Genomic DNA, 57,487 nt, shown 5'->3' on the forward strand with positions numbered 1-57,487 from the left:
TCCTCTAATAACTACTCCTTCCCACTTCCCCCAGAATACAAATTTAATCGAGAAGAAATTTATGATAGATAAAATTTTTCTCGATAGTAATCAGGGTAGAAATATTAAAATTTGACAACGGGAGTAATTTTGAATAAAGAGGATATCATCTATCAACAAATTATAGCAATTGCCAGTAGTTACGGAATATTTGATTGTATACCCTGTGCTAGAGCAATCAAAGAATTTTTAATCAGACAAAGTATTCATGGTAAGCATATTAAAATAAATACAAATTATCAAGATCCAATTTATGGCAGAATTTATGATGATAGTATTGGAGAATTGATTGCTACCACAGGTCATCATGAAGGTGTTATAATAGAGATAAATGACGGAGAACTTGTTTTTGACAATATTCACCATCAAGGCATTGCCCGATTAAACTGGATACAGAATCTCTATTCACCTATATTAGATGCAGGATTAGAGTTTCAAATCACAGAAACTTACTTTTAACCTAGAAATTTAGTGAGTTAAACATGGATAATCTCTACAACTTACTGCAGAATATCAAAAAAAGACCTGCAATGTATATAGGTAAAAATTCTATTTTTAGCCTTCAAGCATTTTTAGATGGATACTATTTTGCCCGTCGAGAAATTGGTATTCCCTTAACAGCAGAAGAAACAGAATTTCAAACTTTTTTACAATGGATAAGACACAAATTCAATGTAGAAACAGGTCAATTATGGTCAAGTATTCTTCTGTTCCATTCAGCCGATGAAAAAAGCGCAGTAGATAGATTTTTTACCTTATTTGAAGAATTTTATCAAAATCAAAAAAATCAAGAAACAGCAAAAATTGATGAATTAGTTTCATGAAAATAAAAGTTAGTAAGTTGGGTTGACAAAACCAAACAATACCTATAATTAATAATGCTAAATTTCAACCCAAAAACCCTGTATCTGTTCACATTATCTCACTTAACCACTACTAGGAATTACTAGAGCGATAGCGAAGCGCTGCTGCAAGCAGTTCGCTGCTATCATGTGAATAAGAGAAGACAATAGAACCATCACAGATACACCATCGAAAGATTCACCTCACTAGAGAACTATAGGTATATTTAGCTACTAAAATTAATTATCATAAATACTTATTTTCATGGCGATCGCAGAAAATGACAAAATCTGCCATGATATAAAAAAGTAGATTTAGGAAGTCAGATTATGAAAAGTATGAATATTTCCTTACCTGACACCATGCGCGATTATATAGAAGAACAGGTAGCGCAAGGTGGTTACAGCAGCGTCAGTGAATATTTTCGGGAATTAGTGCGACAAGACCAAAAACAGAGAGCAAATGAACGACTACAAACAATGCTCTTAGAAGGATTAAACTCAGGAAATGCAACAGAAATGACTGCACAAGATTGGGAAGATATTCGTCAAGCAGTTCGTGAAAAAACTAACAAACGTCAAAGTGCAAATTAGCCATGATGTTTGCAATTAAAAAAAGACCTCAAGTTATCCGTGACTTGATAGATTTAGCTACCTACATAGCAGAAGATAGTTTAGACGTTTCCGACCGCTTTTTAATAGCAGCAGAAACAACATTTAAACAATTAGCAAAAACTCCAGCTATAGGGAAATTGACAGATTTTCCCCATCCCAATTTAGCAGATATTCGACAACAATCAATTAAAGGATTTAGAAAATATCTGATTTTTTATCGTATCACTGAATCAGAAATTGATATTTTGCGAGTTATTCATAGTGCAAGAGACATTGAAACAATATTAGATGAGGACTTAGAAATATGAGTAATTAGGTTGGAGGGATTTCTGGGGCGATTGTGTAAATATTCACCTCATCGGAGAATTATCACCCGAACTAAATCAAATCCTATATTTACAAACTACTAGACTAAAAATATCAAAATCAGCTATACTACTTATAGTATGACTGTGGGTAAGATATGGCTAAAATCTCAATTTCATTGCCAGATGAACTACTAAATTACATTGATCAAAAAGTTGAAAACCGTAGTGCGTTGATTGAAAATCTCTTGAAACAATGGCAAGAAAAACAACAAGATGAAGCACTAGCCGCAGCTTGCACTTTGGTTGATGAATTAGAATTAGGTTGGGAAAGTGAATGGCAAAACATAGCGATTACCGAATGGGAAGCATCTGGATAGTAACATTTGATCCATCTGTAGGTACAGAAATTCAAAAAACTCGTCCAGCACTGATAATTTCTGGGACTTTGTTTAATAACCAACGCAGCAAAGTCACAGTTTTACCTTTTACTTCCGCAAAACCTAATAATCCTCGTATTTCACCTGCGGTAGTTGAAGTACCTACATCAGCGCAAAATGGACTTTCTGTGGATAGTCTTTTAATCTGCGTTGAACCCATGACTTTTGACAAAATTCGTTTAACTCAACAATTAGGAGAATTAGAAGCAGAATTATTAGAACAAGGTCAAAATATTTTGCGGAGATATCTTAGTTTAAACAGCAATTAATCATTAATTAATCATTTTTGATTGATTCAGTTCATATTATCTCACTTAACCATTACTAGGGATTACTGGGGCGATAGCGAAGCGCTGCTGCAAGCAGTTCGCACCTGAAAACCTTACTCTGCATCTGTTTACATTATCTCACTCAACCATTACAAGGGATTAATAGAGCGATCATGTGAATAAGAGAAAACAATAAAACCATGACAGATACACCTGGAAATATTCACCTCACTTGAGAACCATCACCCAGGGCGTAGCTTATAATAGAATCATACCGAAAAAATTTACTCAATTGAGGAGTTAATCATGGTAATAAAAATTGCAGAAATATCTAAAGATATTGATACCTTACCAGAAGAAGCGCAAATCTTACTACTTGATTTTATTCAATTACTCAAAAAACGTTATCCAAAACCAGAAAATCAACACATAGAAAATGAGATAACTTTCTCATCTACCCAAAAATCACATCCACTAGACACATTTATAGAAAAATATGGTGCTTGGGAAGATGAACGCACAGCAGCAGAAATAGTCAAAGAGATTTATGATAGCCGTACTATTTCTAACTACGATATTAGCTTATGACTTATTTATTAGATACTGACACCTGCATTTACTGGATTAAAAACATTAATTCCGTCAGAGATAAAATTCAACAAATAGGATGGGAGCAAATTTCTATTTGCAACATCACCGTTGCTGAATTGTATTTTGGTGCTTACAATTCTCAAAAAGTAACGGAAAATTTAACTCGTGCAGAAAAATTCATTCAAGATATTGAAGTTATACATTTAGATAATAATGCTGTCAAAAAATTTGGAGAATTAAAAGCAGAACTTAGAAAAATAGGACAACCAGTAGCAGATTTTGATTTATTAATTGCTAGTGTTGCACTCACTAGAAACTATATTTTAGTAACTAACAACACTCGTCATTATAGCCGAATTTCCGAGCTAAAATTAGAAAACTGGATTTCATCTTAAAAAAGTTCTTGAAGGTGGGTGAACAACAACATAACCCACCATTAATAATGCACTTATTAAAACTCAAAAACCCTGTATCTGTTCACATCATCTCACCCAACCATCACCAAATATCATGTAAATAAGAGAAGACAATAGAACCATGACAATGTTAAAAATTTCAGTATTAATTATGTCATAAGACAGATGCGTTAAAGATGAGTATATAACTTAGAGTTACGGAAATTTGAAATGTTTATTTTAGAGACTTGACAAAGCTGTAAATCTTAGATACTATGAATGTGTGAGCCTTGGGTACTCCTTGGAGCAAAAATTTGGATACGGCCTTCAAAACGTGAATGAGCGATAATTAGGCTTGATCACAATTTAGAGTTCCCGACCCCAGGGTAAGAATTTTTAAAACTGAATAACCGCTTTTGAAGTCATAGGTTAATTGGTTGGTGGCGCTGCGGCGATGTTAGAACCAATCATGTTACTCAGTAATTCTAAGCGTGATTCTTTCGCCTGGAAGCGTGGGGAAACTACCGCTAGTGCCGGTGAGTTGATGGCGTTTAATGGGTTGACTGCGGAGGCGTTGACTAAGCGGGCTATTGAGTTGGTGCATTAATTAGAACGCCTGCAAACATTCACCTCACCTGATTTAGATCCCCGACTTCTAAGATTGATTATGGATATGATAGAAAAATCTTGAAAAGAAGTCGGGGATCTTTGAGCATGAGTTATAATTAAAGTTAAAGTCATAACCATAAAATTACTATGACTCTCAAAATCCTAGACAAAACTACCGCAATTTCCGAACAGCGATTTCTTCTACCTGGTTATTACACCTGGAAAGAATTTGAAATAATAGAAACCTTAACCGCAGACGCAGGAAATTTGCGGATAACTTATCTTGATGGGTGCATCGAATTTATGACACTTGGTGAACAACACGAAAATATCAAAAAAATTATCGCTATTTTGATAGAAGCATATCTTTTTGAAAAAGGGATAAACTTTATTCCAGTAGGTAGTGCTACTCGTCGCGCAAAAGAAAAAAGTGCTTCCTTTGAACCTGATGAATCTTATTACATCGGAGAGAAAAAAGCAAATCCAGATTTAGCAATTGAAATTAATATTACCAGTGGCAGTATTGATAAACTAGAAAAATACAAAAGATTTAATATTACCGAAGTTTGGTTTTGGGAAAATAATCAATTGTCTCTATATCATCTCAGAAATGATAATTATGAGCAAATTAATCAAAGTGAATTATTGCCAGATGTCGATATAGATTTGTTGGCGATTTGTGTTTTAATGCCTTACATTATTGATGCAAGAACAGCATTTATTAAAGGTATTAAAAAGTAGTAGTTTGTAGGTTGGGTTGACGCAAGAAAGCCCAACAATACCCACCATTAATAACGGACTTATTACAACCCAAAAACCCTATATCTGTTCACATTATCTCACCCAACCATCACCAACTATCATGTAAATAAGAGAAGACAATAGAACCATCACAGATACACCTGAAAACATTCACCTCACCTGATTTAGATCCCCGACTTCTAAGATTAATTATGGATATGATATAAAAATCTTGAAAAGAAATCAGGGATCTTTAGTGCGTAGCTTATAATAGAATCATACCGAAAAATTTTATATAGGATTTAAGAGGGTGTTTGAAAAATTTTGAGGGGTCAAAATTTATGCCAGTCGCCGCACCATGATCCGGATCATGGCAAGGTAAATAAACGTCTCTGATGTTTCCGGCAGAAGTTCATAGTCTCTGACCAATCGGCGACACCCCATGACCCAACCAAAAGTGCGCTCCACCACCCAACGTTTTTTGAGCAAGAGGAAACCCTTGGTTTGTTCTGGTCGTAGCACTACCTGCACAATCCAACGGCAAAAGTCCATAACCCACATCATGAAGGCTGGACCCTCAAAGCCGCCATCAGTCCAAATGGTCGTCAAGCGAGAAACCTTGTTACCCATTTTTTTGACACGCTTGAGTACTTGTTTGCAGCCTGAACGCTCTGGCACACTGGCGGCAGTTACTAACACGCGCAGCACTAACCCCAACGTATCAACAGTCATAAACCGCTTGCGCCCCTTGATTTTTTTACCTGCATCAAATCCTACTTCCCGGCTTACCATCGCCGCACTTTTTACACTTTGACTATCGATTATGGCTTCTGATGGACTCGGATGGCGTTCCGCTTCAATTCTCGTATATTCTCGGAGACTATCATGAATTTTCGCCCAAGTTCCGTCCCTGCGCCAGTTGCGAAAATAAGTGTACACAGTTTGCCAAGCTGGAAAGTCCCCTGGCACCGCTCGCCATCTCACTCCTTCTAGCAGAACATAGAAGAAAGATCGCGTTCAAAACAGACCACATATCGACTTCACGCTTGCGACCACCTGGTTTAGGTTCTGGAATCATGTCACTCAGAAATTCATATTGTGCAAGGGTCAGATTGCTGGGGTATGCTTTACTCATGTTGCTCTCTCGGTGCTGTCTATTATCTATTCACAGCGTATACCGAGAGGGCTTTTTTACCAACTTACCGACTTTTCAAACACCCTCTAAGGGTTAAAAAATAATTTTCTTGACCGTAGATATAATAAGGTATATTTTTCAATGAAATTTGACCTTATTCTATTTGCGATTTTTATGTTATGGTAGGATGAACACGTTTTATAATTTTAGAACTGTGAAAGAAGATTGATAACAGATGTATCTACCAGTTTATGAGATACCTGCTTGTTAACATATTTCATAATAGAATCAATAATTTCTTGTTGTAGAATTTCACATAATACTTGTTTATTACCTTGTCTGAGTTCTACTAGTAATTCTTGAGTTTTCAAAGAGATATATTTTAGAGTATCCTCATCTGGTAAAATCACAGGAGTTTTTAAAATATACCTAGCAGAATTATTTGCAGATGGATTAATATCTTTTAAGCAAACCCAAAATACTGGCGAGTTACAATAAGCTAATAGAAAATATAAATCAACTGAAGATTTAGGAAAAATTCCTACTATAGATTGATCAAAAAGACTTTCCTCAATTAATGCAGTTGTAGGACGTTTAGATGTCACCATAGGAAAGCCAATTCCTGTTTTAAAATAGTAGGATGAGTTTTGAAATCTTGATTTTTTATTTGTTTTATAATGTGCAACTGCATCCTGACTCCAATCTACATACCATTGAGTTGGTTTCATAAAATTATAACCACCGCCTTTTAGAATAGGAATAAAATGTTTTGATCCTTCTATTCCATTTAAAGGATTTTTTAATGTGGAAGGTTTAGTTTCAATAGAAGTAGAATTAACGACTAAATAATCAGCAGAACCTTTGACTAAAGCAGATGCTTTCCGCAGAAAAACTCTATCATTTCCTGAGTAGAAACCTGTCACACAGTCAGCAATATCAGCCATTTTAATTATATTATTTGACAATTTATTAAAAACTGATTCATTAGCCGATATAGGAATAGATAGAGATTCTCTATCAAAAATATCTTTCTGAATGATATTATTACCATTAGATTTCATATTTGGAGATTCTGTAAAATCTCCTAAAGAGTCAACAAATTTTACAGAAAAAGAATGGTTGTATTTCGGTTTTTCAGCACGTATAGAAATAATACAAAGACCAGCATAACCAAATGAAATACCAGGAAATAGAGATGAACGAAAGACATCTATACTTTCAATTGTAAATTCTTCGAGAATATAACGTCTAATAGTAATATAACTGTGAAGATACAAAAAAGTGTCAGGAATAATAAATACAAGTCTTCCTTTTTGTGCAAGTAATTTGAGACAACGTAGCAAAAAAACAGTATATGTCTCTTTAATATAAAATCCCGGATATTTTCTTTTTAATTCTGTACGACGCTCATATTCTTGCCAACCTCCATAGGGAGGATTGCCCAAAATCTTTGTAAATTTGTGATCAAAAGACTCACAAAGGTCTAAATCTGGGCAAAATATAGTATCCCTTTCTCTTATTTCTACATTTTTTAAGTTACTAAACTTTAATTTGAGATTTTTTGCGTGTTCAGGATGTAATTCATAAGCGACAGATGATATATCTTTATTAATATCAAGTGCTGCTGCTAAAAGATGTCCTTCTCCTGCACAGGGTTCAAGTAGTTTATCATTCACTTCTAGTCTCAATAGTGAAACCATATATGAAGATAAAGCTTGATCTGATGTAAAATAAGTTTGGTATTTATCTCTATATCTTGTTTTTATTACCATTGTAGATATCCCATTAAATTAAATTTCTCAAAATATCATATAAATAAGAGAAGACAATAGAACCATCACAGATACACCTCACCTGATTTAAATCCCCGACTTCTAAGATTGATTATTTGTTAAATAGAAAAATCTTGGAAAGAAGTTGGGGATATTTTGTGCGTAGTTTATAATAAGATCATACTACCTGAAAAACCTAAAAATCGGGTATCTTATTTTTAGATTCAAACAAAATTACAAATTAACTATTATGTCCTTAACTGAAGAAATTCTTTCCCAACTTCCCGGAAATGTTTTAGGTGGTTTACGTCGCACAGACCAAATTTTAACATCTCTGCGAAACGAGAAGCAAACGATAGCAGATGTAGTCAAGGAAAACCCCGAACCTTTAAATTCTGTAGACTGGGATGTAATAATCTGCGGTGGAACATTAGGAATTTTGATTGGTTGTGCTTTAGCTGTGCGTGGTGTGCGGGTAGCATTATTAGAAAGAGGAATTTTGCAAGGGAGAGAACAGGAATGGAATATTTCTCGCAAAGAGTTGTCAGTGTTTTTAGAATTAGACTTATTAACAGAAACAGAATTACAAACAACCATAGTCACCGAATATAACCCTGCACGAGTCAGCTTTTCAGGTGGTAAAGAAGTTTGGGTAGAAGATGTCCTCAATATTGGTGTTGACCCTGTTTATCTATTAGAAACTTTAAAAACTCGCTTTCTCGCTGCTGGAGGAAAGTTGTTTGAAAATACACCCTTTAGCGAAGCAGTGGTTCACCCCGATGGGGTAATGGTAAATAATGAGTTTAAAGCCAGATTATTACTTGATGCAATGGGACATCTTTCACCTATTAGTAAACAAGCGCGTCAAGGAAAAAAACCAGATGCACTTTGTTTAGTTGTCGGAAGTTGTGCTTCAGGTTTTCCGAAAAATGACTCAGGGGATTTGTTGTTATCTTTTACCCCTTTACAAAATCAATGTCAATACTTTTGGGAAGCTTTTCCAGCTAAGGACGGAAGAACAACTTATTTATTTACCTATATGGATGCAGAACCCCAACGGTTGAGTCTAGAAAATTTATTTGAGGAATATCTTAGCCTTTTACCAGAATATCAAGGTGTAGAACTTAGTCAGTTAAATTTTAAACGGGCGTTGTTTGGTTTCTTTCCCAGTTACTGCGAAAGTCCTCTACAAACTCCTTGGAATCGTATTTTACCAGTGGGAGATAGTAGCGGAAATCAATCACCTTTGAGTTTTGGTGGTTTTGGTGCAATGGTGCGTCATTTAGAAAGGTTGACCTTGGGAATTGAGGAAGCATTACAAACAAATCAATTATCAATTTCTGCTTTAACTATACTTCAGCCATATCAACCTAGTTTAAGTGTAACTTGGTTATTTCAAAAGGCTATGAGTGTGGGAGTAAATCAACAAATTTCACCTAATCAAATTAACCAACTTCTCTCAGTTGTGTTTGCGGAAATGCAAAAATTAGGAACACCTGTTTTAAAACCTTTTTTACAAGATATCGTGCAGTTTAAAGCCTTAACGCAAACTTTGTTAAAAACAGGGTTTTCTCATCCTGTGCTAGTTGTTAAAATCATTCCCCAAGTAGGTTTAGTTAGTTTAATAGATTGGCTGGTACATTATGTAAATTTATGTATTTTTAGTCTTCTGTTTTTTGCCAGTTCCATGTTAAAATCTTTAGTTAAAAATTTCCCTATAGAACAACAATATTATTGGCATCGTTTAGTAGATAGCTGGAAGTTTGGTTCTGGTGGTGATTATTCTGAATAAAATTTAAGGATAAAATGATGGAACAAAAATCAGTCACGGGAAAATACTTTGATGTTCTAATTAGTTTACTGCAAGAACGTCAAGCATTTTTAGAAGAAATTCGCCAAGGTGTGAGATTAACTTATAAAATTATTTCCCTTTTGGTTTGTAGTTCGTTATTTCTTGCCATTTACGGCGGAATTATTGGTGCATATCATAGCTGGATGCAAGCTTTGTCTTCAGCAGTGAAACTACCTGCACTCTATTTAATTACTTTGTTAATATGTCTACCAACATTGTATTTTTCTAATATCATATTTGGTTCAAAACGCACATTTGGACAACATTTTGCTTTAGTGCTAACAGCAGTTTCAGTAACTAGCGTTCTGTTATTTAGCTTTGCACCTATTACATTGTTTTTCTTGATTACAACTAATAATTATCAATTTGTAATTTTGTTAAATGTGATTATTTTTGCTTTAACAGGGTTGATTGGTATTTATTCTTTGTATAATGCCAGTAGCATAATTTTAGAACAAGATAATCAAGGCAGTCAAACTCGCAAGAAAGTTATCCAAGGTTGGTTATTTCTTTATGCTTTTGTTGGTAGTCAGTTGGGATGGACTCTGAGACCTTTTTTTGGCGCACCAGATTCGGTTTTTCAACTGTTTAGGGAAAGAGAAGGAAACTTTTATTTAAGTGTCTTGCAATCTCTTGGTTATATTTTGGGAATTCGTTAATTATTCAGGGTAAATGACAATGATAGAACAACAAGCTTATGTTAAAAAAAACTTTGGTGTATTACTCAGTTTACTACGCGATCGCCAAAGTTTTTTAGAAGAAATTCGCCAAGAGGTGAGATTACAAAATAAAATCAGTTCTCTGTTCGTTACCAGCTCAATATTTTTCGCCATCTATGGGGTAATTATCGGTGCTTCTCATAGTTTTGGACAAGCATTATCAAGTGCAATTAAATTACCAGCTTTTTATCTATTAACGTTGGTGATCTGCTTTCCTACCTTGTTCTTTTTTAATGTTTTATTTGGTTCTCGTAGCACCGTTAAACAGCATTTTGTTGTTTTACTTACGGCAGTTTCAGTAATTAGTGTTTTGTTATTTAGTTTAGCACCTGTAACGCTATTTTTTATGATTACAGCACCCGATTCTTATCAGTTTTTTAAATTATTGAATGTGTTAATATTTGGCATTACAGGTGTTTTTGGTGTCAAGTTTCTCTATGAAGGAATGCAGTTACTTTCACAAGATGATGAAGTTGGTAAAAAAACCAGGACAACAATTTTAAGATCCTGGTTATTTTTGTATGGTTTTGTCGGTGTACAGTTAGGATGGTTTCTGCGTCCCTTTTTTGGCGCACCTGGTTCTAAATTTGAGTTATTTCGTGCAGTCCAAGGTAATTTTTATTTAGATATTATTCACGCCATATCACAAATATTAGGTTTAGTGCCATAAAATCCCCCTATTAGACATCTCCGGTAAAGATTGTAGAGACGTTCCATGGAACGTCTCTACAGGGGTTTCAGGTCACGCATATTTAATTTTCGGAGATGTCTATTGCACCTGTGCCTAGAATTGCATAACAGAGATTGTCCATTTCAACTATCAAAGAATCTTAGGAAAATCATAAGTTGTTATTTTAGCAGAATTTCAAATTAATAAAACTTAAACATGATTTACTATTCTTTAGAACTTTCGGTAGATATGAGGTGATATTAATGGCTGATATTGTTGATATTGCAGTTAGTAATGATTCGTTTAAAACTTTAGTGGCAGCTGTGCAAGCTGCTGGGTTAGTAGAAACCTTAAAAAGCCCCGGTCCTTTCACTGTCTTTGCACCTAATGATGATGCTTTTGCTAAGTTACCACCTGGCACAATTACAACTCTGTTGCAAAATATTCCTCAGCTAAGTAGAATTTTAACCTATCATGTCGTTCCCGGAAAGCTGAATCAGGCTGATTTAGCTAAACTGGGTATAGTGACTTCTGTAGAAGGTTCACCAATTAAAATTAATTGTGATCATGGTTTTGAAGTGAAAAATGCCACGGTTTTAGCAGCAGATATTGATGCTGATAATGGTGTTATTCACGTTATTGATACTGTGATTTTGATGGGTTAAGTTAGTAATGGTGGGCATTGTCCACCATCTTTGATTATCTATTTTTAGATGTTAGTTTGGTGAATTCTTTAAAATATGTAAAATAATCAGTGTGATTACTCACTTTTACGGTAAGGTTAATTGAGGTAAATAAATGTTAAACTTACCATCATCTAGCTAATCTTATTACCATAAATTAATGCTCGATTTCCAAACTTTATCTGAATTTTCTCGCGCCAACTGTGCAGGTATTTGTGCTTTTCTCGTACCCGCAAACATCCTGTCTACGTTGTTGACCATCATTTTCACAGTCATAAACCGTCCCACAGTTCAAATATCTCAGGCGGCTGGATTTGCTAGTATCTTCGCTTTTGTAATGATGCTGCACGTGTATACTTGGTTTAGTATTGGTGTGGTGATGCTACCGACTTTTATTTTGCTGGGTTTAGCTATTACTTGTTTGTTGACTAATTTAGCTGCTATTATCTGGCGGATCAATTCTCTACAATTGGTTTATCCCTGGAAGTATAATAGATAATCTAAATTATTGCCAATATTGGGCAACCTAGCGCAATTTTCCCAATTAAATCTATATAAACAAGGGGCTATATAAACAAGGGGAGAGTAATTAGCATTATTCTCCCCTATAATATTAGCTATTAACTAACAGCTAATATTTTAAATTAGGACTAAAGCTGCGTGTCACACCAAAAATCTGTTGTAGGGTGCGTCAGATATCAAGAATCTGTTTATTTGCAGTATTTATGCAGTCTGACGCACCCTACCAATGTGCCAGTTGCGTAAGTCCTGTAAATTTACGAGAATGTATCAACCCTCTTCTCTTAAAGTGGAGTTAAACCTTAATGTTGCTTAGTCTGTAATCTTGAGAATTCGTTGATTTATCTGATAGTTCTCAAAGAGGGGTTATGGAATAGTTTTACCACCAATTATTGGAATATTCTCTGCGGGAGTAACCTTGGTGAGAATGATGGTTATGATGAGAATGATGGTTATGACGAGAATGGCAAGAATGACCACCACCTATAACAGTTTCTATTTGTTGAGTAGCTAGTTCATTCAGAAAACTAGCAGCATCATTAAATAGTTCATAACCAACAGGAAGTAGTTCAGAAACTTGGATATTAGCCATGAGAATTCCTTTGTTGTTTCTATGTAAGTTGTTTATCGCTGATAAGTGAGATTAGATTTAATTTAATTTCAACTCATCTTGTTTTTGATTTTTGCAAATAAAATCTAGTAATTCAAGACTTGTTTGTCACTTGTTTGGACATAATTAACCGAGTTTTGTCTGGCTAGTAGTTGCATTTAATAGTTATTGTGGTCAACGATAAGAATAAAAGTGAAAATTTGCAGACTTAATGACTATAATTATGTCTCATAATAATACTCAGATACCCAACTTCTTTGAAAAATTGGGCATCTATATTTTGAGCATTTTATGTTTAATTATCTTGATTTAGCAGTTATCCATTAAATGGATATTTCTTGCTTTTGCTGAGTTAATAGTGCAGGTCATGAAAACAGAATTAAATCTACAGCAGATCCCAAATCCTGAAGAATTAAGTCAGGTTGATATAGCTCTAATTGTATGCGATCGCGGATACCACTTTCTACAGCTATCATCTTAATACCATGTTTTTTTGCAGCAGTGATATCGGCTTCTGTATCTCCCACCATCCAGGTTTCAGCCGCAGGTGGAAGTTCTGCTAAAGCCCTGGCCATTAATAGCGGTTTATCTTCAACATCACGGGTTTTCACATAGTCATTACTCAAGCAATAACGGCGATTTTCTGGGAAAAAGCCACCTAAATCATATTTATCAACAGCATAGTCTAATTCTCGCACTCGGCGCATGGTCATGACAGCTAAATCAATTCCAGCTTGTTGCACTTTGGACAAGGCATCTAACGCATCGGGAACGAGGCTATCATACTGAAAATATGGTTGTGTATGTACCGTTTGTTTACGAATTTTGGTAAATTCCTGTGCTTGTTCTGCATCTAACCCAGATTTGAAAGCAATTTCTTTTTCGGGAGTTTGCGATCGCTTGAGTTGCCAAAATTCCGCTTTAGAAAGTTCCGTTACCGCTTGATCTGGATATCTGGTTTTCTGCAAACACAATTGATAAACACGATAGTAGCGTTCGGAAACATCCATAATCGGTCCATCAAAATCTGTAATTAATCTCAGCATTATTCCACAATGTTAATTTTTTTTACATTATCGCAGGGAATGGGATTAGAGATTGGGAAAAATTCATCACCTTTTACCTGACAAAACCGCGTTTAATTTGTTCGCTTTCAATAGCTGCAAATAAAGCGCGAAAGTTACCTTCACCAAAACCAGCAGCTTGAGAACGACGTTCAATAAATTCAAAGAAAAAGGTCGGTTCATTAAAAATTGGCTGGGTGAAAATCTGCAATAGTAAAGCCTCTAGAGGTGCATCTTTTTGACAATCAACCAAAATTTCTTGTTGAGCGATCGCTTGTAATTCTAGAGGTGATAAAGGTAATTCTAAACGCTGTTCTAACTGTGTATAGTAGCTGTTAGGAACAGAAAGAAAAGATAAACCAGCAGCACGAAAACGAGCGATCGCACTAATTAAATTTGCAGTCCGCAAAGCGATATGTTGCACACCAGGTCCCCGATTCACCTCTAAAAACTCCTGAATTTGAGAATTAGGTGAAGCCGGCTCATTAATCGGCAATTGTACCCTACCATTAGATGAAATCATCACCTGACTATGTAAACCAGAGCGATCAGTTTGAATTTTAAAACTTTGTTGGGGTTGAAAATCGAGAATGCGTTGATACCAACTAACAGCAGTCTTTAAATCACCAACAGCTACATTTAAAACAACATGATCTATAGCTGTAAAACTATCATCAATTACCGATTCTAACTGACTACTAATAATATTGCGTTCAATCAATGTATGGCTTAATCTACCCCAAGCCGCAATTTTCGAGTATTTGCAAGCTATACCATCTTGAACAGGTTGAAGAATTTTTGCACCATTGGCAACAGTTTGTGCTGTCACTGCTTCCACGTCTGCTACAGCAAAAGCAACATCCGCTACACCAGGAGGATGATGACGCAAAAACTCGGCTACCGGGCTGATGGGTGATAATGGTGAAGATAGTAAAAAAATAACATTACCACTTTTCACAACTTCAGTGTCAGTGTGAAACGATTTTCCCTGATGCAAAGGGGTGGGGAAAATCTGATTAACTACCGCTTGAAACCCCAGATATTTGACAAACCAATTGCGCCAAGCTTGGGCATCTTCCACATAGAAGTGAACGTGATCAATTTGGAACATAATTTCTGAAAATCCAGAGCAACAGCTTAATTATCAGTAAATTTTCCCTTTCCTGCTAAATTTACGTGTATTTCCTTAGCAAGAATTTTGAATTTAAAAAAACAGATGACTATCTGGTTGAATGTTAATTTCCATCGGTACAGCTTCAGGTTCAGCCGATAAAGCATAGAAAATAGCATTAGCCGCAGTTTCACAACTGAGCATTTTTTTGCGGTCTACCTTCAAACTTACATTGTCCCAAAAAGGAGAATCTACACCACCAAAATAAAACAGCGTAAACTTCACACCAAAACGTTTAAGTTCTTCCGCCATACATTTGCTAAAACCCACCACCCCAAATTTAGAAGCGGAATAAGCCGCAGCCATAGCCATTGAATGTTTACCTAAAATCCCGACTATGTTACAAATATGACCAGATTTGCGTTTTTGCATTTCTTGGGCTGCTGCTTGAGAGGTGTAGAAGCTACCTTTTAAATTTAGATCCAAAATTTTATCTAATTCTGCCGGTTCTATGTTGTTGTAGGGTTTGAGGATGCCTAAACCAGCCGCATTTACCAAAACATCTATTTGACCGAAGTGCGCTAAAGTTGCTTGCATTAATGCTTCTACCTGTTCTGGTTGTGTAATATCCGTGGGAACTGTCAATACTTTCCCTGGTAACTCATTTGCTAGTGTTGTTAAATTTACCGCATCTCTAGCTGCTAGTACCAACTTAGCCCCTGTGGGTGCAAGTTTCCGAGCTATGGCTGAACCAATACCACCAGTAGCACCAACGACGACAATAACTTTATCCTGCATCACAGTTTTTATAATTTAGTTTACATTTCTTTACAGAGTATAGCAGGTGTCAGGAGTCGGTAAAGGTTCTATATAGCAATTCCCATTCAAATGAGGTACAAGCTGTAATAATTAAACGCAGATGGACGCAGATGAACGCAGATAATTTTGAGACTAGGAAATGCTATATTAGATTCTAGGATGAGAGGTGAAACTATGACCTTTGAACAAGCTGTTTTAGAAAATTTGCGAGAATTACCAGCAGATAAACAACAGGAAGTTTTAGATTTTATTCAATTTCTCAAACATAAATTATCAGCAGAGAAATCACATATTAAACCTGATGGAGAAACTTTCTGGGAAATGACTTTGCGATTTAGGGAAAGGATGGAATGGGAGGGTATAGAATTTACAGATGAAGATTTTGCTAATCTTAGAGATCGCAGTCCAGGAAGAGAGGTAGAAATCTTCTATGCGAACTTCCCATTCCATGTTTTGATGTTCTAAGCGTATTTCACACCCAGGCGGACTCTTAACAATAGGTGGATGTTCAATGTACTCTGGATAACAAATGGAAAAACCTATGCTTCTATACTCAAAATCAGTATTATTTTGTATTACTATAGTGTGTTCGATCCGATTTGCTATGATATCTTTGGTGATCGTAGTAGCAATTCTTTCTGATACTATTCCATTTTCTTGTATAAATCTCCCATACAATATCCTCAAATTCATCCCAAGATTTAGGTTTAGGTAAATCACTTGTTGAAGGTGTCGGCATATTTAATTTGCAGTGCTTTTTATCAAGATACTATTTTTTAATTATAAACTTCGCCAATTATTTTTTAGATTTAATATATATATTGAAGTAATATAACCTAAATTTAATTTTTTCAGTTATTTAATTGTTCAAATTTCTATTTGTCGAGTCAAAAAATAACAATTCTTGAAATTTTACATGAATAATTTATAAACACAAATGTAAATTAAAAATTTTAATTTCAAAAACAAAAGAATTTATATTATGAATCCTGACTCCTAATTAGGGTTTGCTGAGAAAGTCTTTCCGTGAGGGCAGGGAACAGGGAACAGGGAACAGGGAACAGTTTCAAGAGTTGGATGGGAGCGATTTTTCCTTTGAGTAGCAATTAAATGCAAGGTTTTTAAGTTTCCACCTCGTAAAAGCTTGCACTTTTTTTTACTTGAAAACGGCTTAAACCCTTTACCCGTAATCTTTTCATGTTTATTCAGCAAGCCCTAATTAAAACAAAAATATTAGCAATTGATGATTGGCCATAGTTAATGTCACAACTACCCCAATCACCAATTACCAAATTAAGTAAGAGCTTCCGCACCACCCACAACTTCCAGGAGTTCCTGGGTAATTGCGGCTTGACGGGCTTTGTTGTAAGACAATGACAAGGTTTTAATGAGTTCACCTGCATTTTCGCTGGCGTTACTCATTGCTGTCATCCGTGCTGCTAATTCACTAGCTGCTGATTCTTGTAATGCTCTTAATAACTGGTTACTCAAATACAAAGGCAACAAAGAATCTAGAATTTGTACAGGGTCTTGTTCAAAAATCATGTCGCGGGGTAAAGGACGAACTGTGCTAGTTACCTTTTCCCGTTCGACTTGGAACTGACCACCACGAGTTGTTAAGCGGAAGATTTCATCATCTGCGGCTTCTAAACCTTGGGTATCCAAAGGAAGCAAGGTTTGGACAACTGGACGAGAGCTAACCAAAGACACAAATTTGGTATAAACTAACTCGATGCGGTCTACTTTTTCTGAAAGGAACAAAGAAAGTAGTTCATCAGCGATATTAGTAGCTTCTGCTGCGGTGGGGATTTGTTCTAACCCAGTGTAACTCGCATCAATTTTATAGTTGCGACGTTGAAAGTATTGAGTAGCTTTGCGGCCGACAACTACCAAGGTAGTTTCTAAACCTTCGGTCTGGAGTTCCTTCGCACGGGTTTCTGCCCGACGGATCACGTTACCGTTGTAACCACCACACAGACCTCTATCACCGGAAATAACCAGCAAGCCGACTGATTTAACTTCGCGTTTTTTCAGTAGTGGTAGGTCTACGTCTTCAAAACGGAGACGAGTTTGCAAACCAAATAATACTTGTGCCAAGCGGTCAGCAAAGGGACGGGTAGCAATTACTTGTTCTTGAGCGCGACGGACTCTGGCCGCAGCGACCAGTCGCATAGCTTCGGTAATTTTTTTGGTGTTTTTGACCGACTGAATGCGATCGCGTATTGATTTGAGATTAGCCATAATATTTAGGTCATTGGTAATTGGTAATTGGTCATTGGTAATTGGTAATTGGGTAAGAGTTCTTGCTATTACCTATTACCCATTACCCATTACCTGTTACCTGTTACGCTGTAGCTAGAAAGGTCTTCTTGTAGTCAGCTAAAGCTTCTTTGAGGGCTGCTTCTTCAGCATCTCCCAAGACTTTGCTGCCTTGTACTGCTTGGTAGTAGGAATTTTTGCCGGTCTTCAAGTAATCACGGAAGCCTTTAACAAAGCTGGTGACTTGGGTGGTAGCAATGTCATCGAAATAACCGTTAATACCCGCGTACAAAATTGCTACTTGTTCAGCTACGGAAAGAGGATCGTTTTGGGGCTGTTTTAACAGTTCCCGTAAGCGTACACCCCTTGCTAACTGGTCTTGGGTGGCTTTATCTAAGTCAGAAGCAAATTGGGCGAAAGCTTGTAGGTCGTCAAACTGTGCTAATTCCAGTTTAATCTTACCGGCAACTTTTTTCATGGCCTTGGTTTGTGCCGCAGAACCTACACGGGATACAGAGATACCGGGGTTTACAGCGGGACGGATACCAGAGTTAAACAAGTCAGAAGACAAGAAAATCTGACCGTCGGTAATAGAAATTACGTTGGTAGGAATGTATGCCGATACGTCACCAGCTTGGGTTTCAATGATAGGTAGGGCAGTCATACTACCTTTACCTAGTTCATCGCTGAGTTTAGCAGCACGTTCCAACAAGCGAGAGTGAATGTAGAATACATCACCAGGGTAAGCTTCCCGTCCGGGTGGACGACGTAGCAGCAAGGACATTTGGCGATAAGCCTGAGCTTGCTTAGAAAGGTCATCGTAAATGATTAAGGTCGCTTTGCCTTTGTACATGAAATACTCAGCAATACTAGCGCCTGTGTAGGGAGCGAGGAATTGTAAGGTAGCTGGGTCACTGGCGTTAGCGGCTACAACTACGGTGTAGTCCATTGCGCCTTTTTCTTGTAAGGTTTGGACTACGTTAGCAACGGTGGAAGCTTTTTGACCGATCGCAACGTAAACGCAAACGACATCTTCACCTTTTTGGTTGATGATGGTGTCAATAGCGATCGCAGTTTTACCAGTTTGGCGATCGCCAATAATCAACTCACGTTGACCCCGACCAACGGGAATCATGGAGTCAATAGCGGTGATACCGGTTTGCATTGGTTCGTGTACGGAACGACGCGCAATAATACCGGGGGCTGGGGATTCAATCAAACGGCTTTCTGTGGTTTTTGGTTCACCTTTACCATCAATGGGGCGACCCAAAGCATCCACAACCCGACCAATTAAGGCTTCACCCACAGCTACTTGGGCAATTCTCCCAGTAGCGGTAACGGTACTACCTTCTTGGATGTTGCGGCCTTCACCCATCAGTACCGCACCAACGTTATCTTCTTCTAAGTTTTGGGCGATACCAATAGTACCATCTTCAAATTCTAGAAGTTCCCCAGCCATAGCTTTTTCCAAGCCATAAATCCGGGCAATACCGTCACCAACTTGTAATACAGTACCAACGTTAGCAACTTTGACATCTTGGTCATATTGCTCGATTTGTTGTTGGATAATGCTGCTGATTTCGTCTGGTCTAATTGAAATGCTCATTATGCCTATGTTCAGTTTGCTTTTAAGACGGAAGAAGTGATTGGGGATTCGATTTTGGATTTTGGATTTTGGATTTAATTTTTGGTTTGAATAACTAGACAAAACTTCATTGTTCTAATTACCTTCACCTCAATCTAAAATCTAAAATCTAAAATCTAAAAATACCCATTACCCAACTTTTAGTTACTGTTTAAACTTAAAGAAAGGCGACGTAGTTGACCTCTTAAACTTGCGTCAATTACTTGAGAACCGACTTTGATGATTACACCACCAATCAAATCGGTATCTATCTTAGTTTCTATTTCTACTTCTCTCGCTTTGGTGATAGCCAGTGCCTTTTCTTTTACTGCTTGCAATTGAGCTTCTGTCAAAGGAACCGCAGAAGTAATTTCCGCTAATACAGTTTGATTCAGTTCCCGTAACAAAGCTACATACTGCTGTAAAATTGCTTGCAAGAAGGCAATCCGTCTTCTATCAACCAAAAACAGTAAGAAGTTGCGTAGGTAGGGACTAACACCTTCCCCTAATAATTGTTTGAGGAGATTCTTCTTGTTGTCAGCCTGAATAAAGGGATTGTCCAAAAAGTTTTGGAGTTCCCCAGAGCCTGAAAGCAAGTTAATCAAAGTCCGTGCATCAGTCCCAATCTCTTCTGTTAAGTTGTGTGATTGAGCGATAGATAATAAAGCCTGTGCATAAGGCTGGGCTACTTCAGCTGTTGCTGCATTACTTTTCATGCTTAACCTCCCAATTGAGCGATGCTGCGGTCAATAATAGTTGTTTGAGCATCCTCGGAAATGCCAGCTTGCAGTTGCGCCTCGGCTTTTTGTAATGCTTGAGCTACTACTTTTTGACGGAGTTGAGAAATCGCTCTCTCAAGTTCCGCATTCAAGTCAGCAGTACCCGCAGCTTGCATTTTGGCAATGTCAGCGGCCGATTGGTCTAAGATTGCTTTTTGAGCAGCTTTAGCACTTTCTTCAGCTTCTGCTTTAATTCTTGTCGCTTCAGCTTGAGCTTGTGTCAGCTTTTGTTGCGCCTCTTGCAATTGCTTGGCTGCTTCCGCTGCTCTTTGCTCTGCACTCTTAATTGCTGTTTCAATATTTTCTCGACGAGATTTGAGGGTTGTACCCAACACTTTCCGTCCGAAAACAAACAGCACAGTAATAATAATGGCAAGGTTAATTAGGTTGGTCTCTAAAATATTAGTATTTAGACCAAAACCACTATGTTCTGCTCCCTCTGCCAGTTCACCTCCGACGACGGCTGCTTCCGCCATCAACAGTAAAAAAGTCCCCATGATTTTTAGTCCACAACTGTGCTGCCAAATTCAAAATTCCTTGTCAGTTTCAGAAGGCAAAAGGCAAGGGGCAAAAGGCAATAGTTGACTCTTCTGTGTTGAGATTCACTAATGACCAATGACTAATGACCAGTGACTAATGACTAATGACAATTCTGTGAGTTAGCGTTGGCTTACTAAGTCAGCACCTAACAACTTCTCTAGTATTTGGCGACTGAGAGCATCTACCTGTGCTTCTAATGAAGCCAAAGCTTGTTGTTTTTGCTGCTCAATTTCACCAGATGCTTTTTCTTTTTGTGCCTGAGCTTCTTTTTGCGCGGCGGCAATTTTCTGTGCTGCCGTTTTTTGCGCTTCTGCTTGAGCGGCGGCAATAATGGCTTGAGCTTGTCTTCTTGCGCCAGCTAGTTCTTGCTCATATTGCTGGGCTAATTTTTCAGTCTTTGACAAGCGTTCTTGGGCTTCTAATTGATTATTACGCACGTATTCGTTACGTCCATCAATGGCATTACCCAGGGGCTTATAAAGAGTTGCATTCAGTATCAGGGCTAAAACTAGAAACTGGATTGCCATTAAGGGCAAAGTCGCATCTAAGTCAAACAAGCCCCCTTCCTTGGCAACTTTTTCTACTGCCAATAAGGTGATCCAATGTGTCATGGTTGCTTGTTCCTATCTATTGATTGTAGTTCTGAGTCCTGAGCGATGAGTTATGAGTTATAAGTTAAACTCGCAACTCATAACTCTTGAGATAATTCACTCAACACTCAGCACTCTATACTCTGTACTCTGTACTAATTATGCGAAGGGGTTAGCAAACAACAGTACCAGAGCAACTACTAGACCATAGATGGTTAACGCTTCCATAAACGCCAAACTGAGTAGCAATGTACCGCGAATTTTGCCTTCAGCTTCAGGTTGACGAGCAATACCTTCTACAGCTTGTCCTGCTGCATTACCTTGACCAATACCAGGTCCAATTGCAGCCAAACCAACAGCGAGAGCAGCAGCTAAAACGGAAGCAGCAGAAACTAATGGATCCATGATATTCTTTCCTTACTTTACAGATGTTGTTTGTTGAACTTGTAGATTTGTCAGTTGTCAGTGGAAGAAGGCAAGAGGCAAGAGGCAAGAGGCAAGAGTTTTTAATTAATATTTACTCTGTTCCCTGTTCCCTGTTCCCTGTTCCCTGATTCCTAACTTTTTTCATCTGAGGGGTTTAATGGTGTCCCTCATGCTCTTCGCCATGATGATCTTCCATCGCTTCACCAATGTAGGCTGCTGCGAGGGTGGCAAAAATTAAAGCTTGAATGGCGCTGGTAAATAAGCCCAAGGCCATAACTGGAAGTGGTACGAACAGAGGCACTAGCAAGACTAGCACGCCTACAACCAGTTCATCAGCTAAGATGTTACCGAATAAACGGAAGCTTAGGGAAAGGGGTTTGGTGAAATCTTCAATAATCTTGAATGGCAACATGAAGGAAACTGGTTGCACATAGTTGCCGAAGTACCCTAACCCTTTTTTGCTGAATCCTGCATAGAAATATGCTAACGAAGTCAACAATGCTAAAGCAACAGTTGTATTGATGTCACTGGTGGGTGCTGTTAGTTCACCTTCTGGCAGATGAATTAGCTTAAAAGGAACTAATGCCCCTGACCAATTTGACACGAAAATGAACAAAAACAAAGTGCCAATGAACGGCACCCAGGGGCGATATTCTTTCTCGCCGATCTGGTTTTTTGCCAAATCCCGGATAAATTCTAGGGCAAACTCCATCAGGTTTTGAATGCCACTAGGAATGCGTTTGATGTTGCTGCTTGCCAATACGGAAACAAGTGTCAACACGCCAATTACAAACCAGGAGGTGAGAAACACCTGTCCATGTAGCTTTAAGTTACCTATTTGCCAGTACAGATGCTTCCCTACTTCCAATTCGGCAAGTGGAAGAGAGTAGAAGTTGGGAAAACTCAGCATTTTCTTTCCAAATCAATCGCTTCTCCAATATTACTGGAGAATAGGAGTCTTTCTTTTAAGGTTGCCGGAGCTTTGTGGAGTCAGAAATGAACGCCACTCTAACTACATAAATGATGAGTGTGGCTTTATAGGTCAGAAATCCCAAGAAGATGGGAAGTATATGCAGTTGAGTCAGGCGTGATGCCAGCAAAATCAGCACTACTAATAAGGCTAACCGAGTTTTACTCAGAGCTTGTTTTTCCCTTCCTAACCGCTCAACATCTTTTGCCAACATTCTCAAGTAAAGCACACCTGCACACGCCCCTAATAAATAATTTAGAGCAATGTTTAGTGAGTAAGCAATCCAGACAGAGATAAAAACTATCGCTGTTAAAACAAGTGTGGTTACTAACAACTCCTGATAGAGTTGATAGAAGTCTTGCATGGAAGAGTCCACTGGTTTCGTGTCTTCAAAACCAGGTTTCGCATCTTGTTCTGTTGTTTGAGTGGGCGCAATTGATTCGTCTGACAAGCTCACGGCACTTGAAACCAGTACAGTTTGAATATGATGACTGCACATTCAGTCAGCTGAATCATATCACGATCCGGTAACAATACTTTAGGAAAAAACAATTAACTTTATTTTTGGGGATTGGGGACTGGGGACTGGGAATAAAGTTTTTGACTTTTGATTTAATTTTCCTCCCCTGCTTCCCTGCTTCCCTGCTTCCCTGCTTCCCTGCTTCCCCAGCCTCTTCTACACCCTCTCGCTGGGTGTGGGGATGAGTAATTGCTGTTTTATGAGTTTTCTGACTTCGTTTAAGTCTAGCTCGACTTTGGCTAAAATATTGGCCAATCTGGCATCAATGTTACATTTTCCCATGAACTCTACCCTGGGAGTTCTCCTGACGGAGATTGGTCACTGAATCAAAATGTGCTTCATTTACCTGAAAATAACTGTAGTATATAACAAAAAATAGGAACTAAAATCTTATCCTCTCCCAAAAACAACTATGACACAAATTACTCTTTCAGAACTCCCCCCTATTCTGCAAACTTTAATTAACCAAGCTAAAAAAACAGGTGAACCCCTAACCATAACTGACAATGGTATTCCCTTGGCTATCATTTCTCCTGTTAAGAAAAAATCGTTGTTGGAAACTCTTTCTACCCTTGAACCACTAGACGAAGACTTTGCTGATGTAGATGCTGGATTATTACCCTTAGATGATATAGAAATTTAAAAATGACTTACTCGTATTTATTAGATACAAACATTATTTCTGAATTAATCAAAAATCCTAGAGGTTTAATATTTTCCCAAATTCAACAAATAGGAGAAGATAAAATTTGTACAAGTATTATTGTTGCTTGTGAGTCAAGATTTGGAGCGCGAAAGAAAAATTCCCCCAAACTGATAGAAAAACTAGAGGTAATTTTAGATAGCATAGAAATACTACCCCTGACCTATCCCGTTGAGGAATATTACGCAGAAATCCGTACTTATTTAGAACAACAAGGAACACCTATTGGTAGTAATGATTTATTAATTGCTGCTCATGCTATAACAGGACTTACGCAACTGGCACATTGGTAGGGTGCGTCAGATATCAACAATCTGCTTATTTGCAGGATTTATGCAATCTGACGCACCCTACAACAGATTTTTGGTGTGACACTTGCGTAAGTCCTATATAACTCTAAATCTCACGGTGGTTACAAACAATGTCCGCGAATTTTCCCGTGTGCCTAATTTGCGGGTTGAAAATTGGCTTAACAGCAATTGAAAATACAAAAGGTTACATTGTTTTCAGAACTCTATTTTAATTTTTTAGAGATGTTTTATAATTTGTTCACATTATATAAACTTCTATAAAACGTCTCTAAATTCTTCCGCAACGATTTATAGTTCTACTGGCTTTTTGGCAGCTTTGGCTTTTTTCAGTAGTCTATTACCAAGTGTGTAAGCTCCCAAGATTCCTAAACTTAAATTGGTAGAAAAGCCAAAGGGTACGGGAGTTGCAGCAACTGGAGTTAGGGTTAACAGGGAGAAACCATTACTTATGAAGGTAGTCTCATTTTGGGTACTTCCTCTTGGAGTTCCACCTAGTATAGCAAATGTGACACGGTCAGGTAAACTGAAAAAGTTGCTACCATTTGTGGAGGCACCACTACTTCTGTAAAACTGAGTTGGATTAGTACCATTCCACAAAAAGCCCTGTGTTGGCTGAGTTTCGGTCAAAGTTGCCCCCACCAGTGAAGGCGCAAATGCAGAAGTGGTGACAGCAACTGTAGCGGGGTTAATGACAAAGTTAAAAGAGCCTGAAGTATTGGCAAAAGTACCATTTGTGTCAAATGTACCAGCTTCAGCACCACCATTAAAAGACCAGTTCCATGTTAGTGCTTGTGCTGGTTTGGTTTCGGCTAAACCCACAGTTAAAGCTATGCCAGCAGTTGCTATTCCTAGTTTTGTAATTAATTTCACGATGCTTCTTTGTAAAAAAAACTACACGGTTATTATAACCGGAAACTAGCTTACGTAGCTAAGAAGAAAGTATTTTTCGAGAAAAATCTTCATATTATTGTGAATTTCAGGTAAAAAATGAGGTTTTGGCTGTTAAGTCCATAGCAATTTCAATTACGCTATTCTACTTAACCAAGTGTCAGTAAAATCATTTGTTGTTTCATCAGATTTCTAACTCCATCTAACTCAAACTGCACTGTGGTTAAAATCTCTGCTACGGTAGATTTACCATCACAGCTTTGCATAAATTCAAATTCGGCTGTTGATAAATTAACAATTTGGTAATCATAGTTAAATAAACATTGACTAGGAAACCCATCTATGCAGGGGTTAAGTTCGGGAACTGCGGCTAATAAAGTGTTATCTGCTGACCAGTCGTGTTTGGTTAATGGGGGACGACTGAGGAAAAATTCATAATGTGTTACTTCTGGATTCAGTAATTCTATCAGGCGATAACGTTGACGTTCTGTTAATTCTTCTGCCCTTTCTATTAACTCTGGTGCTTTACCCAATAAGGTTTCTAAATCCCAAAACCCAGGATTGGAAAAACCTACAAAGTCTAATTCTGAAGCGTCTATTAATTCAAACAGTGTATCAATATTATAGTCTGTTTCCTGGGGATGTACATACATATCCGCAAAACATTCATCCCTCTGGTTTTCTAATGCCCATCTTTCTTTTTCTCTCTTGACAAGACGGTTATTTTCTGGTAGAGAAGCAAATATTTTTCTACCAACTTGGACACCATCCCGATAGTCACCGCGTTGATCACCTTGGAGAAGTGCGATCGCTTTTTGCATTAGTTGTATTTCCCATCTTCCCAATTCTCCATAGACAAATATGTGCATTAATCCACCTGGAGCGAGTTTTTTCGCTAAGGCTTGAATACCACGAATGGGATCTGGTAGATGGTGAAGCACACCAACGCAGTTAATTAAATCAAATTGTCCTGGTATTTGTTCCACATCGTAAATACTCAGGTGATGAAATTCTACACGGTCAGCACCAGAACTTTGACAGCGTTTTTTTGCAACTTCTAATGTACCAGCACTTAAATCTATTCCTACTACCTGCGCGTGGGGGTTGAGATGTACTAAATATTCTGTACCGACTCCTGAACCACAACCAGCGTCTAAGATGCGGATATCTTGCTTTTGTGGTTTTCTACCTGTGCAGAAGTTGTAAGCGGCTAACCAATTCCATCGCCAATTATATCCTGGTGGTGGTTCGTCGAGGATAGGTTCGGGGGGGAATGGATAGGTGTCGTAGAGTTTTGCAACAGCAGCACTTACTTGGGAGTCGGACATATTTGGGATTAACGCAGCATTTCTGAGTTTAGCGGATCGGAGGATTTTGGGGAAGGCGATTCAATTTTGGTGCAGGATGATTTTTTGGTTGCAAGCTACTTCGCAATTTGCTAAGATATTTGCAGTTCTGCTTTACAAATTAGTAAATTAAGGACTTTTTAGCAATTTAGAGTTGTTGAAATTTGAGCGAGTTTTCCTTAGTTCAAACCTAACAAGCCAAAGAAACCTAACAAGTCAAAGAAACCTAACAAGCTAAAGAAACCTAACAAGCCAAAGAAACTTAAGGAGAAAAATCATGTACACCGTTAAAATTTGGGAATTATTATGCGAATCATCAAAAAAAGTAGAATTAAGGAGTATTGGGAAAAATATCCTGATGCAGAAGCCAGCTTGATAACTTGGACTAAGTTCATAGAAACTCAAACTTGGAATAGTCCTACTGAATTAAGTGCTAGTTCACTTTTTAGACCTGATCCTGTTAAAAATTTAGTTGTTTTCAATATTGGCGGTAATAAATACCGTTTAATAACTTATATTGACTACACGAATCAAATTATATTTATACGTGATTTTCTTACCCATGCAGAATATGACAAAAATAAATGGAAAAATGATTCTTGGTTTAATAGCTAATATTAAACGAAAAAGTTAGTATTTAATGAAAGCTAAGGTTGGTTTATTTTCAATCTTAGTTTCTAATGAAAATAACCTATATTATGGTAATTAGATATGCTACAAAATGCGCCTAACTACACCGAATTACTTAAATCTTTCCCCCCACGCACGATAAAAACTGAGGAAGAATTCGCAAAAACTCAAGCAGTGGTGGATGCTTTAATTGATAAGGGAGATTTAACCGAAGACGAGCAAGATTATTTAAGCTTGCTTGGTATGTTGATTTATGATTATGAACAAAAACAAGATATTATCCCAGATATTTGGGGTGTAGATGTTTTAAAGGTTTTAATGACAGAAATGAATTTAAAACAAAAGGATTTAATTTGTATTTTTAAGACTGAATCTATTGTATCTGATGTTCTCAACAAGAAACGTAAGTTAACAGTTGAGCATATTCAAAAGTTAGCAGAATTTTTCAAAATTTCTCCTGCGGTTTTTCTGCCCAAAAATTCATAAATCTCTGATTTTCTACTCTTTATTTAACTGTAAACTGGTATTTATTATCCGGGTTACGGTAGGTGCTGCATTATTCAAGTTTAGGTAGTGATGGGTATTGATTCCGTAAAAATACCCGTGTTAGGTTAGGTGTTAACGAGTATAATCTAAACTATAATATTTAGCATCTAGTTTTGATTAACCAGGAGTATCAAAAATGCCAGTAGGTTTACCTGAATTTGTGGAAAACCCGGAAAATCGTTGTCCGGTAATTCTTTTGTTGGATACTTCTGGTTCAATGTCAGGACAACCTATACAAGAGTTAAATAGAGGTTTAGCAGCTTTCAAAGAAGATGTGATGAAAGATGCTCAAGCCTCTTTAAGTGTAGAAGTTGCTATTGTCACCTTTGGACCTGTGCGACTGACGCAAGATTTTGTCACCATTGATAATTTTACAGCACCCAAGCTAGAAACAGAGGGTGTGACACCAATGGGTGAAGCTATAGAATACGCTTTAGATTTATTGGAACAACGCAAACAGTCTTATAAGGATAACGGTGTTCTCTATTATCGTCCTTGGGTATTTTTAATTACCGATGGTGCGCCTACAGATGCTTGGGAGGGTGCAGCGCAAAGGGTGAGGGAAGAAGAAGCACAGCGTCGAATGTTGTTTTTTACTGTTGGTGTTCAAGGTGCAGATATGAACAAACTCAGACAAATTGCCCCTCCAGAACGTCCTCCAGTGACGCTGAATGGTTTAGATTTTCGCGCTTTATTTGTTTGGCTTTCCACTTCCATGAAACGGGTTTCTAGTGGCAAAGTAGGGGAAGCTGTAGCATTACCACCGGTGGGATGGGGTCAAATTACTACTTAGAGGGTGTATGAGCTAGAAGAACCTCTCCCTAACCCTCTCCTACGAGGAGAGGGAACATGAAAAAATGAGTTTTCATAAAGGGAGTTTTAAAGCTTCTCCCCTTGTAGGGGAGAGGTTTGGAGAGGGGTTATAAAGTCTAATAAAATATACAGGATTTATTTATTGTGGGTTGGAAAGCTATAGCGCGTTCTGCTGTGGGAACGAGTCATCAAGAGCAAAAAATACCTTGTCAAGACTGCGGACTTTATCGCATTTTTAATGATGTGATTGTGGGCGCAGTTGCTGATGGTGCTGGGAGTGCTAAATATTCTCATTTTGGTTCTGAATTGGCGGTAAAAACTGTAATTAAATGCTTTGCTGAGATTAATGAACTTCCTGATAAACAAGGTTTTTCTCAACCACTTTCGGAAATGGAAGCTAAGGAAGTTTTTACTAAGTTTGTCAAGGATGTTATTACGGTATTAAACAAAAAAGCAGATAATAATGATTATTCTGTTCATGATTTAGCTTGTACTCTGTTAGTTTTTATAGCGACTCCTGAATGGGTTGCAGCGATGCAAATTGGGGATGGATTTATGGTGGTGCGTTCCCAAGATGCAGAATATAAATTATTGTTTGAACCAGATAAGGGAGAATTTTTCAACGAAACAACTTTTGTCACTTCAGCTAATGCGCTGGAGGAAATGCAGGTACAGGTAATTTCAGGAAAGCAAGAGTTTATTTGTGTTTCTACTGATGGATTAGAAAAAGTTGCAATTCGCTTGAGTGATTGGAAACCTCATGCGCCATTCTTTAAGCCTTTGGAGGAATATTTGCGAGAAACTGCTAAACCAGAAGATGATGAAAAATATGTAATTGATTTTCTCAATTCTGAAAGGTTAAATTCTCGGACTGATGATGATAAAACTTTGCTTTTGTGTCTTTTTGGAAAGGAGATTTAGTAGAGAAGAACCTCTCCCTAGCCCTCTCCTAAGAGGAGAGGGGACATGAAAAAATGAGTTTTTGTACAGGGAGTTTTGAAGCTTCTCCCCTTGCAGGGGGATTTTATAAGAACCTCTCCCTAGCCCTCTCCTAAGAGGAGAGGGGACATGAAAAAATGAGTTTTTGTACAGGGAATTTTAAAGCCTCTCCCCTTGCAGGGGAGAGGTTTGGAGAGGGGTCAAAAATTGACTTTGCAACTTTTCAAATACCATTTGATATTTATTTCAACCCATCTAATTAAAATTATATGACAGTTCTTACCTGTGCCATTACGGGAAAATCAATTACTCTATTGGGTGAAGAGATTGCTAATAGTGGTGAAGCGAAAGTTTGGCGAACTAATCAAAATGGTTATTTAGCGAAAATTTACCATTCTCCAACACCTGAACGGGTGCAGAAGTTAGCGGTAATGATAGCACATCCACCCACAGAACCAAATTCCCATCTTCATCATGTTTCTTTTGCTTGGCCTAAGTCGGTGTTGAAAAATGATCAGGGTGATTTTGTGGGCTTTTTGATGCCAGAAATTAGGGGTGGAAAAGAACTTATTGATGTTTATAATCCCCAGCGTCGAAAGCAGTTAAAACTTGAGATTGATTGGCGGTTTCTGCACACAACGGCGCTAAATATTGTTTCAATTATTGAAGCACTGCACACTGCTGGTTATGTTTTGGGAGATATTAAACCACAAAATATTTTAGTTAATAATCGGGCTTTACCTTCAATTATTGATACAGATTCTTTTCAGGTGATAAATCCGAAAAATGGTAAGGTTTATTATTGTTTAGTTGGTTCTGAGGGATATACACCACCGGAACTGATTGGCAAAGATTTTGATAGTATTGAGCAAACGGAAGTACATGATAGATTCCGGTTAGGAGTAATTATCTATCAATTATTATTTGGTGGTAATAATCCTTTTCAGGGAAAGTGGACAGGTGCGGGGGAAACTCCAGATATAAATGAACTTATTTGTCAGGGTTTATGGGTTAATGGGTCAACTAATTTAATTGCAGCAGTAGCAAGAACAATTCCCCTGGAGATTGTTCATCCAGAGGTTCAGCAATGTTTTCTGAAATGCTTTAATGATGGGCATAAAAATCCTAATTTCCGCCCTACGGCTAGGAAGTGGTTGGAGGCGTTAAAGGTAGGGAATGATAGGCTAACTATATGTGGCAGGGTAGATAATCATTACTATAGCCGAACTTATGGTAAATGCTATTGGTGCGATCGCTCTACAAATCTTGGTGTTGATATTTTTCCTAAAAAAGCAGCTTCCACTCCAAAACCAATTACCAACTACTCTCTACAGAATCTCAAAAGCCAAACACTTACTATTGGCGGTAATAACACTATCCAGTCAATTCCTAACTCCTCTTCACAGAATCTCACTAAGGCACATAAAAGATCATGGTGGTTTGGTCTTATTCTTAGTTATTGTGTAATACTAACGATGCCGACTACACTATACCTTATTCAGCTAGGTCAAGAATTGACTCAATCTGAATTGAAACATATACCTAACACTAATATTAATACTAACGATGCCGAAGCCCAATTCAAGCGTGGAGTTGCCCGTTCTAAATTTCCAATTACTGATGAAAGTAATGGTGTAACTTTTAGTGTAGAATCTGTTAGCTACTCTGGTGGTGATTTACTAATCAGAGTGAATATGCAGAATAAAGGTAATAATTCTGTACGATTCTTGTATAGTCTTTTAGATATTACGGACAATAAAGGACGAACACTTCCCTTCCTCACAGAGCATTTACCAGCAGAATTACCTCCCAATAGCCGAGAGTTTTCAGGTACGGTGAGTATCCCCACAGCTTTACTGGATGATGTGAATAAGATATCTCTGTCTCTAACGGACTATCCTGAGCAAAAAGTGAAGCTAGAGGTAGTAGATATTCCTATCGGTCCGATTCGTGCCGTATGGTAAAACCACTAGGATTTGGCCGCTACGCTAAAGTAGAAAATGTATCTAATTTAACGAAATATTCCTTATAGTCATCAATTGTACTAACATTACAAAAATAACATCCCAGAAAAAGCTGTTGTACTTCTATACATTTAGCTAAGGGTAGATAAAATCAAAAAAAGTATTTATAATGAGTGGAATACCACAAATTGACGTTACTCAATTACCTCCCGAAGTTCAAACCACTATCAATCTTATTTCCATAGGCGGTCAGTACCCTCATAGCAAAGATGGCATTGTGTTCAAAAACTTTGAAGGATTATTGCCACCACAACCGCGAGGATATTATAAAGAATACACAGTACCAACTCCCGGAGCAATAGACAGAGGTAGTCGTCGCCTCATTACTGGGCAAAATGGCGAAATTTACTATACTGCTGATCATTACATTACCTTTCAAGAAGTCATTTAGTCATCATAATTCAGGAGAAATAAAATATATGAGTGCATTTCTCAATGTTTTACCAATAGACATTAAACAAAACATCCGTGAAGCAGTGGAACAAATAGCTGCACAACCAGGAACAAAAGTTTTTTATCTTGATGGTAAAAAAATCAATAACAAACAAACATTTTTAACTCAAGCTGCTGAAGCAATGGAATTTCCTACATACTTCGGCGCTAACTGGGATGCTTTTGATGAATGTATCACCGATTTAACATGGTGTCCGGCTCAAAGATATGTCATATTATATGATCATGCTGATATCTTTGCTCAAGCAGAACCGACACAGTACCAAATAGCAATGGATATTTTAAATTCAGCTAAAGAATACTGGGAAGCTAATCATATTCCTCTCAAGTTTTTAGTTATTAACAAATAGGTAAAGTTACATTTTCACTATTTGGAGATTTTTTGTTGTGGTTGTCAGAATCAGGATTTCCAGGATTTTAGGATGTACAGGATTGTTATTTGTATATTTTCTGTGAATATTTAATGATTATAAATTATGATTTAGAGAAAAATATATTTTCTATCATTCACAACAACCTATATTTCCTAAAAAACATCCTGTTAATCCTCTAATCCTGGACATCCTGATTCTGACAAAAAAACATCCTGAAAATCCTTTAATCCTGGATATCCTGATTCTGACAAAAAAATCACAAATAACACTCATAATCTAATCTTTATAAATAAATAATAAATAAGAAATATTCTACTTAAATAGATACAACCTATTTTTTTCATCCTGTGAATGCTTTAATAATTGTACCAACCCAGCCGAAAAAATTAAATTTGCCACAACCATAGACTTACACAAATAGTTAGTAGTAGCTGTTAAATTTACCCATTGAGGATGACTAGTTCAGATCCCCGATTTACAGTAGCAGTAAGCATTCAAACCCGATTAATGCAAGGCTTTGTGATGAAAATTGCTACCGCCTGTACCTGCAATATACTATATCTAAAAAATCGGGGATCTTTGTTATTAGTCACCTGTGATTTAAGCCTTCACAACCTCAGCAAAGCGGATTTTCAAATAATCATCTTCCATCTTTGCACCTGATGGTTGCAGTGCGGCTAAAGCTTGGGGTAAAACCAAATTACGGCGATGATTACCAATAGTAATGTTTAATTCGTCGCCACTTTTACTGAGTTGAACTTGATTTTTGGGAATGCCCGGTAAATAAAGTTCTAAGCTGTATTGGTTGTTTTCTTGGACAACTCTAATTGTTGTTTCTTTGTAATAAATCTGAGTTGGATCTTCATTTGGGTAAAGAGTTTCTTTGAGTCTCTCTAATGCTGCTAAACCACACATTTCTTCAGAATAAAGAGGTACTTCTTTCACAGGTAGAGGGTGAAAGTTTTCATGAATTTCTTGGCGATATTGTTCTTGATTTTCTTTCCAACTTTGGAAAAATGGATCTTCAACTTCTTTGGGAATAATGCGATTAGCGATAATCAAATCTGTCGCTACATTATACAAACTCAAATAAGCATGAGCGCGAAGAGATTCTTTAATCACCATTTTTTCTGGGTTGGTGACAAGACGGACTGAAGTTTGAGTATTATCAGTTAATACTTTTTCCAGTGCTTCTATTTGTTCATAAAACTCATAGGGCGCATCCATTACTTCTTTGTTTGGTAGAGAAAAACCAGCAATTGGCCTAAAAATAGGTTCTACCAGAGGTCTAAGTGCTACGGATATGTTTTGGAAAGGTTTGTAAAAACGCCGCATATACCAGCCACCAACTTCTGGTAAGCTTAACAGACGTAGTGCAGTACCAGTGGGGGCGGAATCAATAATCAAAACGTCAAATTCCCCTTCATCATAATGACGTTTCATTCTTACCAAGCCGAAAATCTCATCCATTCCTGGTAAAATAGCTAATTCTTCCGCTTGGATGCCGTCTAAACCCCGTGCTTGCAAAACTTGGGTAATATAACGCTTTACAGCACCCCAGTTACCTTCTAATTCTTGCAGCGCATCGAGTTCTGCACCCCACAAATTTGGGCGCACTTGTCGAGCATCGTGTCCTAATTCTAGATCAAAACTGTCTGCTAGAGAGTGAGCAGGGTCTGTACTTAAAACTAGTGTCCGGTAGCCGAGTTCTGCACAACGGAGTCCAGTGGCTGCGGCGACGGAGGTTTTACCCACGCCACCCTTACCTGTCATTAAAATTACTCGCATGGATAATTTGGCTCTGCCTGAATTTTGTTTACATTTATTTACATTATCCTTTGTTTGCGGAAAATAGGTGTTGCTTCAATACATCTAATCGGGAACAATGCCAATGATCTATGTGGGAAATGATTAAATTTTCAGTATTAAGACGTAGTTCACTCCAACCAGAAATAGATACCCGTGGTTTCCAAGGAAGGGGAGAGTTCCAGCTAAGTGTCCACTCGCTTTTAATAATGTCTTCTTGACGTTGAATATTATGTAAATCCATTTTTAGATTGAGGAAGAAAGTCTGGATAAATTTAATCATCCATTTATAAAGTCCCAAACCCCGAAATTTAAATACAGCATCTTGAAAATAAACATCTGGTGCATAAATGCTGTAAGTTTGATTGACTGGAAATCTCGCGTAATCTGCTTTTAGGGTTTCTAAAATATTCATTGGTAATTGGTAATGGTAATTGGTAATTGTGTTTTAATTCTAAATTCTAAATTCTAAATTCTTCATGCTTTTGCGTTATTTCTACATAAATATGCTCTAAGCGGACAGGTTGACGAGAAATAGAATCAATGGGTATACCATCAAATCTGACAAGTAGCTCTTTTAATTCTAACGGTTCTGGTAGTAAAAAAGCTAAATCGCTACCATAACGCCGGGTTGTGAAACCATATTCTTGAGCTAGGGATATAGCTTTTTCTTCTTCTGTAGTTTGTAACATGACAATTTCTTGTCCGGGAATTAAAGTTTTTAACTCGGATAAACTTCCTTCAGCTAAAATTTTACCATTTTTCAAAATCCCAATTCTGTTACAAAGTCTTTCCGCTTCATCTAATAAATGGGTTGTTAATAAAATTGTCATTCCTTGATTTTTTAGTTGGCGAATCAATTCCCAAATTTCATATCTGGCTTCAATATCTAATCCTGTAGTTGGTTCATCAAGAATTACTAACTGAGGCTGATGTACCAAAGCAACAGCAATATTTAACCGTCTTTGCATTCCACCGCTGAGAGTTTCCACAGGACTTTTTGCTCTATCTAATAAGTTAACAGCTTTGAGAGTTGCTTCAATTTGTTGCTTTTGTGTTTCTCGATCTAAACCGTAAATGTCAGCGAAAAAATTGAGATTTTCTGCACAAGAAAGGGTTTTATATAAAAGATTTTCTTGAGGAGCAATACCAATAAGTTTTTTGGTTGCTTCCGAAATAGGTTGATGATTGATGGTAATATAACCACTATCAGCATTGAGAAGGTTACAAATAATATTGATTGTTGTTGTTTTTCCGGCTCCGTTTGCACCTAATAAACCATAAACTTCTCCTGGTTGAATACTTAATGTTAAATTTTGGAGGACTTTTCGGCTTTTGTAAGACTTGTTTAAATTTTTAATTCTCAGCATATTGATAATTCAGATATTTTGTATTTTGACAACTTCAGCTTGACCGTCTGACAGAAGGGGTTGAAAACTAGAGACAAGGAGCTTTGAAAGAATTTACTTGCCAAATAACATTTTTTGCGCTATTACTAAGAGTAATTACGCATTTGACTGAGTTTTCTAATGAATTCAAGGCATTTGTGATAGCCTCCAGCACTGCGCTTCGTGCAATCGCTGAAGTTTGAGATTTTTAATAATTATCAACCCTAACTCACCCTAATCTTAGCTAAAGATCAGAAGAATATGAAAGAAAATCAGGTCTTAAATATTGAGCAAGATTTTGCCCTTGTTTTAACAGCCAGTATTGATATCAAGGGAATGCCCAAAGCCTATCCTACTGTAGCAGAACAGCGACAAGAAGATTATTATAATAGTGTCAAATACTATATCAATAATCAGCCGCGAATCCAGAAAATTATTTTTATTGAAAATTCAGGATGGCCTCTTGATAGAGTCAAAGAAGCTGTTGCTGATAATCCTTATGATAAAACCATTGAATTTATTTCCTTAGATTGTAATGATTTTCCCAGAGAATTTGGTAAAGGATACGGTGAGAGCTTATTAATAGAAAAAGGATTATTCAAATCTAATTTAATTAATACAGTCAACCATTTCGCTAAAATTACAGGTCGAATTTATTTAAAAAATATGACCCAGGTATTGGAATCAACAAAAGAAAATTATGATTGTTTATGTGATTATAAAGATCAAGGGTGGAGAATTAAAAAAATCTTGGGTAAAAAGGATGTAAGTCCCTATTGCGATACTCGTTTTTTAGTTTTTAGCCAGAATTTTTATGAGCATACTATTAAACCTCTCCATCAAAAACATGAAAAGGGTTGTTTTTATTTAGAAACTCGTTTTTATCAAGCTATTAAAACTGTAGAAGGACAACATAAAGTTATTTATCGTTTTGCTATTGAGCCTGATTTTCAAGGAATTGCTGGTCATTTTGGTGGTAAAAACTATAGCAGTAAAAAGGAGAGAGCGAAGTTTATGATTCGTTCATTAACTCGAAAATTAATACCGATGTTACATCTTTAAAACCTCAAATTATTTCAAATTTGATGTCAGCCTTCAGATAACAAAGAAGAAGAAAATAACCTGAAAAGGATTCGGGGATATCGCTATTAGATAACTAGATTTAAAGCCTTTTTTCCACCATCAACATCCGTTGATAAGATAACCATCCACAGACTAACATTATCATTGCAAACCAAAATAAAAACCAAAAATGTAAGATGATATCATTAAATTTATCACCATTAGCCCACACACCTAAAAGAGCTTCATTCATGTGATAAATAGGATTATATTTAGCAATCTCTAAAAGAGTTTTAGGAAATAATGAAGTTGGTAAAAAAGCCCCACCTAAAATTAATAATGGTACTCCGAAAGCCGCTACTAAAGCATTAACATCTTCAATGCGTCGAGCTAATTGTGTACCTAAAATAAATCCTAAACCAACATAAGCAATAATGCTGAATATAATAATGATTATTCCTAATAAAATCGAACCTTTAAAAGTAGCACCCCAAAAAGCAGCAATAGCATAAACTAAAAGCGTTTGTCCAATACCAATACAACTATGAGCGAGAAAAATTCCCAAAAAATAAGATGTGCCGCTTAAAGGAGAAATAAACAAGCGTTTCAAGGTTTGCTGTTCTCGTTCTGCAACTACAGTAGCGACACTTCCACCTAAACAGCTAAAAAACAGTGCTGCACCTACCAAAGTCGAAGGTGCAGCATTTTCAAAAGCCACAGCCATTGTGAGTTTTGCCCTTTCCGCTAAAATAAATCCGTTGAGAATTAAGATGGAAATTGGGAAAATGCTCCAAAAAATTAGGCTGCGTCTGCGTCGTAAGAGTTCAATTAAGATGCGCTGAGTTACAGCTATAGTTTCACGATAATATTTCATCCTGATTAGTGTATTTACAAATTTACCTAAAATTTATACTATACTAAGTGTACACTGTTATCTGTGCAGAGTAGTAAATTAATAAATAATATATTACACTATCAAAGAATCTTGTAATTCGTAAGTATTCAGCTATAGGAAATGTTGATACCCAGATCCCCGACTTCTGCGATCAATTCACAATTTATCGACACGATCATAAAAGAAGTCGGGGATTTTATCACTTTATTCCTGAATGCTTACTGTAATTCACGCTTTTCGACATCGTGAAAATTGAATTGAGAATTTAATTGCGTAAATCATGAGCCAACCATTTAGTATACCAGAATCATCTACCATTTCTCGTCGTACATTGCTGAAGTTATTCGGTGTGGGTACGATAGTTGGAGCAACAGGATACTCCCGTTTTAGTAAACCCAAACCATCAGTTTTTCAACCAGATAATCTTGATTTACCCAAGATATTAAATTCTAACAAAACCGTCGCAGTAATTGGTGGTGGTTTAGCAGGTTTAGCTTGTGCATATCAATTAGTTCAGCGGGGATTTACAGTTAAACTTCTAGAAAAATCTCCCCAAATTGGGGGTAAAATTGCCAGTTGGCCAATAGAAGCTGCTGGTGAAAATTTTATGATGGAGCATGGATTTCATGGCTTTTTTCCTCAGTATTATAACTTAAATAGTGTGGTTTCTGAATTGGGAATTAAAGATAATTTTCAATCCTTAAATTATTATTCTGTCGTTTACCACAATTCTCAATATCAACCGGAGGTATTTCGTCCTAGTAGTTCTGCTTTTCCGTGGAATATTATTGATTTAGCTGTTGCTTCTCCCAATCGCTTACAATGGGGTATCAATCTCACTAAAATCAAGCATCTACAAGTTTTTCAAGCTATTACAGGTTTTCAGAGAGAAAAGAACTATCGCCGTTTTGATAATATCTCTGTTGCTGATTGGGTTGCTTCAGAATTTCCCCAAGGTTTATATGATTTGTATTTTTTACCTTTTGCTAAATCTAGCTTAAATGCACCAGATTTAATGAGTGTGGGAGAACTAATGCAGTTCTTCCATTTTTACTTTTTTGGTAATCCTGAAGGATTAGCTTTTAATGGCACAAAAGACGATATGGGAACAAGTTTAGTCCAACCTATCGCTCAAGCAATTCAGCAGCAAGGTGAAATTATCACAGATGTAAATGTGAGTGAAATTGTTACTAATGATGGAAAGATATCAGGAATTAAATATTTTGTAGGTAACAATCATCATTCTGTTCCTTTTTGGGTAAAACGTAACTCAGTTACTAATGATAAAAAAATAGAATATTTTGGTGCGGCTGATGAAGTTTATGCTGTTAACAATGGCAGTCAAGAAGCTATTTCTCTGACTTGCACTCATCAAGGTTGTACTGTACAAATAGCCGCAGATGGACAATTTCATTGTCCTTGTCATGGTGCAGTATTTACATCTGATGGTAAAGTTGTTAAAGGACCAGCACAAAGAGATTTATCGAAATTTAAAGTTGTAGAAAAACAGGATGATAATTTGCAACTTTTAGCAGTTAATCAAGAGTCATCATCTCCAGAAATCATTAATGCCGATTATTATGTTTTAGCGACTGATGTACCGGGAGTGCAACAGTTATTTAAACGTATGACTGGGGATGTAGATAAAAACGTGAAACAAGTGCGATCGCAAATTGAAAACCTCAGTATTGCTGATCCTTTTGCTGTTTGTCGTTTTTGGTTTGATCAAGATTTTGAATGGGAACATAGTAATTTTACATCTTTATCTGGTTATAAACTAACTGACAGCATTACCCTTTATCATCGCATTCAAACACAATTTATTGATTGGTCGCAACGCACTGGTGGTAGTGTAGTAGAATTACACGCCTATTGTTACAAAGAAAAACAATTTCCCAATCAAGAAGCTTTGTTAACAACATTTGCACAAGAACTATATGAAATAGTTCCTGAATTAAAACAAGCAAAATTACTACATCGGGAATTAGTCAATCAACATAACTTTTCTGGATATCCACCCAATAGTTATGCAGAACGTCCAGAAACTCATACAACTTTGACTAACTTATTTTTTGCTGGTGATTGGGTAAAAATGCCTTTTCCCTGCGGTTTAATGGAACGGGCTGTGAGTAGTGGTTTGTTGGCTGCTAATGAAATTTTACACCGTGAAGGTTTGCAGCGACGACCACTTTTAACAGTTAATCCAGAAGGATTATTACAAATTTAATTGATCACTTCCTCAATTATTGAGGAAGTATAGGACTCATATTTGAATTTTGAAAAAATCTAAGTATTTGTAGGGTGCGTCAGATATAACAAATCTGTTTATTGATAGAATTTATGCAGTCTGACGCACCCTACGTAGGGCTTACTGAAAAAGTTGTCTGTGAGGGTAGGGAACAGGGAACAGGGAACAGGGAACAGTTTCAGCCATCTGGATATACTTAATTTCCTATATCCGACAAGGAAAAATGCAACTGTTTTGAGACTCAATTTGCCAAACCCTTGCACTTTTTTGTTCTAAAAATTCGCAAAACCCTTATTAATAAACGGTTTTAGTTTTATTCAGCAAACCCTACGTATCATTTCATAAATCAAATATTATCCCTATACAATAAACTAGAATTGAGAATTAATAGACAATGATACATTGTAGAAAAATGAACATTAATTATTATTATTCTGCAAATAATCACCTAAATTTAACCCTATAACCCCGATAATAATCAAAAATATAGATATAAATTTTATGAGTGAAAAAGATTCACGAAACCAAAAAATACCAATACTAGTAATTATGATAGTACCCAAACCAGACCAAACAGCATAAACCATACTAACTTCAAGTTTTCTGAGAGAAAGTGTCAAAAAAGTTAAACAAAATCCATAAAATACAAAGATTAAAATTGAAGGAACTATTTTAGTAAATTCTTCAGAAAGTTTCATGCAAATTGTACCAAAAACTTCAAAAAGAATTGCCATAATCAAGTAAAGCCAACTTATTAACATACAATTAAACATTAGAGTTATTCAATTATCTCTAGAAACTCCGAAAATTTCTATAAGTACAGGACTTACGCAACTGGCACATTGGTAGGGTGCGTCAGACTGCATAAATCCTGCAAATAAATAGATTGTTGATATCTGACGCACCCTACAACAGATTTTTGGTGTGACACTTGCGTAAGTCCTAAAGTAAAAACTCTGATATTTTTATACCCAAAATAATCCCATTCCTGACTTATTTTTTAAACGGCAAATAAATTATGAATTGATACAAAAAGCTGAGGATAGATACTACTTAAAAAAATCTGCCATTGCTGCGGTAAAACCAGCAAATGAACTATAATCTTTTGATATAATAGAAACATTGACACCTAAACTTTCAGCATTTGTAGCTGTATATGGTCCAAAACAAGCAATTATTGAATGTTCATAGTCGCTTTTTGAATCAAACATGATCAAAAAACTTTCTATTTCTGCGGTGCTACTAAAAGCTATAATATCTACCATTCCTTGGCGAATTAAGTTTAATTCAACTTCATAAATATTTTTATCTATATTTTGTGTAATATAAGTTGATAAGCGAGTAACTTGTATACCCAATTTATTTAAATCATTAATCAAGTTTGGGATAACATTTGGTTCAGGTAAACCCACAACTTCAGGTGCAGGTACTAGCATCGTTTGTCCCTGAATATTAGATATTTTAGATAACTCAGCTATAATTCCCGCTGGACTAGGTTCTTGCGGTATTAAATCAACTCTACCACAAATAGATAATAAACTTTCTGAGTCTTTACCTAAAGCACATAATTTACTGTTCTCTAATGTAGAAATAGGAATATTTAAATCATGTAGACGCTGAAAAAAAGCAATAATTCCATTTCTACTAGTAAATATAATCCAGTTAAATTTATCGACGTTATGCAAAGTAATATCTAAATTAGTGAAATCTGATAAACGGGAAGTTTCGATGGTGGGCATAAAAACAGGAAGACCACCTTTCTTGATAATTTCTTCAGACAATCTATAGGCATAATTTCTAGGGGCTGTAACTAAAATTCTTTTACCATAAAGTGGTAATTCACTGGATGGGATAAGTAATTGAATTTCACTAAAATTAGTTAGCATTTGTTATTTAATTATGTTTACAAAAAATCATTCTATATCTCTTTTGTCAGATAAAATGGGAATTTTGATGATAAATTCTGACCCTTTTCCTGAATGAGATAAACAATAAAGTTGACCTCCATGTTTTTCAACTACAATTTGATGGCTAATTGATAATCCTAATCCCGTTCCTTTGCCCACAGGTTTAGTAGTAAAAAAAGGATCAAATAAGCGTTTTTGTATACTCTCCGGTATGCCCGCACCATTATCAGTAATGCAAATCATGACTTGATTATTTTCAGTCATTTCACTACGAATACGAATGATCATATCTTTTTGAGTTGAGGGGGCGATATTATCACTCCAAGTTGATAATTTATAATCTTCGGAAAGAGCATCAATCGCATTAGAGATTATGTTCATAAATACCTGATTAAGTTGCCCCGCATAGCATTCTACTAAGGGTAGATTTCCATACTCCTTGATTACTTTAATTTCTGGACGATCAGATTTAGCTTTTAAATTGTGTTGAAGAATTGTCAAGGTATTTTCTATACCTTGATGAATATCAACAAACTTTAATTCTGCTTGGTCTAACCTGGAAAAGTTGCGTAAAGATAAAACAATTTCATTGATGCGGGTAGCCCCAACTTTCATAGAAGATAACAATTTTGGCAAATCTTCCATAATGAATTCAATTTCAATTCCCCTCTCTTGTGCTTGCAATTTCACATCACAATAAGATAGTTTTTTTTGATAACATTCTAGTAGATATAGTAAGTCTTCTACATATTCAGTAGCATAGTTGAGATTGCCATAAATAAAATTCATAGGATTATTGATTTCGTGGGCAATACCTGCTACTAATTGTCCCAAAGCAATCATTTTTTCATTTTGTAGTAATCGAGTATAATTGTGTTGCAGATCACGAAAGTCTTCTCGGGCTATGCGAGCGCGTTCTTTTTCTTTTTGTAGTCGAGAAAGCGTGAAAACATGAATTTGAGAATAGGCTAAAAGTAACTGATGAAAATCCAGTAATCCATACTGACAAGATTGATCTGTAATGATAATTGGTTCATAAACAAGTTTAGGCGATCGCCCTAATGCCATCTGAGTTGCATCTACAATTGGTGTATCCTCAGATAAGATAGATATTTCTGGTAAAAGAAAATTGTAGAGATATTCAACAGGCCGACCAGCAAACAAACCCAAACCGTAAGGACGACTCATTTGTTCAAAAAATAGCCTTCGTGAAATCATGCCTACACATTGGTGATTTCTAGTCAATATAATGCCTGGGAGCAAAGGCTCTTGATCAAAAAGTATAGCTAATTCATTTCCTGGATGATCTAACTCAATTTGAACTGTCCAAACTGGTAGTTCCTGCAAAGTTGACTCTAGTTTTAGATTCAACTCATCAGCATTTTTCATGCTATGCATAGCCAGCATTTTTACAATCCTTAATATTTATGTAATATTGACGGTTACTAAAATCAGCATTATTGCTTAAACCATAGTTTCCAAAAGTGTTTGATAGAACTTCTAAATACGCAAGATTATCATCTTAGGTCTTCTAGCCAGATTTATGATTATTGGTCAAATCAACCGATAGATACAGCGGATTTAAGCTATGGCATCCTCAAGCTTGGCAGAAATATGAGACTTTAGATGAAACACACAACAGAATCAATTTAGTCTATGGTAAGTAGATCAATTCAATCGTACCATCTGCCCTTTAACTAAAAGTTAAGGATTAAAGCTAAATTTAGCCAAAATGACATATAATTATTTATATAGTATATTTACTTATTTAAAAATTAAAATTACTAAGAAAATTTATAGGCATCTACGTTAGGCATTTAAGGTTAACAGATGATCAAGCTAGAAATATTTGACTATATTTTTAGCAATAAAAATACAAAATTGGGCTGATGCAAGGAAAAACAACATTTTCTCAACTTTGTTGGTTTACCCTGCGTTCACCCCCTCCGCATCTATATTTCACCTCTTTGGATAAGCAGACTACAACCCAACCGACAAATTACCGCGACTTAAAACTGATAACTCAAAATCTGAATCTCCGTATTTTCAGGTAAAGCTTGAGAATTAATAGCTACAGTGTCATCATTACTGCGTCGGACATTGACACCAGGCATCAAAGTTAGAAAATCATCCACTGGTGTAATCTCACAACTAGCAGTATCTGCCGCCTGAGTGCGATAATGGGTAGGAATTACCAGCTTTGGATTTAAGACTGCAACAGCCTGTTTTGCTTCATTAGCATTGTAAGCTTTAGCACTACCTCCCACCGGAACAAATGCCACATCAGGACGACCTGTCAAGATTTTTTGCTCAATAGAAATAGGTGCAGCCGCGCCTCCTAAATGTAAAATATTAATTCCCCCTTGGTTCCACTTCCAAGCCGTATTTTTACCAAATTGTTTGCCACCTTTACGGTCATGGTCTATAGAAATTCCTTGGAATTTAAGACCTTTAAATTCATAAACTCCCGGTTCATAAATCAGCTTAGGATTTCCCGGTAGTCCTTCCACTGCACCTTCATCTAACAGTTGACTACTAATTAATACTAAATCAGCTGCAACTTTTGGGGGACGATACCCAGCAGTACAACCCACTGTCCGAAAGGGATTGACAAGAATTTTTACCCCACCACCAGTAAAAAGAAAGCAAGTGTGACCCAACCACTTAACTGATACACCACTAGATTGGGCATTAACTGGAAAATTGGCACTTAAATTAGTAATTAAAGCTGTAGCCAAACCAGCCCCAGCATAGCCCATTAACTGTCGTCGTTTCATCTCACTCTCTCACCTGTAGTTGTTCCAGAAAATTTCGTAGTAACTGCTTACCCGAAGCAGTCAGCACACTCTCTGGATGAAATTGGACACCTTGAATGTGAGGATAGTTCCGGTGTTGCACTCCCATAATTGTTCCATCTTCCACCCAAGCAGTGATTTCCAAGACTTCGGGACAAGTTTCACGCTCAATCACCAAACTATGATATCTGGTGGCGGTAATAGGATTTTCTAATCCTTGAAAAACCCCAACTCCCTTGTGAGATACCACGGAGGTTTTACCGTGCATCAACTCTGGTGCAGAAACAATTTTACCACCGAACACCTGACCAATACTTTGATGTCCTAAACAAACACCTAAAATTGGTAAACTAGATCCGAGCTTTTCAATTACATCTAAAGAAATTCCTGCATCCTCTGGACGACCAGGACCAGGAGAAATTACCACTGCATCAGGATTTAAAGCCCTAATTTCACCTACAGTGATTTTATCGTTACGAAAAACTTTTAAATCAGCAGCTACTGGGAAATCTGCGCTGAGTTCTCCCAAATACTGCACCAAATTATATGTAAAGCTATCGTAATTATCAATGACTATAATCACAATTTATACCTAATTTATTTAGACTAAAAATAAGTATCTTCCTTTGAGCATCTCTACGTCAAGGATAGACAACAGTTTTTTCCCAAAATTTTGCATACTGTGGGAAAAAGTAAGGTGACAAACATCCTCTAAATAGCAGTCATGATTAAAGCTACTAAAGGAGGAAGTAACAGTGTAGCAGCTACCAATAACGATACCCAAGCAGAAACAAGCACAGCACCAGCAGCGCAGTCTTTAGCAACTTTGGCTAAGTCGTGATATGTTTGCTTCACTGTTAAGTCTACCAGAGACTCAATGGCTGTATTCACTAACTCTAATGTTAAAACTAAACCGCTAGTGATAGCTATTATGGCTATTTCTACTGGTTGTAGCTTTAAAAAAAGACTCAATCCAATAGCAAAAGCAGAAACAGCTACATGAATACGAAAGTTGCGTTGAGTTTGAAAACTATAGCTAATTCCCGCCCAAGCATACTTAAAGCTAACAAATAAATTAGAAGCTATCTGCCAGGAAAATTCCCGTTCTTTGGACACAAGAGTTGGTAAACGGTTTGGTGTTGGTGGTGGAGAAATTTGTTGGGACATAGAGTGGAGATGACTAATATAATAAACTAGAAATCTTGGTTAATTTTAAGGGCAGGATTTAACTTTGAGGCAATTTTAATGAATTCGTGACAATAATTTTGTAAACATTGTCACCCAAAGTCAAAATCCGATTCATGTTCATAATTTTAAGTTAACAATAATACCTACTGTATCCAGTAATGTTACTTGTTTTTTTAACATTTGCAGCAAACTTTCTTCATCAGGATGATCCCAGCCTAAAAGATGTAATAAACCATGAGCAGTTAACCACGCTAATTCTGTAGTTAAGTCATGTTCCTGCTGTTGAGCTTGCCGTTGCGCTGTTTCTATAGATAGAACAATGTCACCTAAATACAAAGGTTGGGAAGCCAGCATTTCCTCGGTTTGGGGAAAATCTGCCTCTAAGGAAGCAAAGGCTAAAACATCTGTAGGTTGATTTTTCTGACGGTATTGGGCATTTAGTTCCTGAATTTGAGCATCATTTGTCAAACGCAGCCCTATTTCATAACTTGGTGCAGGTGGAATATCTGGAGCAAGAATTTCTAACCATTGAAAAAACCAGTTTTCCCAGGAATGGCTAGATGCGGCTGAATCATTAGCCCCAAGATTGTAAACTACTGGTGGGCAAGACTCTTCAAAATTATTTTCTACAAATAGTTCAACTTGAGGAGGCACAAAATCTCCTTGGTTAACGAGTTAGGTAAGCAAGTCCGACGAGGACAGCTAACAGTCCTACAGCGGTCAGTCCAAAATGTTTGAGGGATGTTCCACCTTTTCTGACCATATTTCGCATGGCCAGTTTCACGTAGCTGGGTTTAGGTTCGTTTGCAGGAGAATTGCTCATTATTTTCTTACAATAATCTCTATCTATAACTTTATATCATGTTGGGATATGGGGATTAGGGACTGGGGACTGGGGACTGGGGACTGGGGACTGGGGACTGGGGACTGGGGACTGGGGAGATGGGGAGATGGGGAGGTAAACAACCCAATCACCAATCACCAATCACCAATCACCAATCACCAATCACCAATCACCAATTACCAATTACCAATTACCAATTACCAATTACCAATCCCCAATTATCCAGAATTACTGTCTACTAATTGGTTTTCTTGGCGCAGATAGGCTTGGATGAAAGCATCAAGTTCACCATTCATCACGTCACCGATGGCTGTGGTTTCAGTATTTGTACGTAAGTCTTTAACCATTTGATAAGGGTGAAAGACATAGTTACGGATTTGGTTGCCCCAGGAAGCTTCGACCATATCACCACGAATTTCGGCAATTTCTTGGGCGCGTTGTTCTTTAGCAATGACTAACAACTTGGCTTTAAGGCGAGCTAGGGCTTTCTCTTTATTTTGCAGTTGGGAACGTTCTTCTGTACAACGTACAGCTAGACCGGTGGGGATGTGAACTATCCGCACGGCTGTTTCTACTTTGTTGACGTTTTGGCCACCTTTACCGCCAGAACGGGTTGTGGTAATTTCCAAATCTTTCTCTGGAATTTCCAACTTAACGGTGTTATCTATTTGTGGCATGACTTCCACCCCAGCAAAACTGGTTTGCCGCTTACCGTTGGCGTTGAAGGGGGAAATTCTGACTAACCGATGAGTACCCATTTCAGAACGTAAATAACCATAGGCGTAGCGTCCAGTAATTTCTAAGGTGGCTGATTTAATGCCGGCTTCATCACCTTCTGATTCTTCAGCCAATGTCACTTTGTAGCCATGATCTTCTGCCCAACGAGTGTACATCCGCATGAGCATAAATGCCCAATCTTGAGCATCTGTACCACCAGCACCTGCGTTAATTGTCAAAACTGCGCCTTGAGAGTCATAAGTTCCTGAAAGTAATTGTTGTAATTCCCACTGGTCAAGGTCACGATTGAGTTTGGTGATGGTAGATTCTGCTTCTTGCAGTAGTGATTCGTCCGTTTCTAGTTCTAATAGTTCAACAACTGCTCTAGTATCATCTAAATTGGCGTGCCATTGATAATACTGTTCTAGGTGGGATTTGAGGTCGTTGAGTTCTTGGAGTGTTTGTTGTGCTTGGGTTTGGTCGTCCCAAAATTCTGCCTGGGCTGATATTTGTTCTAAATCATGAATTTTGGCTTTGAGTGCGGGTACGTCAAAGATAGTCCTGGGTTTTACCCAGGCGGTTAGACAATGTTTCGATTTCGCGTTTGAGTTCTAGAACTTCCATGGTTTAATAAATTTTTAGGCGAATATAGTATTGTTTAGGCAACGCATTAGGCTAATGCTACTATACAAACAAATTCCACCTGCGTGGTTTGCTGTTTTAGGCGATCGCTTTTGATATTTTTGATTTTAGCTTTAGTTGGACAAGTTATCAGAAGATTGGCTGAAAACCCCAGATATTGGTAGTCCCTTGACCAAACCAATCACAAGATTTGTAAAATTACCAAAGTCATATCATCAGTATTTTGTTTATCAGGACCGATGAATTCCTGAACTTTATCAAACAAATAATCGACAATTTCCTGTGGTCCATTGCAATAACGACAAGCTGCATTAAGTGAAGTAATAAAATTATCTTCATCAAAGCGATCGCCACTACCCGCAGCCGCATCTGTCAAACCATCTGTATAATAAATAATCGTATCCCCAGGTTCTAATTGTACTTGCCCATCTTCATATTGACTGTTAGCATCCAAACCTATTAGCATCCCGATTGTATCTAATCTGCTGACGGTTTTAGTCGCAGCGTGCCACCACAAGGGCGGATTATGGGCAGCATTACTATAAGATAAGGTTCGCGTTTTCGGATCATATTCTGAATAAAACATGGTCACAAAACGGTGGGAATTTTCCAAATCCGCATACATGACGCGATTCAAATTTTGCAGAATCCCCGCAGCCGAATTACCATGTAATACTTCACCCCTCAGCATTCCTCGCAACATTGTCATAATTAACCCAGCGGGAACACCTTTACCCATGACATCGCCAATTACCAAAGCCCAACGGGCATCTTCTTGATTATTATTATTTTTTGACTTTAACTGATTGTGATTTGTGGGAATAAAATCATAATAATCTCCACCCACACGATTAGCAGGTTTACAACGTGCTGCCAAAACTACACCAGGAATATTAGGACATTGACGTGGTAAAAGTCGGCGTTGAATTTCTGCACCAATTTCTAATTCTTGATCTAATCGTTCTTTTTTTCTCAGTTCTACCGCTAGTTCGTCATTTTCAATCGCTACCGCTGTTTGATCTGCAACTAATCTGACTAACTTTTGTCTAGTTTCTGTCCAACTATATTCTGGATCACGGCTTAAAACATACAGCCATCCCCTTTCTGTATGCTTAACTAAAATCGCCGTACCAAAAATCTGTACATCTGGACCTAAATAGCGGTGCATTTCATCATCCAAAAGTCCTGTTGTTGTTGTTAGCGGTACAGAATTGGATAAAAGTGTAATTTGACTGCTGGCAGTTTCTAAGGCTTTTCTAATATTTTTCCGTTGTTGACTATCTTGCCAATGTAGCTGTTCCAGCCTAATTTGACCATTAGGTTTATAAAGAAATAAGGCGCTACCATCAGCATCGGTAACTCTTGTGGCCATGAGGGGAATCAGTTCCAAAAATTGATTCAAATTATTGAAACTTCTCAGGGCAAATCCTAAAGAACTGAGCAAATCTTGAATTTTATTTTGTTCCCGATGCAGCCTAGCCACAAGTTCTTTTAGTGCCACAATTGGAGTGACATCTGTAGTGGCACTACTATTACTTTCAGTGGAGTGAGAAGGAACTTGAGACACGGGTAAATATACTATTACATTTGATATTAACAGATGGAAAATTTATGATTTCTGAATCAATTTTTTGGATTGGGTATTGCTCAATCATATTCGATAAGATTAGTAATTTTAGCAACCGTAGTAAAACTGGGGATGTAATTTTTTGAGTAGTGCATTTGCTGATGAGATTTTTTGCCATTTATGAGAATGTTACAGTCGTTCATTTTCAGCTATACTCAACACGGCTTCATCATTTGATTCTGTGGGTAGGGGTAAAGCAGGAGCTAAATCCCTACAAATCTGGGTTTTTCATAATTTTGTAAAAGTCCATGTCTCAACAGTGTTTAGTATATACAGTGAATTAACTCTGTCCAGTATAAAACAGTAATTTTGATAACGATACAGACTGCTGATAATTTTTGCATAGCTTAATTAGTCATTGATATATCTTGAAAAATAAAGCTTTTCTGCTATTTAAAATCATTTTTGATTGCAAACTTGAAACCAAAAGTTATATACAGCCGTTTTGGCTCAACCATGATGATTTCAATGTCTAAATAGTTGACAGAGAGTATTGAGCAGGAATTTTGCCAGTATAACCTGATCACCAAGTTAGGAGTATGCAGCCAGTTTATTTGCACTAATCCAATTTTTTCTAGATATCTTTTGCAGTCATCAAGTCACCTTGGTGCTGCATTGGATAAACCCCTTGGACAGTGATAAAAATGGCTTTAGTGTGCAATTCTACCAGAAGTTAGCCATTTTTTGAAAAAAAAAAGAATTATTTTAATTTCTAGAAAAAAAGGGGACTGGGGATTGGGGATTGGGGATTGGGGATTGGGTACTGGGTACTGGGGAATATATTTTCCCCAATCACTAATTATCCATTTAAAAGAGCTTCGACAAACTCATAACTAGAGAATGGACGCAAATCTTCAATTCCTTCTCCAGCACCAATAAAGCGAATGGGTAAACCTAATTGTTTGACTACTGCTAGGGCGACTCCGCCTTTAGCTGTACCATCCAGCTTGGTTAAGACAATGCCACTGAGTTGGGCGGCTTGGGAAAATACTTCTGCTTGTCGTAGTCCGTTTTGTCCCAAAGTCGAATCTAAAACCAAGAGAGATTCTACATGGGCATTTGGGGCTTTTTTGGCGATAATTCGGCGAATTTTACTCAATTCGTCCATTAAGTTTTTCTTGTTTTGCAGTCTGCCAGCGGTATCTATTAATAGTAATTCTGTGCCACGTGATTGGGCTGCGGCGATCGCATCAAATACCACTGCGGCCGGATCTGTATTCTTGCCAGGATTAGCAATCACTTCTACACTGCTTCTGGTTCCCCACACTTTGACTTGTTCAACAGCCGCAGCCCGGAAGGTGTCAGCCGCACCAATTAAGCATTTATAATCTGATTTTTGGGCTAAATGGGCTATTTTACCGATTGTGGTGGTTTTACCTGCACCGTTGACTCCTGTAATTAACCAAATTGTTAAGTTGTCTTTTTCTGGGGCAAAGCTAGATTTTGGCGTTGCTTGATTTGGTGCATCTAGCATATCCCGGAGGATTTTTTTCAGGTAGGCGATCGCTTGTTCTGGTGCGGTGACTTCATCTCGCAGCTTTTTCTGTAAGGCATCAATAATAAAATCTGTAGCCTCTACACCCACATCAGCTTGCAAAAGTAAAGACTCAATTTCGTTGACGGCAGCTTGATTTAACGGTCCTTGTCCAACAATTGCCTTGAGTTGGTTGAGGATATTCCGCCGAGTTTTATCTAAGCCTTGGCGTAATTTTTTCAGCCAGGTAATTTCTTCTATGGAAACATCTTCTGCCTTTCTGCCTTGTGCCGCCAAAACTTCTACTGACCAGACAAACCCATCATCAAATGCCAGTTCGGGAATTTCTGCATCTATTTCTGGTGTGGTTGTAGTTGATGCTGAAGTTGGTGTTGTTTCTGGTTCTTCAACTTCAATAGCACTGGCTATCAATCTTTCCTGCTTGGCTTGTCTTTCTGCTGCTGCCCGTTCTAAAAAGGATAAAGTTGCTGGCTGTGTCTCACTGACTAGCGTTTCGGGGCTAGAAATTTCTGATACTTCAATAGCAGCTACTGGGATTACTTCTTCAGTAACAGATATTTCTTCGGGTTGAGTTGGTGTAGTTATTTCCTCTATTACTGTTGCTGTTGTTTCTTCAGTAATAGCAACTACTTGGATTACTTCTTCTGTAACAGATGTTTCTTCGGGTTGAGTTGGTGTAGTGATTTCCTCTGTTACTGTTGCTGTTGTTTCTTCAGTAATAGCGTCTGCTACTTTTGCATCTTCAGCAACCGGGACGGTTTCTTGTTGCTGAGATTGTTTTTGCTGAATATTTTTATAGGCGGCTTTAGCATAAGCCAACAAATCCGCCGTGTCTTGTGTAGTTTCTGCGGTTGCTTCTGGCTGTGTTTCTGGTGTAGGGGAAGTTTCTGCACCCTTCGGTTGTGGTTGAGGGGTGTCAGAAGAATCGTTATGTTGACGGCGAAACCAATTAAAAACCATTGCAGCAGTATTATTTGTAATTTTTAAGTTATCAGTTATTCAGTTAGTTATTAGTTTAATTTAATTCGCCACGTTTTCCAGTGATGAAAGTTTTGAATTATCCTCACTTTTAACGCACTTCCAGACCGAGGAGAAGTGAGGATAATACTCTAGGCTGTCTGTTTATGTTCTGTGACGCGGCGCAGGACACCGTTAATAAAGCGATGTCCGTCATCTCCACTGTAGCGTTTTGCCAGTTCTACTGCTTCATTGATGGCAATACTAGCAGGAACTGCCATAAAGTTCATTTCTGCTACGGCGATGTGCAGGATATCTCTATCTATTTGCGCCAGACGGCTTACTTGCCAATCAACTAAAGCCTCAGAAATGATCTTATCAATGATGTTGCGGTGTTCATCAACGGTAAGGATAAGTTCTTTAGCGTAATTGCGAACTTCCTTATCTTGATTAGCTAATTGAATTAATTCTGGGAAATCAATGGCTGTACCTAATTGATTAATTGCTGTTTGGGTGTAAGTAATCGCTTCTTGGAGCATGGTTCTAGCTGTATTCAGGTCAGCAGCCCGCGTTTGGCTAGTTAGGAGGCGATCATTACTGCGTTGGAGTTCTCCAGCTGCATGATCAAGGGTATCTTGCACTTCTGTCGTTAGAGTACGGACTGCTCCCAGGACTAATTTCGCTACTAGTTGTTCATCTGGTAGTTTCTCTAATTTCTTGGGGTTTACTGGCAGCTGACTCAAGCTTAACAGTGCCAATTCCCGTGCTATTTGTTGCGGTTTACGACGTTGCATAATGATGATGGTGATTGGGGAAGAAGTAATTAACTAAAATGGGGCAAACTCACTATCATATCAAGTTTGGTACATTTTAACCATGAGATTATCTGTAAGGATGTTAGGCTTCTTCTACGGAAATGACATGATTTTTAGTTTCTATTGTTGACACGGCGGTTGGTAAAACCAATGGGGACAAAGAAGCATTGGGAGCAACGATACCACCCGAAACAACTATTTTAAAAGCGTCCTCTATGGACATGGCGAGGTTGACTACTTCGTCTTCTGGAACTACTGCATACCAGCCAGTGGTAGGGTTAGGGGTGGTGGGGATAAAAACGCTCAACATGGGTTGGTTCATCTGCGCTTGGATATCACTGCTAATTACACCTGTGACAAAGGCGATCGCCCACATTCCTCTTCTGGGATACTCTAATAAAACCACACGGCGAAATTTACCATTGGAATCTTTGAGAACTGTTTCTAATAATTGTTTCAGGGTTTTGTATACTTGACCCGCTAAGGGAATAGCCTGTAATACACGTTCCCCAAAATCTAGCAACCACTTACCAACTATATTCCGAGCCATCAAGCCAATCACCAGGATGCTTAGTAGTGGTACAGCAAATCCGACTACGAAATTTAGGACATTGACTAATATAGGATGTAAACCATCAAAGGGATTCAGCTGTTTGGGGATTTGGGTGAGAAAATTAACTACCCAACTGGCAATAGTAATGGTCAGCCAGATGGTAGTTGCTAGGGGAATCACTACCAACAAACCAGCAATCAGGTCATTTTTTAAGTCCTGTTTCAGGCGTTCAATTACCAAGCCCCGATTCTCCTTTTTTTAGGCTACTAAGATTTTTTTTGATTTTTATCTCCAGTCCCTCAAAGCTGTGATTTTGCTCTTGGGCTTGTCTTTTAACGGGCTATCACCTTGACGGGGCGACATAAAACGCTTGTTGTCATTGGGTTAATAGCTGTTGGGACTACTGTAAGTAAAATATTCAAACTACTGTTGATTAACCTTTCAAAGCAAAGCATCTGTCTTGGTTACTTCACTAGTGTTACTTTTCTTTGTAATACTTGTAAATGATTGTTGCAAGTTTCTCAGGTATTATTCATCCTAACGCGCTATCTGACCAGATGCTCAAAATTATCATTTTTGAAAAAGCAGCGATGTTTCACAGAATGTCTCTACCAGGTTGTGAAAAACGCATATTTAATTAGGGTTTGCTGAGAAAGTCTTCTCGTTGAGGTTTAGGAGTCAGGAGTCGTAGGGGAGAAGCATTCGGAAAATAGCCTTGGACAAAACTTGATAATTGGTCGCCCGAATGCTTCGCCCGTACAGGAGTCAGGAGTCAGGAGTCAGGAGGAGATTTGAAAACTTCTTTTCCATCTCTCGAACTCTACAAAATTGCAAGGTTTTTGAGACTGTAGACGCTATATTTTTAGGTAAAGCGCATTTCTAAACCCCTACTGACTCCGGCTACTGATGTTCTGGGAAGTCTGAATTCTATTATAAGTTTTGTGAAGAAGATTAATTTATGATTTGATGTTCACTCTTGCTAGATTCTTCAATAACTAGGCTGGGTGTGGGTAGATATTTCATTTCCCAGACTTTCAGTAAAATTAGGTATTCGTAGAATGCTTGTAAAGTACACCAGGCTAAACCAGGTTGTCCATCTAAACAGCCACCTAAGAAAAAGTACATATAAATGAAGCGAATTACTGGTCTAACTGGTGTACGTAAAGATATATCTTTGAGGGCGCGTCGTCTTTCTACTTCTGATTTACCTAAAAATAAATCTCGCCAGTTAATTCCTCCTTTTTCTAATTGATACAATGTTTCTCTAGCTTCATCTGTAGAATAACGGTTATGTTTTTCAATCCAGCGGCTTAAACCTTTGCTACAGGTGTAATGGGGATAGGTTTCTTTAATAAAGTTGGTTGCACCGTCACAAACTTCCCTTTCCGTATGACCATAGTCTGTAAACCAAACTTTACCGTGACGGAAAAGACGTAATTGATAACGGGGATATTGGGTACTATAGCGAATCCAATGATTCATAAACATCACCCTTTCAGCCACATAGTAGGCGATGTAGTCAGGATTTTTAGTGGCGGTGACACACTCGGCAAATAGTTCTGGTGTCATGCGCTCGTCGGCTTCGAGAATGTACACCCATTCATATTTAGGCGCGATAGTTTCTAACATCCAGGTGCGTTGTTTACCGTGGCTTTCAAAAGCGTGTTCAACGAAGCGGACAGGATAACGACTAGCTATTTCTCCGGTGCGATCGCTACTGCATGAGTCCACAACTATAATGTCATCGGATAGCATAGCTGACTCAATACAAGCTGCAATATCTAGTTCTTCGTTATATGTGAGTATGTAGATTGATAACATTGTTGCTTATATAACAAGTTGACTTATGTTGTCGTAGTGATTGAGCATCAGCCGCCAACTCTGATTGACGGCTCATAATAAGTTAACAACCGATGGCTTAACGTGCTGGTGCTTTCCGTTTACCACCTTGGACAACGCCCATTCCTTTTAATCCTGTCCAACCGATGATGATATAACCAATAGACAACAACAAGCTGCTGATACCAATTCGTAGTCCAGATTTCCAAGCATTGTCTTTGGCTTGTTTTTCAGCTTCTTCTTTACGTTGGCGAATTTGGCTGATTCTTTGTTGAGCTACTTGATTAGGATCTGTTTGTTGGGCAATAAATTTGTCCAATTCTTGAGGATTGGCTTTAAATTTCTTCAGTAATTCTTTTTGCTCTGCGGGCAGTTGAGGGTTTTCCAGAGCTTGTTTATATCTGTTCTCATCTTTGATTAATTCAGTAAACTGTGTTTTAGCTTGGTTTCGCACTTGTTCCAACTGAGCTTTAGCCCGATCATTGGCGAGTTGGTCTTGGAATTGGGATAGCTGGCTGTTAAGTTGAGTTTCAGCTTGCTGGGCATCTTGGGAAATTTGATTGACTCTTTGTGTACTAGCTTGACGAACATTGTTGAGGTGGAGAGGAAAAATCAACAAAAACATCAAACCCAAGACGCTGGAGAGGATCAAAGATGGAAATCTTAAATCAATACCTGAGCGATTTTCTGCATTGTCAAACCAATATGCAGCGGATATCATTCCTAAGCCCACCAGTGGCACAATTCCCCTATCAACTAGGGCTGTTGCAAACCCGATTTGCAATTGCTTGTCAGTGGGACTAAAACCCAACAACAGAATCATAAAATCAACGAAAAAAGACAAAATACAAACTATCCCCACTACTTTGAGTGAGAGAGAAGCATTAGAGGAAGCAACACGGTTAACCATATTTTTGTAAATTTTTTTAAAATTTTGGACTTCATTTACCTGCAATCATCTGTATATGTTCCCAAACCGATAAATCTTCTGGAAGGTCAACATCAGCTAAACTAGGTAAGTATACAGATGATAAATTAAGTTTACGGGCAATTTCTACAGTTTGTGGAAATACTTGACTAGTTCCCCACGGAATTTGAGAAAATAACTCTGGGATGACTCGGCGTAAACCGATTAAGTAATACCCCCCATCTAGTGCAGGTCCAAGTACCAAGTCACAAACCTGTAGTTTCTCAAAGGCTGATGCTAGGATGTGCGAAGTCAGACCAGGACAATCAGTACCAATAATGATTACCTGTTCTGCATAGTTATTAAAAGCATCTGCAAGCGATTTTATCATCCTTTGACCTAAATCGCCTTCGCTTTGAGTTTGATACATAAAATCAAGACCTAACCAATTTTGCATGAGTTCCCAATTACCCCCAGCAAACCGCACTTCCACAGTTATAGCAAATCTCTGTTGTAATTCTTTTACCTGCAATATAGTATGTTCAGTCATCTGCTTTTGTAGAAGGGCTGCACCGACATCACCCAAAGCATTTATCAGTCTAGTTTTTGTTTTCCCTGGTTCTGGATAACGGGTAAAAATAATTAAGTGCTGTTTTGCCATGAATGGTGATTTTAGGAGTCAGTGGTCAGGACAAAGAGAGTATTTTTTTCCATATCTGTGAATTAACCCCATCACGGTTATAACTAGCAACTTGAGTTAATAGCAATATCTACCACTTTCAGCACTAGGATTCTCTTTTGCGGTTCGCAATGCCCCTAAAATTGTGGATACAAAAACACAACGCTTTGCTTTGCCACCAGACTTACTCGATAGGGTGACTCTACCTAAAGGGGGTTTTGTGACACTACCTAAATAATCAAACCGAATATTTTTTATACCTTTAGATTCTTGTAAAGTTGTTTCTGCATCTAAACGAACATTAGCATCTAAACTATTCCATACATTAGCACTAATTGGTTCGACTGTGATGGGATGAACTGCCCACTGGAGTATCCCATTTTGTTCTCTAAAACTAGTTTGCCAGGTTAATTTCTCCTTTTTAGCTTGGCTTTGAGCTTGACGTATTGCTTGATAAACTTGACTTTGAGCAGTATTGAGACGACGAGTATTCACAAAAGCCAGCCAACTTGGTACTAATATTGCTGCTAATATACCAATCAGCAAAAGAACTACTAAATTTTCCAGCAAAGTAAATCCATTACTTGA

General features: G+C 37.5%; 63 protein-coding genes and 1 pseudogene (1 of these 64 cut by a window edge). 27 read left to right on the top strand and 37 right to left on the bottom strand.

Annotation, left to right across the window (positions count from 1 at the left end; translation table 11 throughout):
- Positions 1-129: 129 nt before the first annotated feature.
- The 10 genes from VB694_RS02825 (at position 130) to VB694_RS02870 (ending at position 4,846) form a co-directional block, all read left to right on the top strand.
- Positions 130-498 (top strand): papain fold toxin domain-containing protein, encoded by a 369-nt coding sequence (locus VB694_RS02825; RefSeq protein ID WP_323358804.1) that lies wholly within the window; start codon positions 130-132, stop codon positions 496-498.
- A 71-nt stretch (positions 499-569) separates the two neighbouring features.
- A complete protein-coding gene (locus tag VB694_RS02830) occupies positions 570-863 on the top strand; it encodes a hypothetical protein (protein ID WP_323358805.1) in 294 nt (97 codons plus the stop codon).
- A gap of 348 nt (positions 864-1,211) precedes the next feature.
- Positions 1,212-1,475: a type II toxin-antitoxin system ParD family antitoxin gene (locus VB694_RS02835; protein WP_016950077.1), complete on the top strand. Its 264-nt coding sequence runs from the start codon at positions 1,212-1,214 to the stop codon at positions 1,473-1,475.
- Between the two features lie 2 nt (positions 1,476-1,477).
- The gene (locus VB694_RS02840; protein WP_271778570.1) at positions 1,478-1,804 is read left to right on the top strand and encodes a type II toxin-antitoxin system RelE/ParE family toxin; all 327 of its coding nucleotides are present in this window, start codon (positions 1,478-1,480) and stop codon (positions 1,802-1,804) included.
- Between the two features lie 155 nt (positions 1,805-1,959).
- Complete coding sequence (locus VB694_RS02845; RefSeq protein ID WP_271778569.1) at positions 1,960-2,181, top strand: CopG family ribbon-helix-helix protein; 222 nt, start codon at positions 1,960-1,962, stop codon at positions 2,179-2,181.
- The gene (locus tag VB694_RS02850; protein ID WP_323358806.1) at positions 2,139-2,510 is read left to right on the top strand and encodes a type II toxin-antitoxin system PemK/MazF family toxin; all 372 of its coding nucleotides are present in this window, start codon (positions 2,139-2,141) and stop codon (positions 2,508-2,510) included. The genes VB694_RS02845 and VB694_RS02850 overlap by 43 nt, the downstream gene beginning before the upstream one ends.
- A 306-nt stretch (positions 2,511-2,816) precedes the next feature.
- Positions 2,817-3,098 (top strand): hypothetical protein, encoded by a 282-nt coding sequence (locus VB694_RS02855; protein WP_323358807.1) that lies wholly within the window; start codon positions 2,817-2,819, stop codon positions 3,096-3,098.
- The gene (locus VB694_RS02860; RefSeq protein ID WP_323358808.1) at positions 3,095-3,496 is read left to right on the top strand and encodes a type II toxin-antitoxin system VapC family toxin; all 402 of its coding nucleotides are present in this window, start codon (positions 3,095-3,097) and stop codon (positions 3,494-3,496) included. The genes VB694_RS02855 and VB694_RS02860 overlap by 4 nt, the downstream gene beginning before the upstream one ends.
- A gap of 454 nt (positions 3,497-3,950) precedes the next feature.
- Positions 3,951-4,103 carry a hypothetical protein gene (locus VB694_RS02865; RefSeq protein ID WP_416233462.1) on the top strand — a complete coding sequence of 51 codons (153 nt, stop codon included), beginning with the start codon at positions 3,951-3,953 and terminating at the stop codon, positions 4,101-4,103.
- Between the two features lie 149 nt (positions 4,104-4,252).
- Positions 4,253-4,846 carry a Uma2 family endonuclease gene (locus VB694_RS02870; RefSeq protein WP_323358809.1) on the top strand — a complete coding sequence of 198 codons (594 nt, stop codon included), beginning with the start codon at positions 4,253-4,255 and terminating at the stop codon, positions 4,844-4,846.
- A 339-nt stretch (positions 4,847-5,185) separates the two neighbouring features.
- On the opposite strand, the pseudogene VB694_RS02875 reads toward VB694_RS02870, so the two are convergent.
- Together VB694_RS02875 and VB694_RS02880 are read right to left on the bottom strand one after the other, a co-directional pair.
- Positions 5,186-5,981, bottom strand: a pseudogene (locus VB694_RS02875) (IS5 family transposase).
- Positions 5,982-6,187: 206 nt separating this feature from the next.
- On the bottom strand, positions 6,188-7,753 hold the full coding sequence (locus tag VB694_RS02880) for an Eco57I restriction-modification methylase domain-containing protein (RefSeq protein WP_323358810.1): 1,566 nt from the start codon (positions 7,751-7,753) through the stop codon (positions 6,188-6,190).
- 250 nt (positions 7,754-8,003) lie between these two features.
- Between VB694_RS02880 and VB694_RS02885 the strand changes: the two genes are divergently transcribed.
- The 5 genes from VB694_RS02885 to VB694_RS02905 all read left to right on the top strand — a co-directional run bounded on the left by VB694_RS02885 (position 8,004) and on the right by VB694_RS02905 (position 12,176).
- Positions 8,004-9,545, top strand: coding sequence for an FAD-dependent oxidoreductase (locus VB694_RS02885; protein WP_323358811.1), 1,542 nt, complete (start codon positions 8,004-8,006; stop codon positions 9,543-9,545).
- A gap of 14 nt (positions 9,546-9,559) precedes the next feature.
- Positions 9,560-10,264, top strand: coding sequence for an actin-binding WH2 domain-containing protein (locus VB694_RS02890; RefSeq protein WP_323358812.1), 705 nt, complete (start codon positions 9,560-9,562; stop codon positions 10,262-10,264).
- A 19-nt stretch (positions 10,265-10,283) separates the two neighbouring features.
- A complete protein-coding gene (locus VB694_RS02895) occupies positions 10,284-10,994 on the top strand; it encodes an actin-binding WH2 domain-containing protein (protein ID WP_323358813.1) in 711 nt (236 codons plus the stop codon).
- Between the two features lie 263 nt (positions 10,995-11,257).
- On the top strand, positions 11,258-11,659 hold the full coding sequence (locus VB694_RS02900; protein ID WP_323358814.1) for a fasciclin domain-containing protein: 402 nt from the start codon (positions 11,258-11,260) through the stop codon (positions 11,657-11,659).
- A gap of 178 nt (positions 11,660-11,837) precedes the next feature.
- Entirely contained in the window at positions 11,838-12,176 is a 339-nt protein-coding gene (locus VB694_RS02905; RefSeq protein ID WP_323358815.1) for a hypothetical protein, read from the top strand.
- Between the two features lie 399 nt (positions 12,177-12,575).
- Here the strand turns inward: VB694_RS02905 and VB694_RS02910 are convergent, their stop codons facing one another.
- The 4 genes from VB694_RS02910 to VB694_RS02925 form a co-directional block, all read right to left on the bottom strand.
- Entirely contained in the window at positions 12,576-12,788 is a 213-nt protein-coding gene (locus tag VB694_RS02910) for a hypothetical protein (protein WP_323358816.1), read from the bottom strand.
- Positions 12,789-13,171: 383 nt separating this feature from the next.
- On the bottom strand, positions 13,172-13,852 hold the full coding sequence (locus VB694_RS02915) for an HAD family hydrolase (protein ID WP_323358817.1): 681 nt from the start codon (positions 13,850-13,852) through the stop codon (positions 13,172-13,174).
- A 73-nt stretch (positions 13,853-13,925) separates the two neighbouring features.
- Positions 13,926-14,981, bottom strand: coding sequence for a 4-hydroxyphenylpyruvate dioxygenase (gene hppD, locus VB694_RS02920; RefSeq protein WP_323358818.1), 1,056 nt, complete (start codon positions 14,979-14,981; stop codon positions 13,926-13,928).
- A gap of 93 nt (positions 14,982-15,074) precedes the next feature.
- Positions 15,075-15,779, bottom strand: coding sequence for an SDR family oxidoreductase (locus VB694_RS02925; protein ID WP_323358819.1), 705 nt, complete (start codon positions 15,777-15,779; stop codon positions 15,075-15,077).
- Positions 15,780-15,974: 195 nt separating this feature from the next.
- On the opposite strand from VB694_RS02925, the gene VB694_RS02930 reads away from it, so the two are divergent.
- A complete protein-coding gene (locus VB694_RS02930) occupies positions 15,975-16,265 on the top strand; it encodes a hypothetical protein (RefSeq protein WP_323358820.1) in 291 nt (96 codons plus the stop codon).
- 828 nt (positions 16,266-17,093) lie between these two features.
- Here the strand turns inward: VB694_RS02930 and VB694_RS02935 are convergent.
- From VB694_RS02935 to VB694_RS02970, 8 genes are all read right to left on the bottom strand, one after another.
- Entirely contained in the window at positions 17,094-18,041 is a 948-nt protein-coding gene (locus tag VB694_RS02935; protein ID WP_323358821.1) for a F0F1 ATP synthase subunit gamma, read from the bottom strand.
- A gap of 103 nt (positions 18,042-18,144) precedes the next feature.
- Positions 18,145-19,665 carry a F0F1 ATP synthase subunit alpha gene (atpA, locus tag VB694_RS02940; RefSeq protein ID WP_323358822.1) on the bottom strand — a complete coding sequence of 507 codons (1,521 nt, stop codon included), beginning with the start codon at positions 19,663-19,665 and terminating at the stop codon, positions 18,145-18,147.
- Between the two features lie 179 nt (positions 19,666-19,844).
- Positions 19,845-20,399, bottom strand: coding sequence for an ATP synthase F1 subunit delta (gene atpH, locus VB694_RS02945; RefSeq protein WP_323358823.1), 555 nt, complete (start codon positions 20,397-20,399; stop codon positions 19,845-19,847).
- 2 nt (positions 20,400-20,401) lie between these two features.
- On the bottom strand, positions 20,402-20,959 hold the full coding sequence (locus VB694_RS02950) for a F0F1 ATP synthase subunit B (protein WP_323358824.1): 558 nt from the start codon (positions 20,957-20,959) through the stop codon (positions 20,402-20,404).
- A gap of 162 nt (positions 20,960-21,121) precedes the next feature.
- A complete protein-coding gene (locus VB694_RS02955) occupies positions 21,122-21,613 on the bottom strand; it encodes a F0F1 ATP synthase subunit B' (RefSeq protein WP_323358825.1) in 492 nt (163 codons plus the stop codon).
- Between the two features lie 138 nt (positions 21,614-21,751).
- Entirely contained in the window at positions 21,752-21,997 is a 246-nt protein-coding gene (gene atpE, locus VB694_RS02960; protein WP_010994186.1) for an ATP synthase F0 subunit C, read from the bottom strand.
- 175 nt (positions 21,998-22,172) lie between these two features.
- Positions 22,173-22,928, bottom strand: a complete 756-nt coding sequence (gene atpB / locus VB694_RS02965) for a F0F1 ATP synthase subunit A (protein WP_323358826.1) — start codon at positions 22,926-22,928, stop codon at positions 22,173-22,175.
- A 55-nt stretch (positions 22,929-22,983) separates the two neighbouring features.
- The gene (locus VB694_RS02970) at positions 22,984-23,445 is read right to left on the bottom strand and encodes an ATP synthase subunit I (protein WP_323358827.1); all 462 of its coding nucleotides are present in this window, start codon (positions 23,443-23,445) and stop codon (positions 22,984-22,986) included.
- A 475-nt stretch (positions 23,446-23,920) separates the two neighbouring features.
- Here VB694_RS02970 and VB694_RS02975 point away from each other — a divergent pair, with 475 nt between their 5' ends.
- Together VB694_RS02975 and VB694_RS02980 are read left to right on the top strand one after the other, a co-directional pair.
- On the top strand, positions 23,921-24,151 hold the full coding sequence (locus VB694_RS02975; RefSeq protein WP_323358828.1) for a type II toxin-antitoxin system Phd/YefM family antitoxin: 231 nt from the start codon (positions 23,921-23,923) through the stop codon (positions 24,149-24,151).
- A 2-nt stretch (positions 24,152-24,153) separates the two neighbouring features.
- The gene (locus tag VB694_RS02980) at positions 24,154-24,504 is read left to right on the top strand and encodes a type II toxin-antitoxin system VapC family toxin (RefSeq protein ID WP_323358829.1); all 351 of its coding nucleotides are present in this window, start codon (positions 24,154-24,156) and stop codon (positions 24,502-24,504) included.
- 306 nt (positions 24,505-24,810) lie between these two features.
- Here VB694_RS02980 and VB694_RS02985 read toward each other — a convergent pair whose 3' ends face one another.
- Both VB694_RS02985 and VB694_RS02990 read right to left on the bottom strand, forming a co-directional pair.
- A complete protein-coding gene (locus tag VB694_RS02985; RefSeq protein ID WP_323358830.1) occupies positions 24,811-25,392 on the bottom strand; it encodes a hypothetical protein in 582 nt (193 codons plus the stop codon).
- A 167-nt stretch (positions 25,393-25,559) separates the two neighbouring features.
- Positions 25,560-26,738 carry a class I SAM-dependent methyltransferase gene (locus VB694_RS02990; protein ID WP_323358831.1) on the bottom strand — a complete coding sequence of 393 codons (1,179 nt, stop codon included), beginning with the start codon at positions 26,736-26,738 and terminating at the stop codon, positions 25,560-25,562.
- Positions 26,739-27,062: 324 nt separating this feature from the next.
- On the opposite strand from VB694_RS02990, the gene VB694_RS02995 reads away from it, so the two are divergent.
- The 7 genes from VB694_RS02995 (at position 27,063) to VB694_RS03025 (ending at position 32,511) form a co-directional block, all read left to right on the top strand.
- The gene (locus VB694_RS02995; protein WP_323358832.1) at positions 27,063-27,371 is read left to right on the top strand and encodes a type II toxin-antitoxin system HigB family toxin; all 309 of its coding nucleotides are present in this window, start codon (positions 27,063-27,065) and stop codon (positions 27,369-27,371) included.
- Between the two features lie 96 nt (positions 27,372-27,467).
- Positions 27,468-27,872 (top strand): transcriptional regulator, encoded by a 405-nt coding sequence (locus VB694_RS03000; RefSeq protein ID WP_323358833.1) that lies wholly within the window; start codon positions 27,468-27,470, stop codon positions 27,870-27,872.
- 196 nt (positions 27,873-28,068) lie between these two features.
- Positions 28,069-28,725: a vWA domain-containing protein gene (locus VB694_RS03005; protein ID WP_323358834.1), complete on the top strand. Its 657-nt coding sequence runs from the start codon at positions 28,069-28,071 to the stop codon at positions 28,723-28,725.
- A 164-nt stretch (positions 28,726-28,889) separates the two neighbouring features.
- The gene (locus tag VB694_RS03010; RefSeq protein ID WP_323358835.1) at positions 28,890-29,666 is read left to right on the top strand and encodes a PP2C family serine/threonine-protein phosphatase; all 777 of its coding nucleotides are present in this window, start codon (positions 28,890-28,892) and stop codon (positions 29,664-29,666) included.
- 287 nt (positions 29,667-29,953) lie between these two features.
- Positions 29,954-31,648 carry a helix-hairpin-helix domain-containing protein gene (locus VB694_RS03015; RefSeq protein WP_323358836.1) on the top strand — a complete coding sequence of 565 codons (1,695 nt, stop codon included), beginning with the start codon at positions 29,954-29,956 and terminating at the stop codon, positions 31,646-31,648.
- Positions 31,649-31,817: 169 nt separating this feature from the next.
- Positions 31,818-32,099 (top strand): ribonuclease domain-containing protein, encoded by a 282-nt coding sequence (locus VB694_RS03020; RefSeq protein WP_323358837.1) that lies wholly within the window; start codon positions 31,818-31,820, stop codon positions 32,097-32,099.
- A gap of 28 nt (positions 32,100-32,127) precedes the next feature.
- Positions 32,128-32,511, top strand: coding sequence for a barstar family protein (locus VB694_RS03025; protein ID WP_323358838.1), 384 nt, complete (start codon positions 32,128-32,130; stop codon positions 32,509-32,511).
- 624 nt (positions 32,512-33,135) lie between these two features.
- Here VB694_RS03025 and VB694_RS03030 read toward each other — a convergent pair.
- The 3 genes from VB694_RS03030 to VB694_RS03040 are packed head-to-tail and all read right to left on the bottom strand — an operon-like array spanning position 33,136 to position 35,711.
- Positions 33,136-34,323 carry a TRC40/GET3/ArsA family transport-energizing ATPase gene (locus tag VB694_RS03030; RefSeq protein WP_323358839.1) on the bottom strand — a complete coding sequence of 396 codons (1,188 nt, stop codon included), beginning with the start codon at positions 34,321-34,323 and terminating at the stop codon, positions 33,136-33,138.
- 43 nt (positions 34,324-34,366) lie between these two features.
- Entirely contained in the window at positions 34,367-34,756 is a 390-nt protein-coding gene (locus VB694_RS03035) for a DUF2358 domain-containing protein (protein ID WP_323358840.1), read from the bottom strand.
- 46 nt (positions 34,757-34,802) lie between these two features.
- A complete protein-coding gene (locus tag VB694_RS03040) occupies positions 34,803-35,711 on the bottom strand; it encodes an ABC transporter ATP-binding protein (protein ID WP_323358841.1) in 909 nt (302 codons plus the stop codon).
- Between the two features lie 279 nt (positions 35,712-35,990).
- On the opposite strand from VB694_RS03040, the gene VB694_RS03045 reads away from it, so the two are divergent.
- Positions 35,991-36,791 carry a hypothetical protein gene (locus VB694_RS03045; protein WP_323358842.1) on the top strand — a complete coding sequence of 267 codons (801 nt, stop codon included), beginning with the start codon at positions 35,991-35,993 and terminating at the stop codon, positions 36,789-36,791.
- 100 nt (positions 36,792-36,891) lie between these two features.
- Here VB694_RS03045 and VB694_RS03050 read toward each other — a convergent pair whose 3' ends face one another.
- Positions 36,892-37,665 (bottom strand): ABC transporter permease, encoded by a 774-nt coding sequence (locus VB694_RS03050; RefSeq protein WP_323358843.1) that lies wholly within the window; start codon positions 37,663-37,665, stop codon positions 36,892-36,894.
- Between the two features lie 301 nt (positions 37,666-37,966).
- Between VB694_RS03050 and VB694_RS03055 the strand changes: the two genes are divergently transcribed.
- On the top strand, positions 37,967-39,913 hold the full coding sequence (locus VB694_RS03055; protein WP_323358844.1) for an FAD-dependent oxidoreductase: 1,947 nt from the start codon (positions 37,967-37,969) through the stop codon (positions 39,911-39,913).
- A 440-nt stretch (positions 39,914-40,353) separates the two neighbouring features.
- Here the strand turns inward: VB694_RS03055 and VB694_RS03060 are convergent, their stop codons facing one another.
- From VB694_RS03060 to VB694_RS03140, 17 genes are all read right to left on the bottom strand, one after another.
- The gene (locus VB694_RS03060) at positions 40,354-40,695 is read right to left on the bottom strand and encodes a multidrug efflux SMR transporter (protein ID WP_323358845.1); all 342 of its coding nucleotides are present in this window, start codon (positions 40,693-40,695) and stop codon (positions 40,354-40,356) included.
- A 288-nt stretch (positions 40,696-40,983) separates the two neighbouring features.
- On the bottom strand, positions 40,984-41,820 hold the full coding sequence (locus VB694_RS03065) for a uroporphyrinogen-III synthase (protein ID WP_323358846.1): 837 nt from the start codon (positions 41,818-41,820) through the stop codon (positions 40,984-40,986).
- Positions 41,821-41,847: 27 nt separating this feature from the next.
- Positions 41,848-43,248 (bottom strand): sensor histidine kinase, encoded by a 1,401-nt coding sequence (locus VB694_RS03070; RefSeq protein ID WP_323358847.1) that lies wholly within the window; start codon positions 43,246-43,248, stop codon positions 41,848-41,850.
- A 602-nt stretch (positions 43,249-43,850) separates the two neighbouring features.
- Complete coding sequence (locus VB694_RS03075; protein WP_323358848.1) at positions 43,851-44,618, bottom strand: MBL fold metallo-hydrolase; 768 nt, start codon at positions 44,616-44,618, stop codon at positions 43,851-43,853.
- 1 nt (position 44,619) lies between these two features.
- Positions 44,620-45,219: an aminodeoxychorismate/anthranilate synthase component II gene (locus tag VB694_RS03080; protein WP_323358849.1), complete on the bottom strand. Its 600-nt coding sequence runs from the start codon at positions 45,217-45,219 to the stop codon at positions 44,620-44,622.
- A 128-nt stretch (positions 45,220-45,347) separates the two neighbouring features.
- Positions 45,348-45,803, bottom strand: a complete 456-nt coding sequence (locus VB694_RS03085) for a diacylglycerol kinase family protein (protein ID WP_323358850.1) — start codon at positions 45,801-45,803, stop codon at positions 45,348-45,350.
- 138 nt (positions 45,804-45,941) lie between these two features.
- Positions 45,942-46,478, bottom strand: coding sequence for an rRNA maturation RNase YbeY (ybeY, locus tag VB694_RS03090; RefSeq protein WP_323358851.1), 537 nt, complete (start codon positions 46,476-46,478; stop codon positions 45,942-45,944).
- 13 nt (positions 46,479-46,491) lie between these two features.
- Positions 46,492-46,647: a DUF3285 domain-containing protein gene (locus VB694_RS03095; RefSeq protein WP_323358852.1), complete on the bottom strand. Its 156-nt coding sequence runs from the start codon at positions 46,645-46,647 to the stop codon at positions 46,492-46,494.
- Between the two features lie 239 nt (positions 46,648-46,886).
- A protein-coding gene (gene prfB / locus VB694_RS03100) for a peptide chain release factor 2 (RefSeq protein WP_323358853.1) occupies positions 46,887-48,009 on the bottom strand; the annotation gives its coding sequence in 2 pieces (ribosomal slippage) (positions 46,887-47,936 and positions 47,938-48,009; 1,122 coding nt in all).
- Positions 48,010-48,208: 199 nt separating this feature from the next.
- A complete protein-coding gene (locus VB694_RS03105) occupies positions 48,209-49,594 on the bottom strand; it encodes a PP2C family protein-serine/threonine phosphatase (RefSeq protein WP_323358854.1) in 1,386 nt (461 codons plus the stop codon).
- 859 nt (positions 49,595-50,453) lie between these two features.
- Positions 50,454-52,109: a signal recognition particle-docking protein FtsY gene (gene ftsY / locus VB694_RS03110; protein WP_323358855.1), complete on the bottom strand. Its 1,656-nt coding sequence runs from the start codon at positions 52,107-52,109 to the stop codon at positions 50,454-50,456.
- A gap of 149 nt (positions 52,110-52,258) precedes the next feature.
- The gene (gene nusB / locus VB694_RS03115) at positions 52,259-52,900 is read right to left on the bottom strand and encodes a transcription antitermination factor NusB (RefSeq protein ID WP_323358856.1); all 642 of its coding nucleotides are present in this window, start codon (positions 52,898-52,900) and stop codon (positions 52,259-52,261) included.
- A 103-nt stretch (positions 52,901-53,003) separates the two neighbouring features.
- Entirely contained in the window at positions 53,004-53,714 is a 711-nt protein-coding gene (locus VB694_RS03120; RefSeq protein ID WP_323358857.1) for a DUF502 domain-containing protein, read from the bottom strand.
- A gap of 711 nt (positions 53,715-54,425) precedes the next feature.
- Positions 54,426-55,295, bottom strand: a complete 870-nt coding sequence (locus tag VB694_RS03125) for a glycosyltransferase family 2 protein (RefSeq protein ID WP_323358858.1) — start codon at positions 55,293-55,295, stop codon at positions 54,426-54,428.
- A 97-nt stretch (positions 55,296-55,392) separates the two neighbouring features.
- Positions 55,393-56,223: an HpsJ family protein gene (locus tag VB694_RS03130; RefSeq protein ID WP_323358859.1), complete on the bottom strand. Its 831-nt coding sequence runs from the start codon at positions 56,221-56,223 to the stop codon at positions 55,393-55,395.
- 31 nt (positions 56,224-56,254) lie between these two features.
- Positions 56,255-56,881, bottom strand: coding sequence for a TIGR04282 family arsenosugar biosynthesis glycosyltransferase (locus tag VB694_RS03135; protein ID WP_323358860.1), 627 nt, complete (start codon positions 56,879-56,881; stop codon positions 56,255-56,257).
- 96 nt (positions 56,882-56,977) lie between these two features.
- Positions 56,978-57,487, bottom strand: the 3' portion of a protein-coding gene (locus VB694_RS03140) for a prepilin-type N-terminal cleavage/methylation domain-containing protein (RefSeq protein WP_323358861.1). The gene runs 33 nt beyond the window's last position; the window shows 510 of its 543 coding nt (coding positions 34-543); its start codon lies off the right edge, out of view; its stop codon occupies positions 56,978-56,980.

It is taken from the genome of Anabaena sp. UHCC 0451, from assembly GCF_034931405.1.
In the GTDB taxonomy this organism is placed as follows: domain Bacteria; phylum Cyanobacteriota; class Cyanobacteriia; order Cyanobacteriales; family Nostocaceae; genus RDYJ01.

Bases quoted from the DNA above. Each gene is read 5' to 3' on its own strand.
- VB694_RS02830 (WP_323358805.1), top strand. From the start codon at position 570: ATGTATATAGGTAAAAATTCTATTTTTAGCCTTCAAGCATTTTTAGAT.
- VB694_RS02835 (WP_016950077.1), top strand. From the start codon at position 1,212: ATGAAAAGTATGAATATTTCCTTACCTGACACCATGCGCGATTATATA.
- VB694_RS02840 (WP_271778570.1), top strand. From the start codon at position 1,478: ATGATGTTTGCAATTAAAAAAAGACCTCAAGTTATCCGTGACTTGATA.
- VB694_RS02845 (WP_271778569.1), top strand. From the start codon at position 1,960: ATGGCTAAAATCTCAATTTCATTGCCAGATGAACTACTAAATTACATT.
- VB694_RS02850 (WP_323358806.1), top strand. From the start codon at position 2,139: ATGGCAAAACATAGCGATTACCGAATGGGAAGCATCTGGATAGTAACA.
- VB694_RS02855 (WP_323358807.1), top strand. From the start codon at position 2,817: ATGGTAATAAAAATTGCAGAAATATCTAAAGATATTGATACCTTACCA.
- VB694_RS02860 (WP_323358808.1), top strand. From the start codon at position 3,095: ATGACTTATTTATTAGATACTGACACCTGCATTTACTGGATTAAAAAC.
- VB694_RS02865 (WP_416233462.1), top strand. From the start codon at position 3,951: ATGTTAGAACCAATCATGTTACTCAGTAATTCTAAGCGTGATTCTTTC.
- VB694_RS02870 (WP_323358809.1), top strand. From the start codon at position 4,253: ATGACTCTCAAAATCCTAGACAAAACTACCGCAATTTCCGAACAGCGA.
- VB694_RS02880 (WP_323358810.1), bottom strand. From the start codon at position 7,753: ATGGTAATAAAAACAAGATATAGAGATAAATACCAAACTTATTTTACA.
- VB694_RS02885 (WP_323358811.1), top strand. From the start codon at position 8,004: ATGTCCTTAACTGAAGAAATTCTTTCCCAACTTCCCGGAAATGTTTTA.
- VB694_RS02890 (WP_323358812.1), top strand. From the start codon at position 9,560: ATGATGGAACAAAAATCAGTCACGGGAAAATACTTTGATGTTCTAATT.
- VB694_RS02895 (WP_323358813.1), top strand. From the start codon at position 10,284: ATGATAGAACAACAAGCTTATGTTAAAAAAAACTTTGGTGTATTACTC.
- VB694_RS02900 (WP_323358814.1), top strand. From the start codon at position 11,258: ATGGCTGATATTGTTGATATTGCAGTTAGTAATGATTCGTTTAAAACT.
- VB694_RS02905 (WP_323358815.1), top strand. From the start codon at position 11,838: ATGCTCGATTTCCAAACTTTATCTGAATTTTCTCGCGCCAACTGTGCA.
- VB694_RS02910 (WP_323358816.1), bottom strand. From the start codon at position 12,788: ATGGCTAATATCCAAGTTTCTGAACTACTTCCTGTTGGTTATGAACTA.
- VB694_RS02915 (WP_323358817.1), bottom strand. From the start codon at position 13,852: ATGCTGAGATTAATTACAGATTTTGATGGACCGATTATGGATGTTTCC.
- hppD (WP_323358818.1), bottom strand. From the start codon at position 14,981: ATGTTCCAAATTGATCACGTTCACTTCTATGTGGAAGATGCCCAAGCT.
- VB694_RS02925 (WP_323358819.1), bottom strand. From the start codon at position 15,779: ATGCAGGATAAAGTTATTGTCGTCGTTGGTGCTACTGGTGGTATTGGT.
- VB694_RS02930 (WP_323358820.1), top strand. From the start codon at position 15,975: ATGACCTTTGAACAAGCTGTTTTAGAAAATTTGCGAGAATTACCAGCA.
- VB694_RS02935 (WP_323358821.1), bottom strand. From the start codon at position 18,041: ATGGCTAATCTCAAATCAATACGCGATCGCATTCAGTCGGTCAAAAAC.
- atpA (WP_323358822.1), bottom strand. From the start codon at position 19,665: ATGAGCATTTCAATTAGACCAGACGAAATCAGCAGCATTATCCAACAA.
- atpH (WP_323358823.1), bottom strand. From the start codon at position 20,399: ATGAAAAGTAATGCAGCAACAGCTGAAGTAGCCCAGCCTTATGCACAG.
- VB694_RS02950 (WP_323358824.1), bottom strand. From the start codon at position 20,959: ATGGGGACTTTTTTACTGTTGATGGCGGAAGCAGCCGTCGTCGGAGGT.
- VB694_RS02955 (WP_323358825.1), bottom strand. From the start codon at position 21,613: ATGACACATTGGATCACCTTATTGGCAGTAGAAAAAGTTGCCAAGGAA.
- atpE (WP_010994186.1), bottom strand. From the start codon at position 21,997: ATGGATCCATTAGTTTCTGCTGCTTCCGTTTTAGCTGCTGCTCTCGCT.
- atpB (WP_323358826.1), bottom strand. From the start codon at position 22,928: ATGCTGAGTTTTCCCAACTTCTACTCTCTTCCACTTGCCGAATTGGAA.
- VB694_RS02975 (WP_323358828.1), top strand. From the start codon at position 23,921: ATGACACAAATTACTCTTTCAGAACTCCCCCCTATTCTGCAAACTTTA.
- VB694_RS02980 (WP_323358829.1), top strand. From the start codon at position 24,154: ATGACTTACTCGTATTTATTAGATACAAACATTATTTCTGAATTAATC.
- VB694_RS02990 (WP_323358831.1), bottom strand. From the start codon at position 26,738: ATGTCCGACTCCCAAGTAAGTGCTGCTGTTGCAAAACTCTACGACACC.
- VB694_RS02995 (WP_323358832.1), top strand. From the start codon at position 27,063: ATGCGAATCATCAAAAAAAGTAGAATTAAGGAGTATTGGGAAAAATAT.
- VB694_RS03000 (WP_323358833.1), top strand. From the start codon at position 27,468: ATGCTACAAAATGCGCCTAACTACACCGAATTACTTAAATCTTTCCCC.
- VB694_RS03005 (WP_323358834.1), top strand. From the start codon at position 28,069: ATGCCAGTAGGTTTACCTGAATTTGTGGAAAACCCGGAAAATCGTTGT.
- VB694_RS03015 (WP_323358836.1), top strand. From the start codon at position 29,954: ATGACAGTTCTTACCTGTGCCATTACGGGAAAATCAATTACTCTATTG.
- VB694_RS03020 (WP_323358837.1), top strand. From the start codon at position 31,818: ATGAGTGGAATACCACAAATTGACGTTACTCAATTACCTCCCGAAGTT.
- VB694_RS03025 (WP_323358838.1), top strand. From the start codon at position 32,128: ATGAGTGCATTTCTCAATGTTTTACCAATAGACATTAAACAAAACATC.
- VB694_RS03030 (WP_323358839.1), bottom strand. From the start codon at position 34,323: ATGCGAGTAATTTTAATGACAGGTAAGGGTGGCGTGGGTAAAACCTCC.
- VB694_RS03035 (WP_323358840.1), bottom strand. From the start codon at position 34,756: ATGAATATTTTAGAAACCCTAAAAGCAGATTACGCGAGATTTCCAGTC.
- VB694_RS03040 (WP_323358841.1), bottom strand. From the start codon at position 35,711: ATGCTGAGAATTAAAAATTTAAACAAGTCTTACAAAAGCCGAAAAGTC.
- VB694_RS03045 (WP_323358842.1), top strand. From the start codon at position 35,991: ATGAAAGAAAATCAGGTCTTAAATATTGAGCAAGATTTTGCCCTTGTT.
- VB694_RS03050 (WP_323358843.1), bottom strand. From the start codon at position 37,665: ATGAAATATTATCGTGAAACTATAGCTGTAACTCAGCGCATCTTAATT.
- VB694_RS03055 (WP_323358844.1), top strand. From the start codon at position 37,967: ATGAGCCAACCATTTAGTATACCAGAATCATCTACCATTTCTCGTCGT.
- VB694_RS03060 (WP_323358845.1), bottom strand. From the start codon at position 40,695: ATGTTAATAAGTTGGCTTTACTTGATTATGGCAATTCTTTTTGAAGTT.
- VB694_RS03065 (WP_323358846.1), bottom strand. From the start codon at position 41,820: ATGCTAACTAATTTTAGTGAAATTCAATTACTTATCCCATCCAGTGAA.
- VB694_RS03070 (WP_323358847.1), bottom strand. From the start codon at position 43,248: ATGCTGGCTATGCATAGCATGAAAAATGCTGATGAGTTGAATCTAAAA.
- VB694_RS03075 (WP_323358848.1), bottom strand. From the start codon at position 44,618: ATGAAACGACGACAGTTAATGGGCTATGCTGGGGCTGGTTTGGCTACA.
- VB694_RS03085 (WP_323358850.1), bottom strand. From the start codon at position 45,803: ATGTCCCAACAAATTTCTCCACCACCAACACCAAACCGTTTACCAACT.
- VB694_RS03095 (WP_323358852.1), bottom strand. From the start codon at position 46,647: ATGAGCAATTCTCCTGCAAACGAACCTAAACCCAGCTACGTGAAACTG.
- ftsY (WP_323358855.1), bottom strand. From the start codon at position 52,109: ATGGTTTTTAATTGGTTTCGCCGTCAACATAACGATTCTTCTGACACC.
- nusB (WP_323358856.1), bottom strand. From the start codon at position 52,900: ATGCAACGTCGTAAACCGCAACAAATAGCACGGGAATTGGCACTGTTA.
- VB694_RS03125 (WP_323358858.1), bottom strand. From the start codon at position 55,295: ATGTTATCAATCTACATACTCACATATAACGAAGAACTAGATATTGCA.
- VB694_RS03130 (WP_323358859.1), bottom strand. From the start codon at position 56,223: ATGGTTAACCGTGTTGCTTCCTCTAATGCTTCTCTCTCACTCAAAGTA.
- VB694_RS03135 (WP_323358860.1), bottom strand. From the start codon at position 56,881: ATGGCAAAACAGCACTTAATTATTTTTACCCGTTATCCAGAACCAGGG.